Source organism: Adhaeribacter arboris (genome assembly GCF_003023845.1).
GTDB lineage: Bacteria > Bacteroidota > Bacteroidia > Cytophagales > Hymenobacteraceae > Adhaeribacter > Adhaeribacter arboris.
Genome location: NZ_PYFT01000001.1, coordinates 6,161,543 through 6,219,213 on the forward strand (window position 1 = coordinate 6,161,543; position 57,671 = coordinate 6,219,213).

The 57,671-nt window shown below is 41.7% G+C and carries 43 protein-coding genes (2 of these 43 running past the window's edge); 24 read left to right on the forward strand and 19 right to left on the reverse strand.

Annotation, left to right across the window (positions count from 1 at the left end):
- From AHMF7605_RS25015 to AHMF7605_RS25030, 4 genes are all read right to left on the reverse strand, one after another.
- Positions 1-604 carry the beginning of a M81 family metallopeptidase gene (locus AHMF7605_RS25015; protein WP_106932692.1) on the reverse strand. It extends 1,007 nt beyond the left edge of the window, so 604 of the gene's 1,611 nt are visible here — the first part of the coding sequence; it begins with the start codon at positions 602-604; its stop codon lies beyond the left edge, outside the window.
- A gap of 340 nt (positions 605-944) precedes the next feature.
- On the reverse strand, positions 945-5,411 hold the full coding sequence (locus AHMF7605_RS25020) for a DUF7619 domain-containing protein (protein ID WP_106932693.1): 4,467 nt from the start codon (positions 5,409-5,411) through the stop codon (positions 945-947).
- A 202-nt stretch (positions 5,412-5,613) separates the two neighbouring features.
- Entirely contained in the window at positions 5,614-5,886 is a 273-nt protein-coding gene (locus tag AHMF7605_RS25025; protein ID WP_106932694.1) for a GNAT family N-acetyltransferase, read from the reverse strand.
- Positions 5,887-5,990: 104 nt separating this feature from the next.
- Positions 5,991-6,857 carry a sugar phosphate isomerase/epimerase family protein gene (locus AHMF7605_RS25030; protein WP_106932695.1) on the reverse strand — a complete coding sequence of 289 codons (867 nt, stop codon included), beginning with the start codon at positions 6,855-6,857 and terminating at the stop codon, positions 5,991-5,993.
- Positions 6,858-7,225: 368 nt separating this feature from the next.
- On the opposite strand from AHMF7605_RS25030, the gene AHMF7605_RS25035 reads away from it, so the two are divergent.
- On the forward strand, positions 7,226-10,651 hold the full coding sequence (locus tag AHMF7605_RS25035; RefSeq protein WP_106932696.1) for a HEAT repeat domain-containing protein: 3,426 nt from the start codon (positions 7,226-7,228) through the stop codon (positions 10,649-10,651).
- A gap of 107 nt (positions 10,652-10,758) precedes the next feature.
- Here the strand turns inward: AHMF7605_RS25035 and AHMF7605_RS25040 are convergent, their stop codons facing one another.
- The 4 genes from AHMF7605_RS25040 to AHMF7605_RS25055 all read right to left on the reverse strand — a co-directional run bounded on the left by AHMF7605_RS25040 (position 10,759) and on the right by AHMF7605_RS25055 (position 15,375).
- Positions 10,759-11,196: a PRC-barrel domain-containing protein gene (locus AHMF7605_RS25040; protein ID WP_106932697.1), complete on the reverse strand. Its 438-nt coding sequence runs from the start codon at positions 11,194-11,196 to the stop codon at positions 10,759-10,761.
- Positions 11,197-12,268: 1,072 nt separating this feature from the next.
- Positions 12,269-12,724 carry a cold-shock protein gene (locus AHMF7605_RS25045; RefSeq protein ID WP_106932698.1) on the reverse strand — a complete coding sequence of 152 codons (456 nt, stop codon included), beginning with the start codon at positions 12,722-12,724 and terminating at the stop codon, positions 12,269-12,271.
- A 344-nt stretch (positions 12,725-13,068) separates the two neighbouring features.
- A complete protein-coding gene (locus AHMF7605_RS25050; RefSeq protein WP_106932699.1) occupies positions 13,069-13,668 on the reverse strand; it encodes a gluconate 2-dehydrogenase subunit 3 family protein in 600 nt (199 codons plus the stop codon).
- A gap of 27 nt (positions 13,669-13,695) precedes the next feature.
- On the reverse strand, positions 13,696-15,375 hold the full coding sequence (locus AHMF7605_RS25055) for a GMC oxidoreductase (protein ID WP_106933613.1): 1,680 nt from the start codon (positions 15,373-15,375) through the stop codon (positions 13,696-13,698).
- A 373-nt stretch (positions 15,376-15,748) separates the two neighbouring features.
- Here AHMF7605_RS25055 and AHMF7605_RS25060 point away from each other — a divergent pair, with 373 nt between their 5' ends.
- Positions 15,749-19,150: a DEAD/DEAH box helicase gene (locus AHMF7605_RS25060; protein WP_106932700.1), complete on the forward strand. Its 3,402-nt coding sequence runs from the start codon at positions 15,749-15,751 to the stop codon at positions 19,148-19,150.
- A 175-nt stretch (positions 19,151-19,325) separates the two neighbouring features.
- On the opposite strand, the gene AHMF7605_RS25065 is transcribed toward AHMF7605_RS25060, so the two are convergent.
- Both AHMF7605_RS25065 and AHMF7605_RS25070 read right to left on the reverse strand, forming a co-directional pair.
- Positions 19,326-20,744 (reverse strand): hypothetical protein, encoded by a 1,419-nt coding sequence (locus tag AHMF7605_RS25065; protein WP_106932701.1) that lies wholly within the window; start codon positions 20,742-20,744, stop codon positions 19,326-19,328.
- Between the two features lie 61 nt (positions 20,745-20,805).
- Complete coding sequence (locus AHMF7605_RS25070) at positions 20,806-23,604, reverse strand: TonB-dependent receptor (protein ID WP_106932702.1); 2,799 nt, start codon at positions 23,602-23,604, stop codon at positions 20,806-20,808.
- Between the two features lie 269 nt (positions 23,605-23,873).
- Between AHMF7605_RS25070 and AHMF7605_RS25075 the strand changes: the two genes are divergently transcribed.
- From AHMF7605_RS25075 to AHMF7605_RS25115, 9 genes are all read left to right on the forward strand, one after another.
- Positions 23,874-24,557: a heme exporter protein CcmB gene (locus tag AHMF7605_RS25075; RefSeq protein WP_262512368.1), complete on the forward strand. Its 684-nt coding sequence runs from the start codon at positions 23,874-23,876 to the stop codon at positions 24,555-24,557.
- A gap of 167 nt (positions 24,558-24,724) precedes the next feature.
- Positions 24,725-25,393, forward strand: coding sequence for a cytochrome c biogenesis protein CcsA (ccsA, locus tag AHMF7605_RS25080; protein WP_106932703.1), 669 nt, complete (start codon positions 24,725-24,727; stop codon positions 25,391-25,393).
- Entirely contained in the window at positions 25,377-25,649 is a 273-nt protein-coding gene (locus AHMF7605_RS25085) for a CcmD family protein (RefSeq protein WP_106932704.1), read from the forward strand. Before ccsA (AHMF7605_RS25080) ends, AHMF7605_RS25085 begins: the two co-directional genes overlap by 17 nt.
- 85 nt (positions 25,650-25,734) lie before the next feature.
- Complete coding sequence (locus tag AHMF7605_RS25090) at positions 25,735-26,157, forward strand: cytochrome c maturation protein CcmE domain-containing protein (protein ID WP_106932705.1); 423 nt, start codon at positions 25,735-25,737, stop codon at positions 26,155-26,157.
- A 176-nt stretch (positions 26,158-26,333) separates the two neighbouring features.
- Positions 26,334-28,925, forward strand: coding sequence for a cytochrome c biogenesis protein CcsA (gene ccsA / locus AHMF7605_RS25095; RefSeq protein ID WP_106932706.1), 2,592 nt, complete (start codon positions 26,334-26,336; stop codon positions 28,923-28,925).
- Positions 28,926-29,008: 83 nt separating this feature from the next.
- Entirely contained in the window at positions 29,009-29,830 is an 822-nt protein-coding gene (locus AHMF7605_RS25100; RefSeq protein ID WP_106932707.1) for a Rossmann-like and DUF2520 domain-containing protein, read from the forward strand.
- A 210-nt stretch (positions 29,831-30,040) separates the two neighbouring features.
- Positions 30,041-30,532 (forward strand): KdsC family phosphatase, encoded by a 492-nt coding sequence (locus tag AHMF7605_RS25105; RefSeq protein WP_199200306.1) that lies wholly within the window; start codon positions 30,041-30,043, stop codon positions 30,530-30,532.
- 109 nt (positions 30,533-30,641) lie between these two features.
- Positions 30,642-30,836: a cold-shock protein gene (locus tag AHMF7605_RS25110; RefSeq protein WP_106932708.1), complete on the forward strand. Its 195-nt coding sequence runs from the start codon at positions 30,642-30,644 to the stop codon at positions 30,834-30,836.
- A gap of 121 nt (positions 30,837-30,957) precedes the next feature.
- Positions 30,958-31,812, forward strand: coding sequence for a geranylgeranylglycerol-phosphate geranylgeranyltransferase (locus AHMF7605_RS25115; protein WP_106932709.1), 855 nt, complete (start codon positions 30,958-30,960; stop codon positions 31,810-31,812).
- Between the two features lie 204 nt (positions 31,813-32,016).
- On the opposite strand, the gene AHMF7605_RS25120 is transcribed toward AHMF7605_RS25115, so the two are convergent.
- Entirely contained in the window at positions 32,017-33,258 is a 1,242-nt protein-coding gene (locus tag AHMF7605_RS25120) for a DUF2264 domain-containing protein (RefSeq protein ID WP_106932710.1), read from the reverse strand.
- A gap of 304 nt (positions 33,259-33,562) precedes the next feature.
- On the opposite strand from AHMF7605_RS25120, the gene purN reads away from it, so the two are divergent.
- The 7 genes from purN to rodA all read left to right on the forward strand — a co-directional run bounded on the left by purN (position 33,563) and on the right by rodA (position 42,073).
- On the forward strand, positions 33,563-34,147 hold the full coding sequence (gene purN, locus AHMF7605_RS25125; RefSeq protein WP_106932711.1) for a phosphoribosylglycinamide formyltransferase: 585 nt from the start codon (positions 33,563-33,565) through the stop codon (positions 34,145-34,147).
- A 164-nt stretch (positions 34,148-34,311) separates the two neighbouring features.
- A complete protein-coding gene (purH, locus tag AHMF7605_RS25130; RefSeq protein WP_106933616.1) occupies positions 34,312-35,835 on the forward strand; it encodes a bifunctional phosphoribosylaminoimidazolecarboxamide formyltransferase/IMP cyclohydrolase in 1,524 nt (507 codons plus the stop codon).
- Positions 35,836-36,180: 345 nt separating this feature from the next.
- A complete protein-coding gene (locus AHMF7605_RS25135; RefSeq protein WP_106932712.1) occupies positions 36,181-37,206 on the forward strand; it encodes a rod shape-determining protein in 1,026 nt (341 codons plus the stop codon).
- An 8-nt stretch (positions 37,207-37,214) separates the two neighbouring features.
- On the forward strand, positions 37,215-38,114 hold the full coding sequence (gene mreC / locus AHMF7605_RS25140) for a rod shape-determining protein MreC (RefSeq protein ID WP_106932713.1): 900 nt from the start codon (positions 37,215-37,217) through the stop codon (positions 38,112-38,114).
- On the forward strand, positions 38,107-38,631 hold the full coding sequence (locus AHMF7605_RS25145) for a hypothetical protein (RefSeq protein WP_106932714.1): 525 nt from the start codon (positions 38,107-38,109) through the stop codon (positions 38,629-38,631). Before mreC ends, AHMF7605_RS25145 begins: the two co-directional genes overlap by 8 nt.
- 323 nt (positions 38,632-38,954) lie before the next feature.
- Entirely contained in the window at positions 38,955-40,796 is a 1,842-nt protein-coding gene (gene mrdA / locus AHMF7605_RS25150) for a penicillin-binding protein 2 (protein WP_106932715.1), read from the forward strand.
- Positions 40,796-42,073: a rod shape-determining protein RodA gene (gene rodA / locus AHMF7605_RS25155; protein ID WP_106932716.1), complete on the forward strand. Its 1,278-nt coding sequence runs from the start codon at positions 40,796-40,798 to the stop codon at positions 42,071-42,073. Before mrdA ends, rodA begins: the two co-directional genes overlap by 1 nt.
- 122 nt (positions 42,074-42,195) lie before the next feature.
- Here rodA and AHMF7605_RS25160 read toward each other — a convergent pair whose 3' ends face one another.
- A complete protein-coding gene (locus tag AHMF7605_RS25160) occupies positions 42,196-43,323 on the reverse strand; it encodes a hypothetical protein (RefSeq protein ID WP_106932717.1) in 1,128 nt (375 codons plus the stop codon).
- A gap of 39 nt (positions 43,324-43,362) precedes the next feature.
- Here AHMF7605_RS25160 and AHMF7605_RS25165 point away from each other — a divergent pair, with 39 nt between their 5' ends.
- The 5 genes from AHMF7605_RS25165 to recO all read left to right on the forward strand — a co-directional run bounded on the left by AHMF7605_RS25165 (position 43,363) and on the right by recO (position 48,138).
- A complete protein-coding gene (locus AHMF7605_RS25165; protein WP_106932718.1) occupies positions 43,363-43,686 on the forward strand; it encodes a 2Fe-2S iron-sulfur cluster-binding protein in 324 nt (107 codons plus the stop codon).
- Positions 43,687-43,750: 64 nt separating this feature from the next.
- Complete coding sequence (locus tag AHMF7605_RS25170) at positions 43,751-44,347, forward strand: thymidine kinase (RefSeq protein ID WP_106932719.1); 597 nt, start codon at positions 43,751-43,753, stop codon at positions 44,345-44,347.
- A 152-nt stretch (positions 44,348-44,499) separates the two neighbouring features.
- On the forward strand, positions 44,500-44,781 hold the full coding sequence (locus AHMF7605_RS25175) for a hypothetical protein (protein ID WP_106932720.1): 282 nt from the start codon (positions 44,500-44,502) through the stop codon (positions 44,779-44,781).
- A gap of 61 nt (positions 44,782-44,842) precedes the next feature.
- A complete protein-coding gene (gene porZ, locus AHMF7605_RS25180) occupies positions 44,843-47,167 on the forward strand; it encodes a type IX secretion system anionic LPS delivery protein PorZ (protein WP_106932721.1) in 2,325 nt (774 codons plus the stop codon).
- Positions 47,168-47,430: 263 nt separating this feature from the next.
- Positions 47,431-48,138, forward strand: a complete 708-nt coding sequence (gene recO, locus AHMF7605_RS25185) for a DNA repair protein RecO (RefSeq protein WP_106932722.1) — start codon at positions 47,431-47,433, stop codon at positions 48,136-48,138.
- A gap of 163 nt (positions 48,139-48,301) precedes the next feature.
- Here the strand turns inward: recO and AHMF7605_RS25190 are convergent, their stop codons facing one another.
- From AHMF7605_RS25190 to AHMF7605_RS25205, 4 genes are all read right to left on the reverse strand, one after another.
- Positions 48,302-48,805 carry an FKBP-type peptidyl-prolyl cis-trans isomerase gene (locus tag AHMF7605_RS25190; RefSeq protein ID WP_106932723.1) on the reverse strand — a complete coding sequence of 168 codons (504 nt, stop codon included), beginning with the start codon at positions 48,803-48,805 and terminating at the stop codon, positions 48,302-48,304.
- Between the two features lie 10 nt (positions 48,806-48,815).
- Positions 48,816-49,385 carry an FKBP-type peptidyl-prolyl cis-trans isomerase gene (locus tag AHMF7605_RS25195; RefSeq protein ID WP_106932724.1) on the reverse strand — a complete coding sequence of 190 codons (570 nt, stop codon included), beginning with the start codon at positions 49,383-49,385 and terminating at the stop codon, positions 48,816-48,818.
- Positions 49,386-49,569: 184 nt separating this feature from the next.
- Positions 49,570-50,511 (reverse strand): FKBP-type peptidyl-prolyl cis-trans isomerase, encoded by a 942-nt coding sequence (locus AHMF7605_RS25200; protein ID WP_106932725.1) that lies wholly within the window; start codon positions 50,509-50,511, stop codon positions 49,570-49,572.
- 19 nt (positions 50,512-50,530) lie between these two features.
- Positions 50,531-51,550, reverse strand: a complete 1,020-nt coding sequence (locus tag AHMF7605_RS25205; protein WP_106932726.1) for a DHH family phosphoesterase — start codon at positions 51,548-51,550, stop codon at positions 50,531-50,533.
- 373 nt (positions 51,551-51,923) lie between these two features.
- On the opposite strand from AHMF7605_RS25205, the gene AHMF7605_RS25210 reads away from it, so the two are divergent.
- On the forward strand, positions 51,924-52,343 hold the full coding sequence (locus tag AHMF7605_RS25210; protein ID WP_106932727.1) for a nucleoside-diphosphate kinase: 420 nt from the start codon (positions 51,924-51,926) through the stop codon (positions 52,341-52,343).
- Positions 52,344-52,565: 222 nt separating this feature from the next.
- Here the strand turns inward: AHMF7605_RS25210 and AHMF7605_RS25215 are convergent, their stop codons facing one another.
- The 3 genes from AHMF7605_RS25215 to infB all read right to left on the reverse strand — a co-directional run.
- The gene (locus AHMF7605_RS25215; protein ID WP_106932728.1) at positions 52,566-53,642 is read right to left on the reverse strand and encodes a lysylphosphatidylglycerol synthase transmembrane domain-containing protein; all 1,077 of its coding nucleotides are present in this window, start codon (positions 53,640-53,642) and stop codon (positions 52,566-52,568) included.
- Positions 53,629-54,399 (reverse strand): segregation and condensation protein A, encoded by a 771-nt coding sequence (locus tag AHMF7605_RS25220; protein ID WP_106932729.1) that lies wholly within the window; start codon positions 54,397-54,399, stop codon positions 53,629-53,631. The genes AHMF7605_RS25215 and AHMF7605_RS25220 overlap by 14 nt, the downstream gene beginning before the upstream one ends.
- A gap of 383 nt (positions 54,400-54,782) precedes the next feature.
- Positions 54,783-57,671 carry the 3' portion of a translation initiation factor IF-2 gene (gene infB / locus AHMF7605_RS25225; protein ID WP_106932730.1) on the reverse strand. Its footprint extends 261 nt past the window's final position, so only the last 2,889 of its 3,150 coding nucleotides appear in the window; its start codon lies beyond the right edge, outside the window; its stop codon occupies positions 54,783-54,785.

The window sequence follows — 57,671 nt, forward strand, 5'->3', positions numbered from 1 at the left end:
TGGCATCTTCGTGAGGTGCCATCCGGTAGCAGGTAATTAAATCGGTATTTTGGGCCAGCCGCCAGGAAACGTTGCCGTGTAAATCCATGGAAGTAGAAATAAGCGTTTTGGTGCCAATTACCTTCCGGATGCGGGTGATAAAATCTCCTTCCGGATCATCTAAACCAACCACACTCATAGCTCCGTGAATATCAAAGAAAAGTCCATCGTATGGTCCGTTCTTTTTAAGCGAATCCAACGTTTTCTTTACTAATGATTCGTATGTTTCGCGAGTAACCGCACCACCCGGTAAGGACTTGCCCACGATAGTAGGAACCCACGTAGCTTGCTTCCGGAGCAGCGAATCGGTAGATAAAAATGGATAAGACGTAAAAACCTCTGTGCTGTATTTGGCGTGAAATGCTTCCTCAGTAGTACGGGCCGGGGAAAAAGTGCTGGACTCAATACCTAAACCGGCAATGGCAATACGAGGCAGCGCTTTACTTGAAAAATTGGGTTCTCTTAATAGGGAGTTGGTAGCAGACTTGTTTTTTTCTAAATCAGAATAAAAGGATGAGGTAAAAAGTGCCCCAATAAAAATAATTTGAGTAAGTAGTAGTTTCATAGGAAAACTTCTAAATGAAAACCAGTTTTAAACCGTTCGTTTTAAAAGTAGCTAAAAATAGTAGAATATGAAAAACAGAGTTCAGTAGAGTTCTGGTTTAAGTTCCTAGACAGCAGTAGATGGATTAAAGTAAAGTTTTACTGCCGCGATTATCCTCTTTTTTGAAAGAACTTTTATTAACCCTACTCTTATTGGAGACTTTGTTCTCCCTTTTTGCCTAATTAAAAAGGCTTTTACCCAATTAGAATTTTGATAATTCTAATTGGGTAAAAGCCTTTTTTAGCTGTTTGTGATTTAGTTTTTTTATAAATTTTTATCGCTTCACGGCAAACATTTAAATTTAAAGGAGTACCACACGTTTTAATATTACTCCCTCGTTCGATTGTATCCGGAAAGTATAAAAGCCAGCAGGCAAGAAAGAAAGCGAAAGTTGCAGTTCATCGTTCGGGATAATCTTTAAATCTTTTTGCATTACCCGCTTGCCCACCGCATTATAAATAGCTAAGCTTTCAGCTTTAAAATTGGCCTTGTACCAGTTTAAAGTAACAGTACTAGGCGTGGGGTTAGGATAAATGCTGACGGCATCTTCCGGGTTTAAATCTAGAACTACAAATTCGTTACTAGTAGCTTTTCCTCCCGCCCCGGCAACGGTAATTCTGCCTGATTGAACTCCTTTGGGAACCTGCACTATTAATTCTGTTGCGCTGATTTTTAAAATTTTGGCGGGTTGATTATTAAACAGAACCGTATCGGTTTGTCCATCGGCATTAAAATGAGTACCGGTTAAGATAACTGTTGTGCCGGCGTTCCCACTGGCCGGAGAAAAAGAGTAAATTATGGGTGCCGGAATAAAGGTAAAACTGGTAAGAGTAGTGGCTATTCCGCCTGACGTTTGCACCAGAATCTTTCCGGATGGTGCGTTAACAGGCACTTTTACCCGTAGTTGGGTGGCGGATGCCTGGATTACTTCGGCCGAAGTACCATTAAATTGCACACTATTGCGGTTGGCATCTTCGGCAAAGTTATCACCCTTTAAAGTTACTATTATGCCGGCTTTGCCCTTGTCCGGATTAAATTCTTTAATTACGGGTGGGTACCAAATCTGAAAAAGCTGAGTACTTTCTACCTGTCTACCGTTCGTCTTAATCAGAATTTTTCCGGAAGTGGCCCCCTGCGGTACCTCCACTTGTAAACTGGTTTCCAAAGCCGCAGTTACCTTTGCCCGGACACCATTAAACAGAACGGTATCTTGTAGGGATTCCGCCGAAAAATAATTTCCGGTTAAAGTAATTCGCTCGCCGGGCTTTCCTTCGTTTGCCGAAACAGAAGTAATAACCGGCGGTTGGAAGATGATATAATCGGTAGCGCTTTGCGCCGCACCATCGGGAGTAATTACTTTAATTTTACCGGAAAAAGCGGTAGCAGGAACCAAAACCATTATTTGAGTAGAAGAGGAGCTAATTACTTTTGCTTTTACGCCGTTAAAAGTTACCGTATTTTCGGCGGCGTTGGCGGCAAAATGTTTGCCGGTTATAGTAACCAATTGCCCAGACCGGCTCTGGTTTGGGGTAAATTGCGTAATAGCCGGGGTGTTAATGATTTGGGAAGCATTTAGTTGCTTTTCCAGGTTAACCGTTTGCGGCATGTCAAAAATCCGGTTTATAGTGGTATTCGTCCGGACGGGCTCATTGTAGTCGAAGAAAATATCGGCGTAATTTTCAATTTTAATTTTTTGCGGCAGGTTGCTTTTTGGTTTTACGCTGAATTGAACATACCCATTGCTGCCTGCCTGGTTCTTAGAACTATCCGGGAGCAGAATATTATCAAATGTAAAAGTTAAAATTGGTTTGTTTTTGCCCGATATAGTTAAGGTGTACGCGTGCGAAACAGCTCCTACCTGCAAGGTACTCAAATCTAAATCCGTTGAAAGGGTATCGACTACCACTACCCGGTAAGCCACATCGGTACCGGTATTCTGGAAACGAATGGTATAGCGCAAAGGGGTATTAGTAGGAGTATAATGGTTTGAAGTTACGCCGGCAGGTATTACTTGTTTGTCGTTCGGGTCGAAAGAATCCACGATGGGCTGGCAATCTTCTGAAATTTCCGGTTCCGGATCATCGGGCGGGTAAGCCATCATGAGTGGAGCGGGCACGCGGGCCACGTTCTTGCTTTTAATTTCTACGTTGGCGCCCGCACTTGCTTTTAAAGGATGTCCTTCCGGCTGATCTACTTCTACCCGTACTACCCGGCCAGTGGGCATAAACCGCAATACTAAACTATCACCGGCGGCCAATTTGTATTTACTTTTTAAAACTAAATCAAAATCCTGAAACACCCGGAAGGCTAAACTGTCCGTCATGTCGCCTTGTCCTTGATTTTGAATAACAAAACGTGCCTGCCCGTCTTGGGTGATTTTACCGTTGACGCTGATTTCGGCCTTGTTCCAGTTGGCGGGTGCCGGGTAAGTATTTACCGGAGTAATCCAAGCTTTAGTACAAACCGTTAAGCCCCGGATAGAAGGATCGTTGCAGGAAACCGAATCAATAATCGTGATCGTGCCCCGCTGGTTGGGTTGCAGTTCGCCGACTGCAAAAATGTAATTGCCTTTACTATCTCGGCTGTAGGGTACACTGGCCGAAATAAAGGAAACGTATTCCGGTAATTGCACCATAACTTTCGCGTTTCGGGCCGCAGCAAAGCCGGTGTTAGCGTACGATACCGTGGTAGTACTCCGGAAGCAGCGTCGCCGCCGGTTAGAAGCTACTTCAACGTTCAGTACCGGAGAAGTACTAACCTGGTTGCCAAAGTCGGGACCGGTCGTTAGGGTTCCATAACCCGAAACATAAGTGGGCTCATTAAAAACAGCCGGGCAGGTGGGGGTTATGGTTCTGCCTACGTCTTTCGGTAAAATAGTTTTAATAATATAGCGGCCCGTATCCACCGGAATGGCATAGCTTCCCTGTTCATCCGAAACGCCGTAGTAAGGACCGGGCTCCGCAGTAACTACTATGCCGGGTAAAGGTTTTTCCGTGGCATCCAGCTGACAGTTCTTATTAGTATCCTGGTAAATTTTGCCGGTAATAAAACTTTGCTTAGTAGCATTTTGCGATAGGTATTCCCATACCAGAGCACCGTATGTTAGAAGCATTTTTGTGCCGCTAGAATTTATAGATATTGCTCCAGAAGCTCCTTTTATTTTAGTAATTTCCTTTCCGGAAGCATCGTATTGGCGGATAAAGTTATTGAAACTATTCCAGATGTATACGTTTCCGGAACGATCAACATCAATGGAGGTAGGTGAATCAGTAACAAAATCCGCTGAATTAGTGGAGGAGTTCATTCCCATTAATAACTCACCAGTCGGGTTAAACTTCTGGATTCGGTCTCCATCATAATCAGCAACATAAATGTTGCCTTTTACATCTACTGTTAGAGCCTTTGGTAAATATACTTTCCCTTTTTCTGCTCCACGAGAAGAAATTAATCGCAAAAATTTACCCGATGAACTTACCTTGCGTACATAGCCCCCATAAAAATCGGTGACGTACATATTACCTTGCGTATCCAAGGCAAGGTCAGAAAACCTTTTTAGACCTGCATCATTGCCAAAATCATCGAATTTGGTTAGAAATATTCCGTCTTTATTGAACTTTAAAATTCGGGATGAATAATCGTCACTTTCTAATAAGTAAACATTTCCAGTAATATCTGCTTTTATGGCAACTGGCATTGGTCTATATTCATCTTCCCCACCTACTGAACCAAATTGATTTATGAACTGACCTAAAGAATTAAGCTTTTTTATGTAAGACTTACTATAATTAGATAACAGGTAATAATTTCCTTGATTATCCTGAGTGATGTCAATGTAGTTATCTAAGGTACCTAGCTTCTTTTTAAATTTTCCGGTTGAGTTGAAAATTTGAATGGTACTAGTATTATCGTGAGTTCGGTCGGCGACATAAACGTCTCCATTTTGGCTAGTTGTAATACCTAACTTAGTACCAGTAAAATATCCACGATCAGTATAAACAGAACCAAAGCTTAGTAAATATTGACCAGATGAGGTTAATTTATGTATTCGACCTTCATTTACACTGGATACATATATGTTTTCTGATTCATCCAGAGCCAGGGTGTTTTCAGAGTCATCTGTGTCTTCATAGTCAGGAACAATAATCTTAAAACTTTCCAAGAACTTTCCATTACTGTTTAATTTAAACAAGCGGTAGTCTTCAGTTAGAAAATAAATTATACCGCTTTTACCTATCTTAAGGGCAATTGGATTATTATAATTATCAGAAGGTGTATTTGGTAACTTAAACTCAATAATGAATCCTCCCTGAGCATTAAACTTTTGGATGCGATCATTCTCTTTTTCCGCCACATAAATATTCCCGGATTTATCTACCGCTATTCCGTTCGGATATTTAAATTGTCCAGGTTCGGAACCGTAAGCACCAAATTGTAGTAATAATTCGCCTTGCGGATTGTATTTCTGAATAACTGAATAGGAAGTATTTAATACATACATGTTTCCTGTTTCATCTAAGGCTAAAGAAACAGATGTTCCTGGATGATCTGCTACATGTAAAGCAATGGTTTTTACAAGGGTTCCAGATGGGTCGATTTTATTAATTTGATCTCTTTCTAACACATACATGTAATTGGCTTTATCGACAGCAATGTCATAAGGGAAAAAAACCGGGGTACCAAAAGTTCGGTTTAATTTAAAATCCGGTACTTGCGCCCGCAAAGAAAAGGAAACAATAAGTAGGAATACAGAAAGTAAAAATTTTTGCATAAGCCTTTATTTAATATAAGGTTATGCAAATATAATTAAAAATATATATTTAATTAAAATCCTTTTATTGTAGACCCAATAGCAACAGGGTAGAATAACTTCTAAATGCTTCTACTGTATTTTTACTGTTCTTTTCCTGTAAATGCAGAAAGGGTACAGAATTACTTAAAAGGTACCTGCTAATATTTTCAGCCTTAAAGATTTAAATTACAATATCATGGTATTCGGGATGACGTTTAACGTAAGCTTCTACAACCGGGCAAGAAGGTATAACCTGAAAATTACTTTCCCGGGCAAAGTCCAAACCTGCTTTCACTAATTGATCGGCTAATCCCTTGTTTCGAGCCGCGGGTGGGATATAAGTATAATCTAAGTCCATTACTGTATCTTCGGGGTAGGTATAGGTAAGTTCGGCTTCTTCCCCAGCTACTTCTGCGTAAAACCGTAAATCATCCGGATCGTGGATAATGTCCATATTTCTTTAATTTTAGTAGTTGTACGAAGAACGCCCAGGAAGGAGCACCTTAAGCAATTACAAAAGGTTGTATAGTGGTTTTACTACCTTAAAAGAGTACTTTTTTACTTACTACCATTGTAAACTTCCTGCAATTGCTTAGTTAAATACGAGTACGCGGCCGGTATCTCCTGAGTAGGATTGTTAATTCTGGCTTCAATAACAATAGGACCTTTGTATTTAATTTGTTTTAGAGCCCGGAGGTAAGGCCGGAAATCTTCTCCTACTACGCCCGGTGGGGTTCTTTTTTCCTTTTCGGCTATTTCTACGTGAATGATTAATTTTCCGGCGTCGATGATGTGTTGCGGCGGCTCATTTTCTTTCAGCATGTGATAAATATCCGCGTTTAATCGAAAATTCGGGTGGGCGACTTTTCTAACTATTTCGGCGGCTTCCTGAACGGTGGTCAGGAAGTTGGTTTCGGTACTATTCAGGCTTTCAATGGCAATGGTAATAGCATGTTTTTTAGCCACTAAGGCCATTTTCTTACATAAGGCAACAAAATCAGTTTTAGCCTTCTCTGTATCATATCCTTCGGGCAAGCGGCGCGAACCACCACTACCCAGCACAATAATAGGTACACCGGCTGTATGGGCGCGGGCAAAAACCTGGTCCAGGTAATCCAATACTTTTTTTTCGTCTACTTCGGGGCCGGCAATTTTTATATTTCCCGGAAAAAGAACGTTACATAAATAAAGTTTGGTTTTGGCCTTTTTAATGGTTTGCAGATTCGCCTGAAATTGTTCTTCGGTTAAAGTAGGAGCCAGCATTTTACCCACGGTTTCCCCGATCAGGCGAAATCCGGATGCATATACCAAACTATCCCGGTCCATCGATTCCACAATGCCCAACTGCGGTATTTTCTGCGCTTCGGCAGTGAAAGTAAAACCTAAACTTACTAGGAAAAAAAAGAAACAAATAAGTACACGCATGCCGATAAGGAGAGTTAAACTAAAAAAATGATTTTAAAGGTATTCAGTTTAAAATAGAATTAAAGAAGTTTCTGAAAAAATCATTTGGAAAAATAGCATTTTTCAATTTCAAACTAATTATTCCCACAATCTCTACGCAATAAATTTTATAATTTAAAATTAGGATAGATTTTGAGTAAACTTCTATTCCCTTATTGCTTGGTTTATTTAATCAGGCTGAGTACTTTCAGGTTGCTAAAATGTACCAGTAATAAGTTTTACTTTTAGAAGTAGTTTTTAATTAGATATACCTGCCTGTTTGACTATTCATTTTAAATCAATTCAATCTTATCTTCACCCGTAAAATCATATTTTATTTTTAAGAGTGCATGAAAAATATTTTAACCGCTTTTACTAAAAATAATAAACTCTTTTGGATTTCGGCTTTGGCCCCGGCCCTATTTTTAGCTGGGTTTACGAAAGACGACCCTACCGGTAAAAAAATAACCCGCCTGGTTCCGGCCGAAGCTGCTGCCCGGGCGAAAGCCATTGAAGCCGGCGAAAACCCGATTTTAGATGCCGGGTTGAGCATGCATGTATGGGGTATTGATTCGTTAATTGCCGACCCAATTGCGATTGACATCGACGACAAAGGTCGTTTGTTTTATACTCGCACCAACCGTCAGAAAAGCTCCGAATTTGATATTCGCGGCCACCAAAACTGGGAAATTCCTTCTATTAGTATGCAGACGGTGGAAGACCGGCGGAATTTTTTACGTAAAACCTTAGCTCCCAACTTAAGTGCCCAAAATACCTGGCTCCCGGATATAAACAACGACGGCTCCCACGACTGGCGCGATTTAACGGTGCAGAAAGAAAACGTGTTCCGGGTAGAAGATACGGATGGCGACGGCGTAGCTGATTTCCGGCAGTTGGTAGTAGAAGATTTTAACGACGAGGTAACCGATGTGGCCCACGGCGTATTGGCGCACAACGACGAACTGTACGTAACCGCCGCCCCCGATATGTGGAAGCTGAAAGACAAAGACGGCGACGGTTTAATGGATGAAAAAAAATCGATTATGACCGGTTTTGGCGTGCACATTGGCTTCAGCGGACACGGTTTATCGGGTTTAGAAGTAGGGCCCGACGGGAAAATATACTGGCAGATCGGCGATATCGGGTTTAACGGCAAAGGTCCGGACGGTAAGAAATGGGAATACCCGAACAGTGGAGTAGTGGTTCGCTGCAACCCCGACGGTTCCGATTTTGAGGTATTTGCTTCCGGCAACCGTAATACTCACGAATTTGTGTTCGACGAATACGGCAACCTGATTAGTGAAGATAACGACGGCGATCATCCCGGCGAAAAAGAACGGCTGGTATATATTGTAAACGGGGCCGATATTGGCTGGCGCAGCAACTGGCAGTACGGCAAATACCGCGACCCGGATAATAATACTTACAAAGTCTGGATGGACGAAAACATGTATAAGCCGCGCTTCGAAGGCCAGGCTGCCTATATTACGCCTACTATTGCCAATTTCGTGAGCGGCCCGGCCGGTATGTTGTATAATCCCGGTACTGCCCTTAGTCCTAAATATAAGAACCATTTTTTTATCGGGGAGTTTACGGGCAGCGCTGCCCGTTCTGGTATTCATGCGTTTACCTTAAAACCGAAAGGCGCTAGTTTTGAGCTTGGCGAAACCAAGAAAATTGTGGGCAATGTACTGGGTACGGGTATCGATTTTGGCCCGGATGGGGCCATGTACGTCGCCGACTGGATAAATGGCTGGGGTACCAAAAACAACGGCCGCATCTGGAAACTCGACGACAAAAGCCAGGCTAACTCCGCGGAGCGCCAGCTAACCAAAACTTTATTGGCCGCTAATTTTACTTCTAAATCGGACAATGAGTTGGGCGATTTACTTAAAAATGCGGATATGCGCGTGCGTCAGAAAGCTCAGTTTGCCTTAGCTACCCGCGGTGAAAAAGGAGCCGCCGTATTCCAAAAAAATATAAAACAAACGACTCATCAACTAGCCCGGGTACATGGTATTTGGGGTATGAGCCAATTAGCCCGCCAGGATAAAAAATACGCGAAACCACTCGTAAGTTTATTAAAAGACAAAGATCCGGAAATCCGAGCACAGGCCGCTAAATGGTTGGGGGATGTAAAATATGCCGAAGCCGGCAAAGCTTTAATTCCGGTGTTAAAAGATAACAATAGCCGCACCCGTTTCTTTGCCGCCGAAGCCTTGGGCCGCATTGCTTATGAACCGGCGGTTAACCCGCTGATTGATTTGCTAATCGCGAATAACGATGAGGATGCTTACATCCGGCACGCGGGTAGTTTAGCCCTGGCGCGCATTGGCAAAGCGGAACCGGTAGTTGCCTTAGCTAAGCATTCTTCGCGGGCTGTGCGCATTGCGGCCGTGGTAGCCCTTCGCCGGATGAGTCATCCCGGAATCAGCAGCTTTCTGGCCGATCAGGATGAATTTATAGTTACCGAAGCGGCGCGGGCTATTAACGATGATCTTTCTATTAAAGAAGCTTTACCAGCCTTGGGTAATTTGCTAGCTACCACGCGTTTTACCAACGAAGCCCTGATTCGTCGGGCTATTAACGCGAACCTACGGGTAGGAACACCCGAGGCGATGCAAAATCTAGTTAATTACGCGCAGAAAGAAGGTAACCCCATAGCGATGCGGGCCGAAGCCATGGATGCGTTAAGTACCTGGGCGAAACCTTCGGTACTGGATCGGGTAGATGGCCGATTACGGGGCGAGATACAAAGAGACCCCGTGGCCGTTAAAACTGAAACCGGCGACATGTACATTAAACTGTTGAGTAACCCGGATAAAAATATCCGGATGAGCGCGGTAAAAGCCATTAGCAAGCTTAAAATAGAACAAGGAGCGACGCCGTTATTTGCCCGTCTGAAAGAAGATAAAGAAGCCGGCATCCGGGTAGAAGCGTTACGCGCTCTGGCTGCCTTGCAGGACAAACAAATTAGTAAGGCCATTGAACAAGCGCTTTCCGATCAGGAAAAAACGGTGCGGGTAGCGGCTCTCGATTTGTTAGGAAAAACCAATATGCAAACAGATCTAATGGTATCCATGCTTTCGGATGTAATTAATACTCGCACTACCGAAGAAAAACAAGCCGCTCTGTTAACCCTGGGTAAACTGCCGGTTAAAAATACGCAGAAAGTTTTCGATCAGCTGCTCACTAAAATGGCGGCCGGAAATTTAGCTCCCGAAGTACAATTAGAACTAGCAGAAGCTATTGATAGTACCCGTTCGCGTCAATTAATTGCGCAACATAAAACTATTACAGCTAAACTGTCGCCGGATGCCTTAATGGCTTCTTTCAAAGGCAGTTTATTGGGCGGCGAACCGGAAATAGGCCGTAATATTTTCTTCCGTCACCAAACGGCCCAATGTATCCGTTGCCACTCTTACGATGATTTAGGCGGTAATGCCGGTCCGCGGCTGAACGGAGTAGCTAACCGGCTTACCCGCGAACAGCTACTGGAGGCAGTTATTAACCCGAGTGCGCGTTTAGCTCCTGGCTTTGGAACAGTTACTTTGGCGCTTAAAAATGGTAAAACAGTAAATGGTATATTACAAGGCGAAACAGATTCCGAGATCCTAGTTAAAGTCGGCGATCAGCCCAATACATCCATCCGGAAAGATCAAGTTGCCAAACGGACTAATTCTCCGTCCAGCATGCCCGAAATGCGATATCTCCTGACGAAAAGAGAAATCCGGGACGTGGTAAGCTTTCTGGCAACTTTAAAAGAGTCTGAATAAATCAGAATATAGAACAATAATCCAACAAAAAAGCCTCTCCGTACTAAAAGAGAGGCTTTTTTGTTGGATAATCTTAAATGAATTTTTATGGCCGGATTGATAAGTAATTATGTTAAAGCAGTACCACCGGTACTTGGTCCCATAAAATTGCCCCAATACGTACCTGCTCCTTCGTAATATTCGTGGCTATTAGTGCCCGGCCAATGGTCTTTGTCAAAACCGGGGGCTTGCTCTAACTGCTCTTTATTCGCATTCAGAATAAACCGTTGGTTTTCTGCATCCAATTTTAATGCTCCGAATGGTAGGGCGAATAATTTTTCGTTGATTCCTAAAATGCCGCTCATCTCCATAATAATGTAGGTAATAGTGCCTTGGTTAATATCCAGCATTAAATCTTTGATTTTCCCTAGATGTTCTCCCTGATCATTATGTACGTGATCTCCAATAATGGAAGAGGCCGTCAGAATTTTAACCGGCCAGTTGGCATTGCTTCCTTCCTGGTTCTGGCCAGTAAGGTTATCTTTTATTAAATCGTTTTCGTTCATGGTTGTATACATTAGATAGTTAAAAACCTAAATGGTATATCTTTCCTATACGGCAACGATTAAATTTTATTCATCTTCCAGCAGGTATTTTGTTATCGGTATTACTAAAAAATTAAAAAATTACGGACAGGCTCTCAGCCAAATGCAATAATGTAAGAAAACGTAGGAATAGATTAAATTAAATATCTAACGGCTAATAATCAGTTTTCAACTTTATGATTCGCTCTTACTTTTGAATTTTTCTGGTGCGCTCGTGCTTATTTTCTTTTTAATTGCAGAGCTAGATTGGTAACAAAAGTAGGAGTTTTTAACCTTAAACTTCTTCCCGGAGGTTGAATTGTTTTTGCTTTTTCTAATGATGTTCCCGTGCTAGGATTGGTCAATTCAAAAAGGCTACTATTTTAAATAAGTAACCAAAAATTGCATTTTGGAAGTTTCAGCAATTAAGCTCGGCTGCAAGTAAATGGAGGGAATCTGTAACCTTGGTCAGCAGGAAATAATCAAACTTATTAAAACTTCTCCGAAAGCTATCTCAGGTGGCCTTTATGCCGGCTGACAGAAACAATTGGTACTTAAGCTTCGATAGATCTTGCTGGTAACCAAAGGGATAAGCTACTAACCGGAAAAAGCTAGGACTGAAAGATTAATCGAAAAGAAAGATGTAGTTTATTATATTAGTGTAATTAGCATGAAATATTTCTAACTAGTGCTTTAAACTACACTGGACCAAATTAGATTTATAAAAAGAATAATTAAAGCAAACGGGTAATCGACGAAGAGTACAATAATTATAAATAAAAAAGCTGCTTCTAAAATTGTAAGGGAAAAGTTAAATTGAGAATACGACTAACATTATAAGCGTTGCTTACGTAAATTTCTATTTAAAATCTAATTTTCAAACAGACTCTTAACGATATGGATCCAATAAAAATAATGTCGGCGCTGGCTATACCGGCCGCGGTAGTAGTACTTAGTATTCGAATGTTTCGTTTAATAAAGAACCGAGCCTAAATACCGGTGCCTTTTCCTGGTGTAAAAGGTTTAAGCTACCTTTTACAACCAGCATAGGGTTTTACTTAACGGCTTTCTTAACTTTTACGGCCGTTAACCCCTTCGGAGTAGATTCTACTTCAAAGGACACCAGATTATTTTCTTTGATAGCATCAATTAAACCGTTCTGGTGCACAAAAATGCTTTCCTGCGTTTGCTGATCTTTAATAAATCCGTAGCCTTTGGATTCATTAAAGAAAGAAACAATACCGTGACGGATAGTTTCTACGGGTATATCTTCTTGTTTAGGTACACCAATCCGAATGTCTTCGAGGGCAATGTCTTTTTTTGATTTCGGATCAGGGGGAGTAGAGGAGAAGTTACCAAATTCATCTACGTAAGCAATCATCGAATCTAAACTTTGCCCTTTACTGGCATTTGCTTTACGCTCTTCTCTTTTTTCTTCTTTATCCTGCCGTTTCTTTTGTTTTTTCTTCTCGTTTTCTTTTTTGTTAAAGGTTTCTTGCGATCTGCCCATACTTTGTTATTTATTGTTTTTTCGCTAAGGCCGTGTGTGAGTCAAACGGTCGGCTGTGGTTACTTAATAAAGATACGAAATAAACTTTTCTTTTTCAGAGTCTTTCCAATTTATCTACTGCATCCGCTCAAGAATTTAAAATAAATTTTCTCTATTAAGTTCCAATTGTGATGCTTTGGGCTGAATTATAAACGAAAAGGTATAATTTATTCTTTATTTAGGTAAAAGAGAATGGGTCAAGAACAATCTATTTTGGATAGTTAATTTTTTATAGCTGAATTTCTAAAGTGCTTGTAACTGATTTAACAGGCATAATTAAAATTTATTGAAAAACGACGAACTTATCAAATGGCCCACGCACCTTCTCCTTTTTTGTAGGGCACATTTCCATCATAACGTCCGGGTGCTTCTACGTATCGTAAAGCTTTTGTAGCCCCAATCTTCGAAGTGCAAAATCCTAATATGGTTAACTGACGCATCATGGTAAAAAAATGAACGGGCGTACCATCTAGGGTAAGATACTCTCTCCGGCCCGGTTTTACGTCTATTGCGGCAGCTCGCTGCTCGGTATCTAATTTCTTTAGATAGTCTAGCTGAGATTTGGCATCACCTGCCAGAAAATCTTTGTTGTACGTTGCTTTAAAATCGGTTTTAATCCGGTTGAGCCCGGCAGTAAACACTTTTTGCTGATCGGTACTATAACAATCCGAAACCATCATGGCCATAAACGCCCCGATGTTGGCATCTTTTGCGCCCGGTTTGCCATTGATGGAAGGCAAAATAATACCCCCAATTTCGTGTAAAACTTTTTGATCCTCCGGGGTAAATAAAGAACTGGAGTTAGTATCCGGGTTTAGATTTAAACCGGCAGCGAAAGCTTCGCCGCCTATTACGGTTCCGCCTAATAGTAAAGCTACTTTAGAAATGGCTTCTCTTCTATTCATCGTGCTACTTATTTATCTTTAATATTTTTAGATATTTTGTTTTTTCAGTTCCCTAACCGCAAAATCGGCGGCCCGGGCGGTAATGGCCATGAACGTAAGCGAAGGATTCTGGCAAGCGGACGAAGTAAAACAAGAGCCGTCAGTTACAAATACATTCTTGGCATCCCAAACCTGGTTATATTTATTCAACACCGATGTTTTAGGGTCATGGCCCATGCGGGCGGTACCTACCTCGTGAATAGCGCCGCCAGGTTTGTAGCCCGGGTCGCCGCCGGTTACATTTTTCAAGCCGGCGGCTTCCAGTATTTCTTTACCGGCCTCCAGCATGTCGAGCCGCATTTTTCGCTCGTTTTCTTTTAATTCACAATCAATGGTTAAAGTAGGTAATCCCCATTTATCTAAATCTTTTTTATTTAGGGTAACTTTATTTTCGCGGTAAGGCAGCATTTCGCCGAAAGCTCCCATGCCAAAAGACCAGTTGCCTGGTTCGGTAATGGCTTCCATTAAATCGGCGCCAATGCTGTATTCGGCTACATTGCGGGTCCAATTGCCCCGGCTGGCGGAGCCTTGGTAACCATAGCCCCGCAGAAAATCACTTTTTTCGCCGTTGATATTCCGGAACCGCGGCACGTAAATACCGGATGGATTGCGGCCATAAACGTATTTATCATCGAATCCTTCGGCTACTCCGTTAACATGAACACCTAAATGGTGATCCATTAAATTATAGCCCAATTGGTCGCTGCTGCTACCTAAGCCATCGGGCCAAACCTCTGTAGCCGAATTCATTAACACCCAGGTAGAGTTTAAGGTAGAGGCGCAAACAAAAACGACTTTTGATTTAAACTGGTAGGTTTGGTTCGTTTCGGCATCTATAATTTCTACTCCGGTCGCTTTCTTTTTATCCCGGTCATATAAAAGGCGGGTTACAATAGACAAAGGCCGTAAAGTTAAGCGGCCGGTTTTCATGGCAGCCGGCAGGGTAGAGGATTGGGTACTAAAGTAACCGCCATAGGGGCAGCCCAAAGCACATTTACTGCGGCTTAAGCAATTGCGGTCGCCTAAGGGCTGGGTTAAATTAGCGGTTCGGCCGCTAATCATGGTTCGTTTACCTTTAAAATAGGCGGTCATTTTAGTGGATATATCCTGCTCCACGCAGTTTAGTTTTATGGGCGGCATAAATTCACCGTCGGGTAATTGCGGTAAACCATCTTTATTACCGCTTATGCCCGCAAACTTTTCGACGTAGCTGTACCAGGGCGCCAGGTCTTTATAGCGAATGGGCCAATCAATAGCAATACCTTCTTTAGCGTTCCCTTCAAAATCCATTTCGCTGAACCGGTAACTTTGCCGGCCCCACATCAGCGATTTGCCACCGACATTATAACTCCGGTACCAGTTAAATGGCTTGGTTTGCGTATAAGGTGCACCCTCTACCTCGGTGGAAACACTAAACTTGCCCGGGGAATAAACCGATTTATCCTTGGCAGCAATGGCGGTCTCCATAATAGCTTGCTGCGGCTTATAGCCCCGGTACTTGTTATCCCAGGGAGTTCTGGTTGCGTTTACGTAATCTTTTACGTGCACTACATTGTGACCCCGTTCCAGCATTAAGACCTTTAAACCTTTTTCGGTCAGCTCCTTTGCTGCCCAGCCGCCGCTCACCCCGGAGCCTATTACAATTGCATCATACGTTAGTGTAGCCATGCGTATATTTTTAAACTGATTAAATATAACTGGTAAAAAATCGATTTTAGAAGAATGCTGGAGCAAGGGAAAAGTTAACCTGAAGTCAGGTTTAAGCAATTGGGTATCTTCCGCTTAGAAATATATTTATTTGCCTAAATATATTCTAACGATTCAGGCAAAAACTTTTTATGAACGACAGGAATTTTGCAAAATTTGAAAAAAGGCTACCTTAAGAGAAGGTAAGGAGGATTAAACTTTTGGCTTGTTCTATGGCAATCCGGAATGATTCTATTTATGCTCTTGTACCTGAATAGGATTAATTGAGCAGTAAGTCCGCCTTTAAAAATCAAAAACTTTATGCTTAACTTTCGGAGAAGGTTGTTACGAAATAATGTTGGCGAACGAACAAGAAACAGGAAATCAAGAGGAGAAAACGAGGCAAGCTACTGATTATGTGCTGGAAGGTACCCGTGTAGCCACCATCACTTATAAGGATATTGTAAATTACAGTACCCCCGAAGTACTTGCCACCATCGGTTCTTCGTACGAAGTTTATCCTACTTTTCTTTCTTTAAACCAAGGATCTTTTACTTTTTCGGGAAGAGGTATTACTATACCAGAAGTAAAAGTTGTTCAATTTCCGGATACTATATGGTTAACTTGTTCCTGTAGCGCTCCTAAAATTAATTTATGTGCCCACCAGGCCCAAGTGTTGCAAGCCTTAACCATTCGGCCCGAGCTAAGGGTTTTCTTTGATGAGCAACTGCGGCGCGAAAAAATAATTTCCACAGCCCGGGAGTATGGTCTGGCTGAAGCCGAAAACCTGGACGAGTATTTTAACCTGGAATACACGAATAAAAGCGTAACCGTAATACCGCGGATAAAAGAATTACTTCCTGTAAACGCCGAAACGCAGGCCTTTTTATCGACTGCCCTACTGCCGCCCACTAAAGTGCCAATACCCACCCAAGTAGCAGTTAAGGAAACATCGCGCCTAATTGTAGTTTTAACGGAGCATAGATATTATAAGCATTTATACCTCGAATTATACCAGGCGGCCCTTACCCAGGAAGGAAAAATTAAAAATCCCTTACAAGTAATTTCCCCCGCGGATTTAATTTGGCTCACGGAAAACCCCGAAGAAGTAAAATTTTATTCGGCCATAACCAAGTTTCAGCGTAATTACCACACCGACCCGGTTGAATCGGATCGGGAGGCCTTGAAAGCTCTGGTAAAAAACCCATTGCACCTTAGCTTTTACCTGCATCAGCCGAAGAAAAATGCGGTAGGAGTGGAGGGTACCTCCTTAGTACCCGTGCAGCTTCAAAATTTACCTTTAAACTTAGAGTTGGACGTAGAAGTAAAAGACAGTTTTTACCAGATTACCGGCGACCTTCGTTTGGCAGAACAAAAAATTAATTTATTAAAGCTCCTGGTTAAACACGAGTATTTTATTCAGATAAAAAATAATCTTTATTTAATTCAAAACCCGGATTTGCACCGGGTTATTCAATTTTTTAAAAAGCGCAATCACAAAATACTCATTCACGCATCTAAGTTTGCCGAGTTCCGGGAAACCATTCTGGCCAGCCTGGAAAGTAAAATCCAAATAAATTATTCGTATGTAAAACCCGCCACCGAAAAGCAAATAGTAGATTACGGTTTCTACGAAACCCAGGAGCCGCTCATTTACTTATCTGAATCGGAAGACTTTATTTTGATTACCCCAGTCATGCGCTACGGTCCCCTGGAAATACCTATTCATTCCAGAAAGCAGATTTATGCTACCGATGCCCGAGGCAATGCTTTTACCCTGGCGCGCAACGAAGAGGCCGAAAACAATTTAATGGCGGCTGTGCTGCAGGAGCACCCGTATTTTTACGAGCAATTGCACCTGGATTGCTTTTACCTGCACCGCACCCGCTTTCTGGAAGAAGGTTGGTTCTTGGATGCTTTTGATAACTGGCAGCAACAAGGCATTTCCATTTTGGGCTTTAAAGAATTAAAAAATAATAACCTAAACCCCTATAAAGCTAAAATATCTATTCTGGTTACGAGTGGCATAAACTGGTTCGATACTGCTCTGGACGTTCGGTTTGGGAAACAAAAAGTGCCTTTAAAGTACCTGCATCAATCTATCCGGAACAAAAACAAGTTCGTAAAACTCGATGATGGCAGCCAAGGTATTATTCCCGAAGAATGGCTTACTAGATTTACCGCGTATTTTGAGGCCGGCGAAGTGGTGAACGAACAAATACGAACGTCTAAAATTAATTTTTCCAGCATTACGGAGCTTTACGAAACCGAAGTATTAAGCCAGGAAGTACGAACGGAGCTTGCTTTTTACCGGGAACAACTAAGTTCTTTTGAAGCTATTCCGGACGTTGCCGTACCGGAAGGGTTACAGGCTACTTTGCGTGATTACCAGAAAGAAGGCTTAAACTGGCTCCATTTTCTGGATCAATTTAATTTCGGGGGTTGCCTTGCGGATGATATGGGCTTAGGAAAAACCATTCAGGTTTTGGCTTTTATTTTAACCCAGCGGGGAAAAACAGAACGCAATACCAACCTGGTGGTGGTACCCACTTCTTTGTTGTTTAACTGGCAGGAAGAAGTAGCTAAATTTGCACCTTCGTTAAAAACTTGCACCCTACACGGAGCGAACCGGATAAAAAACTTGGACGGCCTGGATGAATATGAAATAATACTTACTTCTTATGGTACCTTGCTGTCGGATATTCAGGTATTAAAAGAATACATTTTTAATTACATTATCCTCGACGAATCGCAGAATATTAAAAATCCGGAATCGCAGCGGTACCGGGCGGTGCGACTGTTGCAATCGCGCAATAAATTGGTGCTCACGGGTACGCCCATTGAAAACAATACTTTTGATTTATACGGTCAGCTTTCCTTTGCCTGCCCCGGTTTGTTGGGGAACAAGCGTTATTTCCGCGATCATTATTCTACTCCCATTGATAAATTTAAAAATAGCCGCCGGGCAGCCGAACTACAGCGTAAAGTAAGCCCTTTTATTTTAAGACGCACCAAGGAACAAGTAGCCCAGGAGCTACCCGATAAAACCGAAATAATAATTTACTGCCAGATGGGTTTGGAACAACGCCGGGTATACGAGGCAGCAGAGCGGGAAATCCGGGATTATATTTCGGCGCAGGACGAAGGGGAGATTAAGAAAAACAGCATGCACGTTTTACGCGGTCTCACCAAATTACGGCAGATTTGCAATTCCCCGGCTTTGCTCCCCGACGGCGATTATAATGTAACTGCGTCAGCCAAAACTGAAATTTTAATGGAGCAAATCGAGAGCAAAGCGCCTTATCATAAAATTCTCGTGTTTTCGCAGTTTGTGTCTATGCTGGAGTTAATTCAAAAAGAATTAGAAACCCGCCATATTCCGTATTCTTTGCTTACCGGCCAAACCAAAGATCGGGCAGGAGCAGTAAATTCTTTCCAGGACGAAGATTGTATTCGGGTATTTTTAATCAGTTTAAAAGCGGGCGGTACCGGCCTTAATTTAACCCGCGCCGATTACGTGTACCTCGTTGATCCTTGGTGGAATCCGGCGGTAGAAAACCAAGCCATTGACCGCACTTATCGCATCGGGCAAAAGAAAAATGTAGTAGCCGTTCGCCTAATTTGTCCGGACACGGTGGAAGAAAAAATTAAAAATTTACAGGAAACAAAGAAAGAGTTGGCGCAGGAAGTAATTAAAACAGAGAATTCGATTTTAAAATCTTTATCGAAGCAAGATTTGCTAGGTTTGTTTAGTTGAGGAGAACAGAGCTCATCAATACTTTTTTCTAAAGACAACAATTTACAGTAAAAACAAAAAAGCCTGCCGAACCGGCAGGCTTTAGGCCGCTAAAGCAGGAGACTAAGCTGCTTTAACGAGAGATGGCAACATCTTATTCTCACCCATTCCGATGCACCATCATATTTTTGATTTGTTAGTATTCTACTTCGTTAGCATTCCAGTTGGTCCAGCCGGCAGTCCAGTCGGTAGCACCAAAAGCACCCACATAATTAGCATTTTCGAAGAATGGATCTAAACTTGTAGTGGTACCACCTGTTAGCAGAACGGAACCGGCAGCAGGTAAAAAGTTAGGAGTTGCTTGGTTAAAAGCATTCGGTAAACTTAAAGTAGCATAATCGGCAATAATGCTGTTGTTGTTACCGGTAGCATTAAAGAAGGCAGCTAAATCAAAGGTACTAGCAGGTTTGTTAGGTGTAACGGTAGCATCTCCGGCAAATACAGCTAAAGATTTAGAACCGGAGCCCGCAATAATTACATTTTTAATTTTTAAGGAACCAGAAGTAGCATTAGCTTCCGTGGTAGAGCTATTTCCACTTTGGTCATCCAATAGGAGACCAGTAGGCCATCCAGCAACTAAAGTATTATAAACTGAAATGCTGCTGTTCCGCCGAATGTGCATGCCCCGTTTAAAATTAGAGTTATAGTCAGTAGCAGCAGCTTCCGGATTAGCTTTGGGACCAAACAAGGAAACATTGGAGAACATAGCCGAAGTTTTAGGAGTAGCGGCAGAACCTTGCGCATCGTTATCGGACTCAAAACCATTTGAACCCGATACGTCTGCTACGGCTGGATCGCTCATTCCTACCAGGAACTGCAATTTGCCCGAAAAGCCATTGTCGGTATCAAACATATCATCTACGGTTTTGTAAGCCACTAAATGCTTGGCATTAACGGTACCACCAAACCACTCGAAAGAGTCATCGCCACTGTGTGAAATTTGAATATAGTCTAGAGTTGTGCCGGAGCCAACACCACCCATAGTTAAGCCATTAATTTCATTATCCGGCTGAAAAGCAATACCGCCAAATTCAATTCGTACGTATTTGAGGCTACCAGAATTATCAGCAGCATTAGTGCCACCGTATTCCCGATCTACACCACCTTCAATTTTACCAGTACCATTTGGTAAGTTTATGGGGGCATTTCCTAATAAAATAATACCTCCCCAATCGCCGGACTTACGGCTACCTTTGGCTTGTGCAGACGTAAAAACAATAGGTTTAGAAGCTGTACCTTCGGCCATGATTTTGCCGCCGCGTTCAATAATTAAAGTTGCTTTAGAAGTTTTATCGCCTTTAATAATGGTACCAGGTTCAATGGTTAAAGTAGCACCGCTCTGTACATACACGAAGCCTTTTAAAAGATATTTTTTAGTGGCAGAGAAAGTATAATTTTGATCAGTTGCTCCTTCTATCTCCGTCATGCCATTTGCCTCGGTAACCTTAAATTCTGTTTTAGGTGTTACTACAGGGTCTGTATTATCGTTGTCGTCGCAAGCAAAAGAAGCCACGGCTAGCAGGATAAGAAAAGCCCAGTTTTGTAATTTTTTCATAATGTTTTTAAATTAAATTTTAGTTAGGTGAGAGTTGGTGGTTTTTCTAAGAATTCGAATTTTAAAGCTTATACGAGATGCCAAACGTTGTATATTGGCCACGACGGTATTCGTAAATAGACTCGTCGATTTTATTAATTTTAGCATTACTATCTGAATCTTGAGTTAGTCGGAATTTCTGATTAAATAAATCCTGAATACCAGCTTTTATTTCAAAGCGCTCGCCAATACCTTTTGTCAAAGTCAGGTCCAGAACATTGCGGGGCATTTCGTATACCGTAGGATTTTGGGAATTACCTACGATAAAGATGCGCTTACCTACTACGTTGTACAATAAGTTTACCTGCCATTTACGATCATCGTCTTGGTAATATATTCCTGAGTTAATGATATAAGGTGACTGGCCCATCATAGCTCGTTTCTTATCCTGAATAGTGGCTAAATTGCCTAGGTTTACCTGGCTCTTAATTAAGGTAGCATTTAAAACCAGAGAGATATTTTGTAAGAATTTAGACTCTGATAGGTCGAGCAACGATTTACGAATTTCGGTTTCTATACCGTAACTGGTGGAAAAATCGGCGTTGCCAAAAGTGTAAGAATTAGCGGCATTCGTATTCTCGAAAGTATTTTCGATTGGTTTCTGAAAATACTTATAAAAAGCACCAAACGATATGATTTCTGTTGGATTGGTATATAATTCGTATCGGATATCAGTATTATAAATAGTAGGAGTTTTTAAGTTCGGATTACCTGTAATCTCGAAGTTGGTGTTAAAATCGTAATAGGTAAATGGTGCCAGTTCCCGGAATTCAGGACGGTTTACGCTTAGGCTAGAACTCCAGCGAAGGAGCGATTTCGAAGTAAGATTATAAGTCAGGTTAAAAGAGGGAAGTACCCGGGTAATAGGATTGTTTACTTCTACCGGAGCTCCCCCTAAACGACGACTGTGTAATTTCTGTCGGTTGTATTCGGCCCGCACCCCACCGGATACATTAAATTTAATGCCAAGTGGGATATTAATACCCGTATAACCAGCTAACAATAAGTTAGATGCGGTATAATGATCGCTAGGGCCCGTGCCTTCATTTAAAATTAGGTTCCCATTATCAATGTTCTGCTGCGCGAATATCTGATCTAATGGTTCGTAAACTAAACCAATATTGTAGTTTGAACCGGGAGCGTACGACATGTAGCGGGCACTAAAATCGCGTTTTTTGTTTTCAGTGTAGAAACCTATCCGTAGTTTTGGAGCCCTTTCGATTTCACCGGAAGTAGAATCAGGCTGACCGAATAAGTGTTCAAACTGGCCGCTGGCCATAACAATGTTCTCGTTAAGCTTAGAGTAAAAGCGGCTGGCATCGCGTAAGCTAGGTACAGTGGGAATTAACACCGCAAAAGCTTCATTAGATCCGGCCTCGCGCTGCGTGCGTACTCTACGGTAATCGGGCTCATTCCGGTTAGTGTAAGAATAACCAGTTGTCCAGGTAAAGGTATTTTTTAAATTTGGCAGGGTATGTGTGCCTTGTAATTGGCCAGAATAAATGGTGCGGCTTTCGTAGCGCAAGGCGTAGTTCCGTTGCTCCTGTACCCCGTTGGTTTGGTCGGTTCCTTGACGTTCGGTTACCTGGCTACTGCCTAACTGATTAAATAAATTGCGGAATTCCAGTTTATGACGATTGTTGAACCGAACTCCCCAGTTATGAATAACACCTAACCGCACATTAGCATTCGATTGCTGATCATGAAAATTATAGGCTATCGAACTATTCTTAGTATCCGGATTATATTCCAGGAAATCGGTGCGTAGTGCATTATAAGATTGACGCGTGTTAGAGTAAGACAGGGAAGTAAGATTACTAATTTTTACATCGCCAATATCCATCCGGCGGGTTAGCCCCAGCGACATTCTCAAATCAGGGGCCGCCGTTTTATTTGTCGGCAACCAGGTGTTAGGTAAAGCGCGGGCAGCTGTGGCTACAGTGGTATTATTGGCTTCGTTAAGATTTTTCGGAAAAGAACCAGGTAGTGTCCGGGAGCCGTCATCGAAACCTAAAAAGTCGGTTTTGCCGCCACTGTAGGTAGCAAAATTATTAAAAGTAGTATTGTTACGGTAAGACCCGGAAATGTTTAAAGTAGTACTGTTTTGGTCCGCAAAGTTCTTGGTGTAGACTTTTATAACGCCACCGCCAAATTCTCCGGGCAGTTCCGGTGAACCACCTTTGTAAATCATTATCCGGTCGATAACACTGGTCGGCAGAATATCAAATGAAAACGCTTTCGTATCCGATTCGGTGCTTGGAGTCAAGGCATCGTTGAGCATAACCGTGTTGTAGCGCTCACTTAAACCCCGTACGTAAATGTAGCGATCGTTCATGACCGTTACTCCCGGAATCCGTTTTACCGTCTCGGCCGCATCGCGATCCAGCGATTTGGTTATTTGTTCGCCGGAAACCCCGCTTACTACTACTTCACTTTGTTTTAATTCTTTAATTAACGTTATATCGGTGTTGGTTTGCTTCGTACCCGTAATAGTAACCCCACCTAATTGCGTAGTAGCTTCTTCAATGGCTATGTCTAAAGTGGTAGTTTTACCAGCCGTAATTTGAACACTCTCAAAATTTTGCGGCTTGTACGAAACGTAAGAAGCGGTGATTTTATACACCCCCGGATCAATCTGAATAGAATAGTTACCCTCCAGGTCGGTAGTGGAGCCTTTGTTAGAACCGGTAATAAAAACTACAGCTCCGATAATAGGTTCGCCGGTTTTTTTGTCTTTTACTTTGCCGGCTAAAGTACCCTGTTGAGCAAATGCAAAGATGCTGGTACTCAGCAAAGTGAGTAATAATAGAATTTTCTTCATAAACTTGAATGGGATAGATGGTGCGTATTAGTCTCGGCCGCAAAAGTACCTCACCTAGTTTATTCTAAAATTACCGGGATGTTATGTTATTGTTATGTTCAGGGTTGATTTGTTATGCAATTGTTAAAAGAATATATACTGGTTTATTAATAAATATATGCTAATTGAATAATTAAAAAACATAGTTCTATGCTCTTTTTGCTCGATAAGGTGCATGATTAGGTAATATTCCTCATTTTATTATCATTCCAGATTTTTCTATTGTAAATTTGCCCGAAACGTATAACGTGTTTAAAGAAGTAACTTACCTGGTACAAAAAGATTTTTTGCTGGAATGGCGGCAGAAATATGCCTTTAATGGGATGTTATTGTACGTGGGCAGTACCGTTTTTGTGTGCTATCTAAGCTTCCGGTTGCGTTTTGCTAATTTAGAAGTGCCCGTTTGGAATGCTCTGTTCTGGATAATTTTATTGTTTACCTCGGTAAACGCGATTGCAAAAAGCTTTATTCAGGAGAGTCGGGGCCGGTTGCTGTATTACTATGCGTTGGTAAGCCCCCAAGGTATTATTCTGGCCAAAATTGTATACAATACGATATTAATGCTGGTGCTGGCCTTAATTTGTTATTTGTTTTACGCCGGGGTATTAGGTAACCCGGTGCAGGATAATTTGCTGTTTATAGGTACTATAGTAATAGGAGCATTAGGTTTTTCTACGTCCCTGACCATGATTTCCAGCATTGCGGCTAAAGCGGCTAATAGTAGTACCTTAATGGCGGTACTAAGCTTCCCGGTAATTATCCCAATGCTGCTGATGCTCATGAAATTATCGAAAAATGCCATTGATGGTTTGGATCGTTCCGTTAGTTCGGATGAATTACTAACCCTACTGGCTATAAACCTGATTGTAGTGAGTGTCTCTTACATTCTGTTTCCGTATTTATGGCGCAGTTAAGTTTTAATAATGAATTTTTAATGCGTAATGCTAATTTTAGTAGGGAGAGAGGTAGCTAAAAGAAGAAAAATTTTGTGGGCAGATTTATAAAAATATTCACCTAAAATTAAATAAAATGGTGGAAGTGTTTGTTACATTATAAAGCGCAGAAGCTATAATTTACTACTATGAAACTAACCTGGTGGAAAATTTTAACGGTACTATTACTGTTTTACACAGTAGTTGCCGGCTTATTATATAAGGTGCCGCACCTGGCTATCCTTAACGAGACTATCCGTAACATCTATTTCCATGTGCCCATGTGGTTCGGGATGATCATTATTCTAACTATCTCGGTCGTGTATTCTATTAAGTACCTCCGAATGCCTTCGGTGCGGAACGATACCATTGCCGAATCAGCGGCCAAAGTGGGCGTTTTATTTGGGGTGTTGGGCATTATTACCGGTATGGAATGGGCCCGTTTTACCTGGGGAGAGTATTGGAGCAACGATCCCAAACAAAATGCCTCCGCTATTGGTCTACTTATTTACTTTGCTTACCTAGTCTTGCGTAGTTCGTTTGCCGAGCAGCAGCAACGGGCCCGCATCAGCGCCGTGTATAATATTTTTGCTTTTGCCGCTCTTATTCCTTTGCTGTTTATTTTGCCCCGTTTAACCGATTCGCTGCATCCGGGCAACGGGGGAAATCCTGGTTTTAGCTCCTACGATTTAGATAATAACATGCGAATGGTCTTCTATCCGGCGGTTATTGCCTGGACCATGCTGGGCGTTTGGATGGTAAACGTAAAAACCCGACTCGAACTTCTTCAACATAAATTCCATGAACAACATGCTTAAGTATTTATTTATAGTATTTCTGTGGTTAGCTGCTGCACCCGTTGTTACGCTGGCGCAAACCGCCGAAAATGCCACTACCGTACAGGCTACCACCGAAACGGGTAACTCGGACGTGGAAATGGCAGATACGTTGCGCCGGGATGGCAAAATTTACGTGGTGGTAGCGGTAATTGCTACAGTTTTAGCGGGTCTTATTATTTACTTAATCCGCTTAGATCGTAAGGTGGCCCGACTGGAACAACAGTACAGAAGCTGATATAAATCAGGTTTTTACTGGAATTATTATACTGATTTCGTGTTTACATTAAGAGAGTAGCTTTCTCCAATTCTAAAACAAACAAATGAAAAGATCGCATATTATTGGTATTGGTATTATTGCCTTGGCTATCGGAATTATTATTTCTTCGGCCGGCGATGCCAGTATGTACGTTTCGTTTAAAGAGGCTCGCGAATTAGCTTCTGAAGGCAAAACCAGCAAAGTGCATGTGGTAGGTCGCTTGAAGAAAGATGCCCAAGGGCATATTGTGGGGATGGAGTACAACCCGGTTTTGGATCCAAATTATTTCTCGTTTGTGTTAGTGGATACGCTGCGCAATGAACAACGAGTCGTGTATTTTCAACCGAAACCCCAGGATTTCGAGCGCTCGGAGCAGGTAGTAATTATGGGGAATATGCAGAAAGATTCTTTTGTAGCCGACAAAATACTGCTCAAATGCCCGTCGAAATACGTCGAAAAAGAAATTAAACAAACGGCAAGCCTTTAGGTTAGTTAAGAGTTAAAAGTTATAAGTTAAGAGTTGTTTATCTTGTAATTTTAATACTCTTTAACCTCTTTCAACAATTAAAATATTGTCGATCATAATTTAAATAAATGCAAAGAAAGGTTATGGTTTAATCAACTCATAACTCTCAACTCATAACTCTTAACTTTTAAAAAGCAGTGATAAATACGTTCATTGGTGATCTGGGGCACGCGAGTGTGATTGTGGCTTTTGTAGCGGCTATAGTGGCGGCGCTGGCTTATTTTATGGCGGCAAAAGGCAAACCGCTCGGCGACACCGATCTAAATTGGCGCAACTTGGGGCGGGGCGCTTTTTACGTGCATACTATTGCGGTATTGAGCATTATTTTCAGTTTGTTTAATATTATTTATAACCACCGCTACGAATATTATTACGCCTGGAGTCACTCTTCTAATTACTTACCTACCCACTTTATGATTTCCTGCTTTTGGGAAGGACAAGAGGGGAGCTTTTTGCTGTGGATTTTCTGGCATACCCTGCTGGGTTTAACCATTATCTGGTTTAATAAAAAGTGGGAAGCGCCTACTATGGCCGTTTTTGCTTTTGTGCAGTTATTCCTCACTTCCATGATTCTGGGGGTAGTAATTGGTGATTTAAAAATAGGTTCCTCACCGTTTATTCTGCTGCGCGATTTTATGACCGATGCGCCGGTATTTAAACTGAACCCGAACTTTATTCCGAAAGATGGTACCGGCCTGAACCCATTATTGCAGAATTATTGGATGGTCATTCACCCGCCCACCTTGTTCCTGGGCTTTGCTATTACTTTGGTACCTTTTGCCTTTGCTATTGCCGGCCTTTGGAAGCGCGAATACATTGCTTGGATAAAACCAGCTCTGCCCTGGAATTTATTTGGTGGTTTAGTTTTAGGCGTGGGTATTATGATGGGCGCTTACTGGGCCTACGAAACTTTGAACTTTGGCGGTTACTGGAACTGGGACCCGGTAGAAAATGCCGTGTATATTCCGTGGTTAGTATTAATTGCGGGTCTGCATACTATGGTTATTTACAAGCGCAGTAAGCACGCTTTACGTACCACGTTTGTTTTAATAGTTACTACCTTCTTACTTGTTTTATACGCTACTTTCTTAACCCGTAGCGGTATTTTAGGTAATGCTTCTGTTCATTCCTTTACCGATTTAGGTTTATCCGGACAGTTATTTGCTTATCTGGCGGCTTTTGTAGTATTAGCCATTGTTTTGTTAGTTCGTCACTGGTCGGCTATTCCGGCTACCGAAAAAGAATTAACTACTTACAACAGCGAATTTTGGGTATTTATTGGCGTTGCCGTTTTGTGTTTGGGAGCTTTCCAGGTACTAGTAACTACTTCTATACCAGTTTACAACTCTTTCCTAGGTTTTATCGGCATTAAATCCAATATGGCTTTACCGGCCGACCAAATTGCCCACTACACTAAGTTTCAGTTATGGATGGGGGTGAGTATTGCGGTATTATCCGGATTGGCGCAGTTGCTTTGGTGGCAAAAGAACGATAAATCTAAAGTAATGAATGCTTTAGCCGTACCACTTATCTTAACCTTTCTCTTTGTGAGTCTGGTGTATATGCTGGGTAAAATAGAGCTCATTCCTAAAATAAATTCTGTTTCTTATTTTGTGCTGCTATTTGTATCGGTTTTTGCCATTTTCGCGAATCTAAGCATGGTGCTTACTCTGGTGCGGCGGAAAGTAAATTTATCGGGCGGAGGCATTGCCCACATTGGTATCGCGCTAATGTTATTTGGTATTTTATTCTCGTCGGGGTACTCCAACATTATATCGAAGAATACCTCGGGTTTATTATATTCCCGCGATTTTCCGGAAGATATAAACCGCGATAACGTGTTATTATTCCGGAACGAAAAAGTTCAGATGGGCCCTTACGATGTAGCTTACCGCGGAAGATATTTTGAAGTGAAGGACTTTCCGGAATACGTAAACAAGCAATTATTATTTCAATTACCGGATGAACACCAGGCTTTAGTGCGAGCAGATATTAAGTACCAAGACAAAGTGTACTTTAAAACCGGCGATACCGTTAATATTTACCCGGAAAATACCTATTATCAGGTTGAGTTTAAGAACCGGGAAACCGGCAAGGCTTTTACGCTTTATCCTCGGGCCCAAGTAAACCCCGAAATGGGTTTTATTGCTTCTCCGGCTATAAAAATGTTTTCGAATAAAGATATATACACTCACGTTCGCGTAGCCGCCGACGATAAAGAAAAGCAATGGAGTGAGTTAAAGGAACAGGATTTGGCAATTGGCGATACTTTGTTTTTAAACGATTACTTCGCGGTACTAAAAGCAATTGAGCCCACCCGCGACGTAAAAGGCATTGAACTGGGAGCGAACGACGTAGCCGTACAAGCTGATTTTATTATTTCCGGCGAAGACAAAGATTATCACGCGCATCCGGTTTTTGTCATTAAAGATAATCTGGTAGGCCGAATTCCGGACGAAATAGAAGACTTAGGCTTGCGGTTAACCTTCCTGAACATCGATACTAAGAATAATAAATTTAAAGTAGGCGTAAACACCACGCAAAAGGATTACGTTATTCTGGCAGCTATTGAAAAACCATTTATCAATATTCTCTGGATAGGTACTATTATTATGTCTATTGGAATGGGAATGGCTATTTTTAAACGCTACAAGGAAACCAAAACGGTAACTAACCCCGACGCGGGTAGTTCTAAGAAACGAGCCGTGCGAAATAAACAAATGGCTTAGTAGTATTAAACACATTTTGAATTTTTCAAAAAAGCGGAGACTTCTCCGCTTTTTTGTTTTATGTAGTTTAAATTTGTTCTATTATGACTTCTTCCCTTTCTATTGCATTAGTTGGCTCCGGTAACGTGGCCTGGCATCTTGGGCATGCTTTTGAGCAAGCTGGTCACCGGATTGTTTCTGTTTATAGCCGTTCCCTGATAAAGGCTGAATTTTTAGCGGAGTCTCTGCTGCAGGCGCATCCTACCCATCAATTAGATTTTAGCCTGGTAAAGGCTGATGTTTTTATTCTGGCTTTAAAAGATGATGCAGTAGAAGAAGTGTTGCAGCGGGCGGTTTTTCCGGTTAATAGTTTAGTAGTACACACGTCGGGTAGTTTGCCTATTACTATATTCACCAATCAATCTAAAATAAGGGGTGGAGTTTTTTATCCTGTTCAAACTTTTAGTAAAGAAGTAGCTATTAACCTAAAGCAAACCCCGATTGGGGTGGAGGCCAGCAATTCCGCTGATTTAAGTTTATTGAAAAACCTAGCCGAAAGTATTAGCGAGCAGGTAATAGAACTGCCTACGGAAGCCCGCCAAATAATTCATTTAGCAGCTGTTTTTGCCTGTAATTTTACCAATCATTTGCTGGGAATTAGCCAGGAAATTTTAGAGAAGTATCAAATTGATTTTTCAGTATTGCAGCCGTTAATAACGGAAACTCTTCAGAAAGCTTTTACGCATTCCCCTTTCCAGGTACAGACCGGACCCGCCGTACGGTTCGATCAAAATATTTTAATTCAGCATCAGCAATTATTACAGCATTATCCTAATTACTTGGCTATTTATAATACACTAACGGAAAGTATTCAACAGAAAGCACAGGAACTTGCGGCATTAAACCAGCTCTATACTCAAGAATAAATCCTGATTGTTAAAATTCCAGATAATATAAATGCATAATTGCTTCTTTTCTGGGATAAGATTTCCGAACCAAAAGTTAAGCGTTGGAGTAGTTTACTGGTTTATCTTCTACAAATACAACCTGTGCTATTTCCCGGCTATCATTAATAATTTAACAAATTTATAATAAAAAAGGATCTATGGTCTGTGGACTATGGACTAGCAATCTCTATGAACAAACCAGATTTCTCTCAGATAAGGGCCTTTATTTTTGATGTAGATGGGGTATTAACCGATGGCTCGCTGTTTTGCCTGGCGAGTGGGGAACAGGTACGCGCTTTTAACATTAAAGATGGATATGCTATCCGGCACGCTATTAAAAAAGGCTATGCAGTGGCTATTATTTCCGGCCGGAAGGAGGAGGGTGTCTACAAGCGTTTGCGCTCCCTGGATGTGGAGCACATTTACTTAGGGGTAGAAGATAAAGTAGAAATATTTAAGGCTTTTTTGCAGGAAAAAAATCTGCAAGCTGAACATATTGTTTACATGGGCGATGATGTTCCGGATCTGGGAGTAATGCAACTATGCGGAGTAGCCGCTTGCCCCGCCGACGCCGCTATAGACATAAGAACTAGGTGCCACTATGTGTCTGATGTACCGGGTGGTAAGGGCGCTGTGCGTGATTTAATAGAAACTGTCTTAAAGACACATAGTAAATGGTGAATTATTAAAAATATTAGAATAATTATTTATTTAACAGGTTGAAAACTTGTGATTGTGTAAAATACTTTTATCTTTACGGAATCATTTAATTCAAATTCTTTAAATTTTTATGAAAACAGGAACAGTAAAATTCTTTAATGAATCCAAAGGTTACGGGTTTATTACTGATGATCTAAGCAAAGAAGACTTCTTTGTCCATGTCACCGGATTAAGCGGTGGTCAGATTCAACAGAATGACAAAGTTGAGTTTGACACGCAGGAGGGCAAAAAAGGCGTAAATGCTGTAAACGTGAAAAAGGTATAACAAGATATTTAGGTATCCTGGAAGTTTTTAAAAGCCTCTTTTGCTAAGAGGCTTTTTTTATGTGCTCCTGTTTTGCGTACTTTGCATATAGCTTTATTATTTGGGAAACCGGTTGTAGCGCGTGAAAACTATTCTTAGACTTATCCGGTTTACTAATTTATTACTTATGGCTTTTTGCCAACTCCTGGTGCGAGCCTGTTTGCTTTTACCCCATCAACCCTGGTCGAGGGTATTATTTGATTCTCGTTTTTTGCTCCTCGTATTTTCTACCTTTTGTGTGGCCGCTGCGGGCTACATTATCAACGATTACTACGATATTAAAATTGATGCGATCAATAAGCCGAAACGGGTAGTGGTTGGCAAATTTGTAAACCGACGCCAGGCCATGCTTGCGCATTTGGTTCTGTCAGGAATAGGGATTTTGGTCGGTTTTAGCTTAAGTTGGCTGGTTGGTTTTATTCATGTTGGGGCTGCCTTGTTATTATGGGGTTATTCGGCCCGGTTAAAACAAACTTTTTTAATTGGCAATATTACTATCGCGTTGCTGTCGGCTACGATGGTACTAGTGGTAGCAGTTTTTGATAAGGTAGATAACAAAGCCATTTGGGCTTATGCGGCCTTCGTATTTCTCATATCTATCGTCCGGGAAATCATTAAAGATATGGAAGACGTAAAAGGCGATGCCAGTTTTGATTGCCGTACGTTGCCTATAGTGGCAGGTATCGCCGGGGCGAAATGGTTTCTCTACTTTTTTGTTACAGCCTTTGCTCTTACTTTACTGGCCGGTGTTATTTACCGGATAGACGAAGTTTTTTTCACGGCTTATATCTTGTTGCTGGTAATACTACCCATGGGCTTTTTAACTTATAAAATTTACCGGGCCGACCGGAAAAAGGATTTTACCCGCCTGAGCCGCCAGGTAAAATGGATTATGTTGGCCGGTATGCTTTCTATGTTGTTATTTCGGTATGCGTAATAGTCCATAGTTTTATTGTTAAATTGTTGGATAGGTGAATTGCTTTTAGTCCATGGTCCATAGTCGACAGTTCACAGATTTAATAATTTAATGAATGATTATTTAAGATGTAATACCGTACAACGATCAGGCATAACTTAGAACCCAATGACTTAGAACCTGCAACTAAAAATAACCTTTCAACTTTCTAACTTTTCAACTTGGTTAACCTTTAATAGCATGGTCAGTAGGTAAATCAAGGCCAGACCAAGCTTTTTTAGCCGTCCAATCCTCCGCGGGAGCCGACCAGAATTCGTTTGTCGCGGGTAGTCCTAAAGGTAACATACCCGTGGTGCACAAATACAAACTACCCGTAGAAATATACGTTTCGCCAATACTAGGCTGGTGGCCAGAGAAGCCAATTTGCAGCCAGCCATTTTTATCGAAAGTATTTGGTGCCGAAATCGTTTTTTTAATAACTGCGGTAAGCCCACTGCGTACCTGACTTGGTTTTATTTCCTCGCTTAGTTTTTCCATTAAAGCTATCTGGGCTAAAGCTTGAAAAGCGCCGAACCGGTAAGCCAGCGAGCGGCCAACGGGCGGAAAAGTACCTTCCGGGGAAATTAATCTTTCCTGGATGGCAGCATAACGCTGAGCTCGGTGCACAATTGTCTGGTAAAGTTCTTCGTATTGTTTATCCTGTTCAGAAAGCGTTTTAGTAATATCCACTAACATGGGGTGAATAACGTAGCTGTTGTAGTAGTCGAAATGAAACTCAGGTCCATCTCCGTACACACCATCCCCCTTATACCAGTTCTGGTGTTCTTTAAGCGCATAATCTACCCGCATCGCATCCCATTGCTCGCCCAAACGAAGAAGGGCAATTTCAATCATAGCGCTAAACAATAGCCAATTGCTATAATAAGGCTTTATAATCCGGCTCGATTGCAAGGCTTTAATCAGGTTTGCTCGGGTTTCAGGGACTATTTTATCCAGTATTTGTTTAGGTGCCCGAATGAGAGCATGGCTCAAAAAGGCAGCATCTACTACGGGCTGGGCGCCTTGGTTAAAGTTCAGGAAATCCGGTGATTGAGGGTTCACCCCCATTGCCAGCGACTGATGTATTAAGTCAAGGTATTTCTGTCGCAATCTTCCTTCCGGGGAATCATCAGGTCCTAGTTCCAGCCAGGGAGCCATACCGGCCATTAGGCGGCCAAAGGCTTCCAGGTACGTGAATTTAGGGCGATCTTTTTCCTGTCCTTTGGCTGCCTCAACCGGCATAGCCGCTTTTAACTTTCCCTGACTAAGATTAGTAAGCACGGGATCGGCAATTTTAGTAAGGGTTTGCACCCAATATTCTCGGTCGCTGAGGCGCGGTTTGGTAATTAAAGGAGCAGCGGTGCCAGGTAAAACCGAAGTGCCAACACTTACTAATAAAGAGTTCTTTAAAAAATCGCGCCGAAACATATTCTCGCCTTACATTTAAAAAACATCAAATATAAAAATTACTCTTGGTACAGAGTCGTTCCAGGGAAAAACTTACTCTAAATATTTCTTCTGAAATTAATGCATTTATAACTGAAAACTATTAGGGGTCAGCAAACGGATTTCCCTAGGTTTATAGCAATCGTGTTTAACTTGTTTTAGATTTAACGGGTATTGAAGATACACTGGTAGCTTATAGTTACAACGACCAAGTTATTAAATTTGTCACTGTATTCTTAACTCGCTAAATAATCACCTATATTTGCGGCGTTAAAACTACTTCGGTTTGGCTGATACTAAAAAGCATATTGTTCTTTTCGCCTCCGGATCTGGCAGTAATGCGCAACAGATAATGGCGTATTTTCAAGAGCACCCGCAAATAAAAGTGGTCGCTCTTTTCTCGAATAAACCCGACGCCTATGCATTAAAAAGAGCCGAAGCATTTCAGGTGCCTGCTTTTTCTTTTACCCGGGAAGAATATAAAAATGGCATCCTGCTCCAACAGGTAGAATCGTTTAATCCCGATTTACTCGTATTGGCCGGCTTTCTGTGGTTGGTACCTCTTGATTTCCTGCAGGCTTTTCCTAACAAAATAATTAACATTCATCCGGCTTTGCTACCCAAATTTGGGGGCAAAGGAATGCATGGTTTGCACGTGCATCAGGCAGTTCTGGAAGCCGGCGAAAAAGAGTCGGGTATTACCATTCATTACGTTAATGAGCATTACGACCAAGGCACGAGTATTTACCAGCATACTTGCCCGGTAAACCCTACCGATACTCCCGAACAATTGGCCGCCCGGGTACTCGAGCTCGAACACGCCCATTTACCCCGAATAATTGAAGAGGTGTTGCTTAATCGTAGTCGATAGTCCACGGACCATAGGCGATGGACTATAGATTATTGTTAGATTTTTGGATGGATATAAGAAAACGTACCACTTACACGTAAAATCAAAATGACTTACAACTCGTAACTTTTAAACTTTACAACCTTCTAACCTAAACCAACTTGCAACCTGCAACTTGCAACCTTATAAAAATGAAAAAAATAAAATCAGCTTTAATTTCGGTTTATTATAAAGATAAGCTGGAGCCAATCGTAGAATTGCTTAATAAATATAATGTGCAGATCTATTCTACGGGTGGTACCCAAACTTTTCTGGAAGAACAGGGCGCCCAAGTAACGGCAGTAGAAGATTTAACCCAATACCCGGCAATTTTTGGCGGACGCGTAAAGACCTTACACCCAAAGGTTTTTGGGGGAATTCTGCACCGCCGTGACCACGATACCGATTTAGTTGAAACCAAACGTTACGAAATTCCGGCTATTGATTTAGTAATTGTGGATTTATATCCTTTTGAAGAAACCGTAGCTTCCGGAGCATCGGAAGAAGATACTATAGAAAAGATTGACATTGGTGGTATTTCCTTAATTCGGGCAGCGGCAAAAAACTTTAAAGATGTGCTGGTAGTTTCGTCGCGGGAACAGTATACGGAAATAGCGGACTTATTAACGGCCAAAGAAGGTGCTACCGATCTGGAAGATCGCAAGCGGTTTGCTGCCAAAGCTTTTGATATTTCTTCGCATTACGATACCCATATTTTTAATTATTTAAATGCCGGAGAAACTCCAGTATTCAAGGCGAGTCTGCGCCAGCGTACTCCTCTCCGTTACGGCGAAAACCCCCATCAGCAAGGAGCTTTTTACGGCGACTTAACGGCGCTTTTTGATCAATTACACGGCAAGCAACTATCTTATAATAACCTGGTAGATGTGGATGCCGCCGTAAATTTAATAGACGAATTTACCGACGAACCAACGGTAGCCATTATGAAGCATACCAATGCCTGCGGAGTAGCGGTAGCCTCCACGCTAGAGTTGGCTTACCTCAATGCCTTAGCCTGCGATCCGGTTTCGGCATTTGGGGGCGTTATTGTGGCTAACCGTCCGGTAGATAAAGCAACCGCCGAAGAACTGCACAAATTATTTTTCGAAGTGCTGATTGCGCCGGAATTTGAGGCAGAAGCTTTGCAAGTTTTACAAGCCAAAAAGAACCGGATTTTATTGCGTCGTAAAAATATAGCTCTGCCCGAAAAGCAATTTAAAACTTTATTGAATGGAGTAATTGAGCAAGACAAAGATTTAAAAACCGAAACCGAAGCCGATTTCAGAGTAGTAACCAAGCGAGTTACCACCTCCGAAGAAAACCAGGCCTTGGTATTTGCTGCTAAAGTGTGTAAACATACTAAATCCAATACCATTGTGCTGACCCGGGCTAATCAATTATTGGCCAGTGGGGTAGGGCAAACTTCCCGGGTAGATGCCCTCCAACAAGCCATTGAAAAAGCGGAGAGTTTTGGTTTTAGTTTGAAAGGTGCGGTAATGGCGTCTGACGCATTCTTCCCATTTCCGGATTGCGTAGAGATTGCTTCCAAGGTCGGCATTGAAGCCGTGGTGCAGCCTGGCGGTTCGGTAAAAGACCAGGATTCCATTGATTTTTGCGACTCACATAACATGGCGATGGTATTTACCGGTATTCGCCATTTTCTGCATTAATTAAACTAAAAAGAAAGATTTACATTATTCACGGCAACTGGCTCCTGAAGCTGGTTGCCGTTTTTTGTGGCGAATAGTTGAATAATCCGGAGGAATGCTTCTAGGTAAATTACTATTATATATTTTTTGTAATATATGGCTTTATCTGTATTCGTTTTAAGTCACAAGTAGCTAATTAATCTTGAATTTTGGGCTCAAGCAGGTTAAATTTGAATTAAATTAGTGGTAAATAAAACTGTTTACCAGTATTGATTAAAAATTGTTTAATTTCGCAGCCAATAGCGCTGGATAAAGCCAACGCATTAAATTTTTTAACTGCTGCTACTACATGTAGCGGATGAAAGCATGGGATTATTCAATTTTTTAACTAGTGATATAGCCATTGATCTGGGTACAGCCAATACCCTCATCATCCATAACGATAAGATTGTAATTGATGAGCCTTCTATTATTGCCATCGATAGAACTACCAATAAAGTATTAGCGGTAGGGCGCAGTGCCATGCAAATGCACGAAAAAACCCACGACAACATTAAAACAATTCGTCCTTTAAAAGACGGGGTAATTGCCGATTTTCATGCTGCCGAAGAAATGATTCGGGGTTTAATAAAAATGATTGATACCGGTAACCGTTTGTTTCAGCCCTCGCACCGCATGGTAATCTGTATTCCGTCGGGTATTACCGAAGTGGAAAAACGAGCGGTGCGCGACTCGGCCGAACATGCCGGAGCAAAAGAAGTGTGGATGATTCAGGAACCCATGGCAGCTGCCATCGGAATTGGCATTGACGTAGAACAGCCAATTGGCACCATGATCGTGGATATTGGCGGTGGTACTACCGAAATTGCCGTAATTGCATTATCTGGTATAGTGTGCGACCAGTCTATCCGGGTAGCCGGCGATGTATTTAATAAAGATATTCTCGATCACATGCGCCGCCAGCATAACTTGCTGATTGGGGAACGCTCCGCCGAGAAAATTAAAATAGAAGTAGGTGCTGCACTTACTGATTTAGAAACGCCCCCCGCTGACTACGAAATCCGGGGCCGCGATTTAATGACGGGCATTCCAAAAGTAATAAAAGTTACGTACACCGAAATTGCCATTGCGCTGGATAAATCCGTTTCTAAAATTGAAGAGGCCGTTTTAAAAGCTTTGGAAATAGCGCCGCCGGAACTATCCGCCGATATTTATGACAATGGTATTCATTTAACCGGGGGAGGAGCGATGCTGCGGGGACTGGATAAACGGTTAGCAGCTAAAACCAAATTACCCATTCATATTGCCGAAGATCCTTTACGCGCGGTGGTGCGGGGTACCGGAGCGGCTATTAAAAATATAAATGGATTTAAGAACGTTCTGCTCACCTAAATCCCGGGATGCGGAATTTATTTGCGTTTATATATCGCTACCGGGCATTTCTGGTTTTTATTTTACTGGAAATTGGGTGCGTGTACCTTATAATCCGGAACAATAAATACCAGAATGCTGCTTTTTTTAATTCCGCTAATTTCTATGCCGGGCAAGTACTAGCTTTTCGTAGCCAGGTATTCGATTATTTTCGCTTGGTACAAGTAAATCAAGCGTTGGTGCAGGAAAATACGCAACTTAAACAACAGCTTTATCGCCTACAAGTTATTCGTTCGCAGGATAGTTTACCAGCTTTTTCCGATTCGGTTTTTATTCAAACAGATAGTATTCCCATCTTCGATTCGTTAAAAGTACGCTTGGCGCACGAATATATTCCGGCCAAAGTTATTAATAACTCTATCCGGCAGTTAAACAATTTTTTAACCCTTAATATTGGCGCTGCCGATGGAATAAGCCCCGGCATGGGCGTAATTTCGGGCGAAGGACTAATCGGTCGGGTAAAATCTGTGTCGCCGCATTTTGCTACGGTTACGTCGTTGCTGCACAGTAAAATGTTTGTTGCCGCTAAAATTAAGAGCCGGCTACCCGGCACGAACAATACCATTGGTACGGTAAAATGGGACGGCGAAGATGCCCGCCTAGCACTGCTAGACTACGTGCCCTTAGATAAGAAAATTATAAAAGGAGACACTATTATTTCGTCGGGCTACAATGCTGTATATCCCGAAGGAGTACTAATTGGCACTATTTTATCGGCAAGCCGGGATCCGGATAAAAGCTTTTATACCATAAAATTAAAATTAGCCGTCGATTTTTCCCGGTTGTCGTTTGTGTACGTGGTAAAAAATAAATTTCAGGCTGAACAGGATTCTTTAGAAATTAAAAGCGGAATGATCCGAAATGAATAGTTTGCGCTTCATCGGTCATAGTTTACGGCTCGTTGTGTTGCTGGCGATGCAGGTGTTCGTTATGCACAGCCTGGTATTATTTGATACAGGTTTTTGCTTTATTTACCTGGCTTTTTTATTGTTCTTACCTATACAAATGCCGCCCGTGTTTTTGTTGGTATTAGGTTTTATCACGGGTTTTACGTTAGATATTTTTTATGATACGGGAGGCATACACGCGGCGGCTACTGTATTCCTGGCTTATCTGCGACCCTATATCTTATTGCTATTAACACCCCGCGATGGCTACGACCAGAATGACTCCGTAAACCTCCACGTAATGGGATGGCGTTGGTTTTTAATTTACAGTTTCATCTTAATTTTTTTGCATCACCTTACTTTTTTCTTCTTAGAACTGGCTGGCTTTAAACTCATTGGATTTACGCTATCAAAAGTTATTGTTAGTACCTTATTTACGGGTATGGTAATGATTATTATTCAACTCTTATTTTTCTCACGCCGCCGTTCCAGCCGGTAATTGTTGGTCAGAAAGTTGAAAAGTTGGAAGGTTAAAAAGTTAGAAGGTTGAAATGTTGAAGGTTGCAAGTTGGGTTAAAAGTTAGGACAGGTAGCTTTTAATCTATAGTCGATGGCCCAGCGTTTTATTCCTATATGGTTGAGTAGTTTGTTTTATGACTACTAACCTGCAACCTGTAACTTGCAACCTTCTAACTTTTCAACCTTCCAACTTTTCAACTAAACTAACTGTTGAGTATCTTTGTATTAAAGTAACAAAGGTGAAAGTTGGTTTTGCTGAAAAGCAGTGCTACACCACCACTAATAAAATAAGGGTAAGTAAAATTGAGGTATTTAGAAAGTCGCAAATATGTAGTTCAAGGCATATTTTTCACGGTGGGGATTGTATTTGCGCTGAAGCTATTTTATATCCAGGTACTAAATCCGAAGTATAAGCTGGCCGCCGAAAATAACGCTATCCAAAAAATTGTGCAATATCCGTTTCGGGGTTTAATTTACGACCGCAAGGGTAAGTTGCTGGTACAAAATATTCCGGTTTACGATTTAATGGTAGTGCCTAAAGAAATAAAGGGGATTGATACGGTCCGCTTCTGCCAGTTATTCCGGATTTCGATTGAAGATTTCCGGCAGAAAATCAAAGAAGCTAAATTGTACTCGTACGTAAAGCCTTCTCCCTTTTTACCCAAGCTTACCACTCAAGAGTTTGCCGCTATTCAGGATAATTTGATTGAGTTCCCGGGTTTTTACATTAATGCCCGCACGGTACGGGGCTACTCGCACCAAAGTTTGTCGCACGCTTTGGGCTATATTGGTGAGGTAAGTCCTACTCAATTGGCTAAACCTGAATATGCCCATTATACGCCCGGCGATTATATCGGGAAGAGTGGCATTGAGCTTAAGTACGAAAAATATTTAATGGGTAAAAAGGGTGTTAAGTACAAAATGGTGAACGTGCGGGGGATTGATAAAGGTCCTTTTAGGAACGGCGAATACGATACTATGGCTGTAGCCGGTCAGGATATAGTAAGTACCATTGATTTAGAATTGCAGCAGTACGGCGAAAAGTTAATGGCGGGCAAACGTGGTACCGTAGTAGCCATTGAGCCATCTACCGGCGAAATTCTATCTTTTATTTCGGCTCCATTCTACGACCCTAACTTATTAACCGGGAAAGAGTTAGGTAAAAACTACCTGAGTTTATTACGTAATCCGGATAAACCATTGTTAAACCGGCCGCAAAGTTCCAAATATCCACCCGGTTCCATTTTTAAGCTGGTGCAGGCATTAATAGCTCTGGAGCAAGGCGTCATTACTCCCGAAACGGGTTTTCCTTGCAACCAATCTTTAGTTAAATGCGCTCACGGTCATCCTTATCCTAGTAATTTAGCCATTGGAATTGAAAATTCATGTAATCCCTACTTTTACATGGTATTTAAAAACGTAGTAAACCGCGGTAAGTCCCGTAATGTTTTTGCCGATACCCGGTTAGGATTAGATGATTGGCGAAAACAAGTGTTAACCTTTGGTTTTGCCAATAAACTAGGCGTGGACCTGCCGTACGAAGTCCGGGGAAATATTCCTACTTCTTCGTTCTACGACCGGGTGCATGGCCGAAACCATTGGAAATATGCCACTATCTATTCCTTGAGTATCGGGCAAGGCGAAACAGAGACAACACCGCTGCAGATGGCTAATTTAATGGCCACAATTGCCAACAAGGGATATTACATTACGCCGCACATTATTAAAGGTATTGGCAAAAACAAGCAGCCATTGCCCGAGTTCCAGGAAAAATGTTACACTTCCATTCATCCGAAGCATTTTGAGCCGGTAATTGAAGGCATGGCGCAGGTGGTATCTTCGCGGTGGGGAACGGGTTGGTGGGCCAACTTGAGTGGTTTGGGTATTGAAATCTGTGGTAAAACCGGTACCGTACAAAATGCTAGAGGGCGTGACCACGCGGTTTTTGTGGCTTTTGCCCCCAGACAAAATCCTAAAATTGCTATCGCCGTTTATATCGAAAATGCCGGTTTTGGGGCAGTTTCATCTGCACCTTTAGCCAGTTTAATGATTCAAAAGTACTTAACCGGTAAGATAACCGGTCCGCAATGGAACCGGTGGGAAAATTGGCTCATTAACCAGGATTATTTAAACTCGAAACATTAATGGTGCGGCAAGGAGAGAAAATTTCCCGGAACATAGATTGGATTACGGTAAGCTTGTACGCGGCCTTGGTTATTTTAGGCTGGATAAATGTTTACGCCGCGGTTTTTAATCCGGACACCCACCTGAGTATCTTTGATTTTTCCATAAATTCAGGTAAACAATTAATCTGGATTGGCGCCACGGTAGTTTTAATTATTGTATTGCTGGTAGTGGATTACAAAGCGTATGATTCTTTTGCCTACCTGATTTATGGCTTTACCATTTTTATGCTGTTGGTTACGCTGGTTTTGGCCACTCCCATAAAAGGTTCGCGCTCGTGGCTGGTTATTGGAGAACTGCGTATACAACCCGCCGAGTTTGCTAAATTTGCTACCGCTCTGGCAGTTTCTAAGTTTATGAGCACCGTAGATTTACAACAGCAAAACTGGCGTGACCACGCCAAATTATCCGCCATTACTCTGCTGCCCCCCTTGTTAATTATTCTTTCGAATGAAACGGGTTCAGCGCTGGTTTTTGGGGCTTTTTTGCTTGCTTTTTTCCGCGAAGGCATGTCGCCGTTAATATTGATTATAGCCACGGTAGGAATTGCCATATTTATTCTAACCCTGATTTTACCGAAATTTTATTTGATTGGGGGCATTACTATATTGTTGGGTACTTACCTTTGGCTGAATCAACGATTACTGCGCAAGATTAAACTCATTGGATTAATTTATGCTGCCGTGGTGGGTATTATTTTAAGCGTCGATTTTCTGGTACATAACGTTTTGCAACCGCACCAGCAAAGCCGTATTAATGCTTTTATTAACCCGGAGGCTGATCCCTTGGGCGATGGCTGGAATGTTATTCAATCGAAGATTGCGATTGGTTCGGGCGGTATTTTAGGCAAAGGCTTTTTGCAGGGTACTCAAACCAAGTTCGATTTTGTACCGGAACAAAGCACCGACTTTATTTTTTGTACCATTGGTGAGGAACATGGTTGGCTAGGTAGCATGTTGCTGATTGTTTTATTTATGGCCCTGCTTACCCGGATTATTTTTATTGCCGAGCGGCAAAAATCCGTGTTTGGTCGTTCTTACGGATACTGTGTGGCATCTATTATTTTCTTTCACTTCCTGGTAAACGTAGGCATGACCATTGGTTTAGCCCCGGTAGTGGGTATTCCTTTGCCATTTTTTAGCTATGGAGGTTCCTCTTTATGGTCATTCACCATTTTGCTTTTTATCTTATTAGCGCTGGATACGCACCGGAAACAAGATTTAAGCCGCGCTATTTAAGAGAAATATTTTTCTGATTTTTTAGAAATTTTAGAAGCATAATTTTAAATATTTACCAAACAAAAAGCCGGAGTGTTAATCTATAATCTCCGGCTTTTTGTTTGTACCAAATTACTTATTTATTACGCATCTGAAAATTTGCGATCAATGAGGCGGAGTAATTTGTTAAGGTGCTCTTCTTTACGCGTCCAGTTATAACGGCTAGCTAAATCTTGCGTCACAAAGTTTTTGGCGCTGGCAGCATCTTCAAATTTGTCAAGCACTTGAATGGCCTGATAATACTCAATGTTCTCTCCGTTAAAGAGTTCATTTATAAAGCTAAACCGCTGGTTTATAGAAATAGAATCTTTCAGCGATTCAATTTTTTTACTCATCTGGTTATTGGCAATACTAGGCGCCTCGGGCTTTACCAACTTTTCGTTTAAAGTAGGAGCCGATCGATCCGCTTTATACCGTTCGTTTAAATTATTTTCTTTCACCCCGTTAAGTGGAGCAGTAGTTGTTGGCGTTACCGGCGCAGATGTCGGACTTGCCGGTACTGCCGGCGGCGGTTGAGGCGTAAATCTCTCCGGTGAAATAGTTAATTCGTCGACGGTACGGGTAGTAGAGGGAACTGGCGGTGCTGGAACAGGATGCAGGATGTCTTCGTGTTTTATCGGAAGTAAAGCATTGAATTCAGTAATTACCGGTTCTATCTTAGTTCTTTCCGTAGCTCGGCTTTCTACGTATTCCCGAAATTTAGTTCCTATAGATTCCTTACTAAGCGCACCTACCGGTAAGGTAGAGATAAATTCCCGAACTAACTCTTTATCTATACTTAAATACTTTACCTGGGCCTGGAGTGAGGCAGCTGATAAATCATCCGAACCTTGCAGAAACTTTTGCTCAAAGGTGCTAACCGGGTCTAGTACCCAAAGAAAAGTATCGGCAATGGCTTTCGTCAGTAAAGGTTCAAAGTGAGGTCGCCGGATGAGTATTTTGCGCGATAGTATATTCATAAACTGCACCAAGGCTTCTTTCACTTCTTCGCTTTCAAAATCGAAATAAGGGCTCTTCAGGTTAGCCATTTCGTTGTTCCATTGATGCAGAAGTTCTTTTATCAGAAACAAATTAATTTGTTTCACGGGAGCAAAATGAATGAGTTGCTGACCGTTAATGGTATCCGAGCTACTAAAGTAATGATCGGATAATACTTTTGCTAACTGACGACTGTACCGCTCTATGCTTATTTGATTATATTTGTCTTTCATGACGACAACTAGACTTATTGGCTGGTAAAGATAAAAAGAATGCCGATACTAAGGATACAAAACTTGTTTAACCGGGTTATAAACGTTGCAGCCGGACAGACAATTTTACAAGCAATTCTGGCAGCCGGTATTGATTGGATGCACGCTTGTGGCGCGAAAGGCCGTTGTACTACCTGCCGGATAATAATTACCGAAGGACAAGCTTATTTTACTGCTTTAAGTACCGCTGAACAAAAGTTTCGTGACCAAGGACGACTGAAAGAGAACGAACGATTATTATGCCAATGTATGCTGCCCAACGGCGAAGTAAGTGGTTATATACCCGAGCAAACTAAATTTCCGCACGTAATCTATTCAAAATAAAGCAGTAGTCTGTTTACAATTTAAATTTATTTACCGGAGTTTTTCATAATTTATATTTTAAAAAGTGTTTATAGAGCCACGAGTTGGAGTAAAACATAACCAAAAGCGCGGGTGGATTGAAGTAATTTGCGGGGCCATGTTTTCGGGAAAGACCGAAGAATTAATTCGCCGGCTAAACCGGGCCAAAATTGCCCGCCAACAAATTGAAATTTTTAAACCAGCTTTGGATACCCGTTATCACCTGGAAGATATAGTATCGCATAATACTACAGCTATCCGTTCTACTCCGGTAAACTTTGCTCACGATATGTTGCTGCTTGGCAGTAGCTGCGACGTAGTAGGTATTGACGAAGCGCAGTTTTTTGATGAAGGTTTAATTGAAGTATGCGATATCTTAGCTAATCGCGGCATCCGGGTAATTGCGGCTGGTCTGGATATGGATTATTTAGGAAAACCCTTCGGACCAATGCCGGCCTTAATGGCTGTTGCGGAATACGTAACCAAAGTACACGCCGTATGTGTGTGCTGCGGCGATATTGCGTCGTATTCCTTCCGGGTAGCTGTTTCGGACGAAAGAATTTTGCTCGGCGAAACTGACTTATACCAGGCCCGTTGCCGTAATTGCTTCCTGGAAGGAATGAAGCAAGAGGCCGAGAAGTAGTTTGTATTTAATTATCTTACTATTTTTAGAGCTTAAGTTTACATTGTTTGCTGGAAAACTTATTAGCCAAGTAGGTAATAATTCCTTGCAGAATAACTATTTCTTTTAAACCTACTTCTTATAACCTCCAACCTAAAACTTAAAACCTTGAAATGTGGGTAAAATACAATCCGAATTGGCTAGTGAATTTATTGCAGGAACAATTACCAGATAAAACTGACATAATAGAAGCTGTGCAGCAATGTACCCGGGGCGTTTGGGAGAAAAAAAACTACATTTATTTTGTAAGTCCTAAAAATGCAGATTTACCGGGTGCCGAGTGGCAGTTTAAAGAAAATTTAATTTTGGATGATCCAGACCGCGGAATGATAGTGGTAGATATCTTAAAAGATGGCCGGGTGGGTGGTATTCAGTTCGAAAGTTTAGTTGATTAAGCATGCGTAATTTATTCCGTGAATAATAGTATATTCAGCAGAAGAACAAAGAATAAATTTTGTGAGTAGCAGGTTCCTGGTAAACCGGGTATTTATAGTAAGTATTTTAGGGTTGGTGCTCGGTTGGTTTGAAACCGGGCACGTTTGGGCGCAGCAAGGCACTTTGGGTATTGGTCAGTGGCAGGTGCATGTACCCTATAATCGTGCTAAAGCTATTGCCGAAGTGGAGGGTATCATTTACTGCGCTACGGAAGATGGTTTTTTCTTATTCGATCCGGCGTTTAATCAAATAAAAACGCTTTCTAAATCCGACGGTTTTCATAATATTAACGTAAGTACATTAGCCTACGATGCCGCTTCAAAAACGCTGGTTATTGCCTACGAAGATACTCACCTGGATTTGCTCCGAAATGGTGAGCTAATCGCCCTCACTGATATAGCCCGTAAGAACATTTCCGGCGCAAAAACAATCCATCAGATTTATTTCCGCGACAAATATGCGTATTTGGCTACTACTTTTGGGGTGGTAGTAGTAGACCTCGACAAGCTGGAAATCAAAGAAACTTATAGTAATCTGGGACCAAGTGGGCAAGTTTTAGATGTTTATGCCAGCACTACTCTGAACGATAGCATTTACTTAGCTACCTCCAACGGTTTAATGGCGGCCTCTTTAACTGGCCCTAACTTACTCGATTACAAAAGCTGGCGTACTTTCGGTCCAGAATCTGGTTTGCCCGCGGCAGTTATTGGTAAAACTATTGCCACTTTTTCTCAAAGTATATACGCCGGCTCAAATCAAAACCGGGTTTATAAATTTACTGGAAAAAACTGGGTACCCACGGCAGTGGACTTGACCAACACGGAAGCTTTCCAGTTAAGCTCAACCGCCAACCATTTACTTATCTCCAGTCAGAATAATGTAGTTCTGCTAGATGCAGCCGATAAGGTACAAATTTACGATGATCCCTTATTAGAACAACCGCGGGCGGCCCTGCAAAGTAATGATCAAAGCTTTTGGGTAGCGGATTACAGTCGGGGGTTGATTCATCTGGAAAATAATACTTATTCTGCTATCGTGCCCGCCGGTCCATTCTCCAGTCAAGCTTTTAGTGTTTATTCCGATAACGCTGCTACGATTGTACTGGAAGGTGGTTATAATCAGTCGTACGAACAACGGGGTGCCAAAGCAGGGTTTTATGAATATGCCAGCGGAAAATGGACAAATTACACCAGTTGGCTACAAACTGATCCTGCTCAATTTCCGGCCATCACTGATTTAACTCGAGCGGTACGCAATCCGGTCAACCAAAAATTATATATCGGTTCTTACGGCGGTGGTCTTCTGGAATGGACTGGTTTGGGACAATTTAAAGTTTATGATCCTACCAATAGTCCCTTAATAACCTCCTTGCCTAATAATAACAATTTTACCCGCGTACCCGATGTTGCTGCCGATGCCAATGGAAATATTTGGGTTCTTAATCGTAATCAGTTACCTAACTTGCCGGGTTTACACGTGTTAAAACCAGATAATACTTGGCAGTCGTTTTCATTCCCCGGCTTTCCGGATGGCAGTAACCTGGAGCGTATTGTACTAGATGATGTGAATTTTAAATGGATGGCGCTTAGTAAAAACGGCACGAGTGCCAAAGGCTTAGTTGTTTTTGATGAAGTAGCTAATACGTTTAAACATTTAACTCCGGCTAATGCCAATTTGCCGGGCTTAGAAGTTTATAGTCTGGCCAAAGATAGAGATGGCGCCGTTTGGGTAGGCACTAACAACGGGTTGGCCGTATTTGATGATCCTTCCCAGGCTTTTAGTGCTGATTTTATAGCTACTCAACCTATTATTAATGGGCGACCTGTTTTAGAGGGGCAAGTAGTGCGGGCTATCGCAATAGACGGAGGCAACCGAAAATGGATAGGTACGGATGCCGGATTATGGCTTTTTAACGAAGAGGGCGATAAGTTATTAGTGAACTTTACTAATGAAAATAGTCCTTTGCTATCCAATAAAATTACGGATATTAGTATAAACCAGAAGTCCGGCGAAGTATTTATCGCTACCGAGGCTGGTTTGGTTAGTTTCCGGGGAACGGCTACCGTTACCGAAGACAAACCTAGCTGCGCCACTGTTTTCCCTAATCCGGTACGCCCCGAGTACGACGGTTTAGTTGCTATTTCGGATTTACCTAACAATGCGCACGTAAAAATAACCGATGTTGCGGGTCACCTGGTTTATGAAACCCAAGCTGCTGGTGGTACGGTAGCCTGGAATACGCGCGATGGGCAAGGTCGCCGCGTTAAAACCGGCGTATATTTGGTTTTTAGTTCCACGCCCGATGGGAGCCAAAGCTGCGTAAGTAAAGTAGCGGTGGTGGAATAGTTGCAAATTTCAGGTTACAAGTTGCAAGTTGTTTTCATGGTTTTAAAGTTAGAAGGTTGTAAGGTTAGAAAGTTTACTTTTCATTTTGATTAAGGTACTATTTTCACTGGTACTGTTTACTTTAGCAGATTTGTAGATGTATTAACTTTCATTTTTACTTCTGAGAAGGAAGAACGACATGACCATTATTTAAATAAATCTTCTTGCCTATTGTATACGTTTAACTCATAACTTTAAACGTATAACTCTTAACTCCCCAAGCATTGCTGGTAAAAACGCGCGGTATTGTTTTAAATTTTATAAAGTTTCGGGAAACCTCCATTATCACCCGGATTTATACTGAACAATTAGGTTTGCAAAATTATATTGTAAATAGCGTACGCAAGAAAGGTCCCGGCGCTCGAATTGCTTTGTTTCAGCCGTTAACTTTATTGGATATGGTGGTGTATACTTCTCCCCGGGGAGGGCTTACCCGAATATCAGAGTATAAATGTAGTTATCCCTTTACCAGTATTCCGTTCAATACTCGAAAGAGCAGTATTGTTTTGTTTTTGTCGGAAATATTAACTTATACTATCCAGGAAGAAGAAGAGAACTTACCCTTATTTGGTTTTTTGTACGATTCTATTGTTTATTTCGATTGCCAAGAGCAGGGTTTTAGTAATTTTCATTTGTTCTTTCTGTTACAATTAGCGCATTATTTAGGTTTTGGCCCTACTTCCGGCGCCGATATTACTTCGCAAGTTGCTTTTTCGGTTGGTACCGCAACACAAAGCCGTGGTTCGGTGTTACACTTCCAGATGTTCGAAGCGTATTTTGATGCTTTATTGCAGAGTTCGGAAGAGGTTTTTATGAACAGTAAAGTCCGGAAAGAACTACTTCTGATATTAATCCGGTATTATCAATTGCACGTAGAAAAGCTCGGCGAAATTAAATCCTTACAAGTACTCTCCGAAGTTTTGTCGGATTAAATTTACCTGCAAGCAAAATAAGCAGGTTTTAATTTTACTTAAATAACTACCTCTGGGGCATTACTTTACTTAAGTGAATTATTTAATTATTATCTAAACAAAAAGCGCCACCTGTTATCAGGTGGCGCTTTTTGTTTAGATAATTGTTTGATTAAGTCTTAACCTACTTTACTTCTAAAATAGTCATATCGAACACTAAAACAGTTCCACCCGGAATGGTTGAAGTGCCATATTGTCCGTAGGCTAAATGCGAAGGAACTATTAAGGTAGCCTTTTCCTGGTTACTCATCAGGAGGGCGCCCTCATCCCAACCCTTAATTACCTGGCCAGCTCCTACGGTAAAAGTAAGTGGAATGCCCGTATCATACGATGATTCGAACTTTTGACCATTTAGGAACTTACCTATGTAATGCATCTTCACCAAATCGCCTTTTTGTACTTTAACTCCCGTGCCGGCTTGTTGCGGCAAATAATATAAACCAGTAGTTGTTTTGGTAAAGTTTGTGATTTTATTAGCGGTCAAATATTCCTGAATATACAAGTCATCCGCTTCACGTTGCTGCCGGTTGTATTTTTCGTATGGATCTTCGCTCTTACAGCCCAAAAAGGAAAGCAGCACCAAGAAATAGATAATGGTAAATCCAGGAATTTTAAAAGTTCGGAACATAAAGGCTTATTTATTTTACTTCCCGTAATTCAATGTCAAATATCAATACGCTGTTGGCTGGTATTTTCTCTTGAGCCTGATCTCCGTAAGCTAATCCCGAAGGTAAATAGAACAAAGTGCGTTCTCCTACCCGCATCAGCGAAACACCTTCCTGGTAGCCAGAAAGAATATTAGCTCGGCCCAACTGAAAGGTTAAGGGTTCAGCCACCGTTTTACCAGGTCGTGGTTCACGGGAAGTGTCCAGAGTATCGCCTTGTAAATTGGTTAGTATATAATCCGTTACTACCGTTTTGCCTACAGTTGGACTATCGCCGGTACCCGGTGTTTGAGTAACGTAAAACAAACCGGATTTATAAGGCGAGCGTTTGAAAATGGTTATACCCTTAGTAGTAAAATATTCTTTTATTTTAACCGTATCAAGAGCTAATTGCTTGTTATACGCTTCCTCTCTACGACGAGCTTCATCTTCCAGTTCATCATTGTCATTACAACCGTAGAACGTGGTTAAACTTAGAAAAAAGAAGATGGCGGTTAATAATCGGTTACCTGTAACCGTAGTTAAAATAGTTTTTAGGTTCATAAGTGTACTTAAATTGTTGTTAAAAATAGGACTTAAATCTCCGAGCTTTTATTCAGATAAAGGTTACATTCGAAACGATGAGGCAACATGTTTATTGCAAATTACCTTTTTACTTCGATTGCTATCTTTTGACTTTCAACTGTTTCGGAATCAGTATCTTACACTATCCTACTTAATCGAACAATTATTTAACGTCTACTAGTTCAACATCAAAGCGAAGTACTGCATTTGCCGGAATTGCGCCCTGTGCCTGCGGTCCGTAGCCCATAGTAGAAGGTACAATTAAGGTACATTTTGCCCCTTTGTTTAATAAAGCAATACCTTCGTCCCAGCCCCGAATGACTTGTTGCTGGCCTAATGTAAATTGAAAAGGCTTACCCCCCAACTGCGGATTATCCGAAGAGTCGAATACTTTACCATCCAGCAAGGTGCCTTTGTACTTAACCGAAACTGTTTGGCCCGCTTTTGCCGGTGCACCGGAACCCGGTTGGTTTACTACGTAATATAAACCGGAAGCCGTTTTCTGCGCTTTTAAACCTTCTTTCTGAACGTATTCCTGGATAATTTGCTCATCTTTTTTATTTTGCTTCTCCATGAATTCCATCATCATTTTTTGCTGATCCATCATGGCTTCCTGCTGCGATTGTACTTTTTGGGCCAATACGTGGAAAGTTAATTTGGATCCTTTTTTAATAAAAGGAGGCATGGGCTGCTGAAAAGTTTTGGCAAATAAAGAATCGGCACTAATCCGGAAAACCGCACTATCACCTGCCCGTACCAACGAGAAAGCATCTTCTAACCCACCTTTAAAGGTAGGTTTCATGATAGGAATCTGAACCGGAAAACCGTTTTTATGGGTATCGAATAATAAAGTATCCTTGCCGGCTTTGGTTTGCGTGAAATACTTCATTTGCATGGTAAGTACTTGTCCTTCTTTGGGTTTACCCACGGTATCGTTTTTAGAAGGCGCATTTTTTGCTTCGAATTTACCACTTTTATCCTTAGCAAATAATTTGTAATCTACTCCGTTATCGGCTTTTTTAAAATCTACTGAATTATTGTTACAAGCCTGTAACAAACAAAACCCCGCGAACACGGGTACGAAAAATCTACTCTTTTTTAACATTTTAAATGAAGGTTACGAATTAATTATCTTTTGTTAGTTGATCTTTATACTCAGGTAATGTTTTTAAAAATTTAGCTACTGTTTCAGGGAGAGAATCGTAGGATATACCCCCGGCAGCATTGCGATGGCCGCCTCCTTGAAAATGTTTACGCGCAAAATCGTTCACGGAAAAATCGCCCACCGACCGAAATGACATTTTAACAGCGTTGTTGCGATCAATGATTAAAGCCGCAAAAACTACTCCTTCAATCGATAAAGCAAAATTTACCAGGCCCTCCGTATCACCCGTTTTAGAATCATATTTTTTCAATTCGTCGGCGGTAATGGCAATGTAAGCCGTCCGAAATTCCCGGAGTACGGTTAGCTTATCTTTGAGCACGTAGCCCAAAAAGCGCAAACGCGTCTCGGTATGACTATCGTAAATAAGCCGGTGAATATTGGAAGTATTTACCCCTACGTGCAACAATTCGGCAATAATTAGGTGCACATTACGCGAGGTGCTCGGATGCCGGAAAGATCCCGTATCCGTCATAATACCGGCGTATAAACATTCCCCAATATGAACATCAATCAAAGACTGGTCCCCTAAATCGCGGATTAACTCAAATACCAGCTCGGCAGTAGCCGCGGCATTAGTATCAGAGAAGCAAATCTGAGCAAAATTTTCGGGTTCCAGGTGGTGGTCAACGAGTACTTTGGTGCCTGGGGCTTCCCTTACATAGGGTCCCATTTCGTTAATGCGGCTCAATGAAGAAAAATCAAGACAAAAAATAACATTCGCCTGGTTTATCAATTTTTGAACAAGTTCGTCGTTTACGGCCGGATCGTACGTAATTACCTCGTTATTACCGTTCATCCAGTTAAGAAAATCCGGGTAATCAGAGGGCGTAACTACGGTAACGACGTGGCCTTTCTTTTTAAGGTAACCTGCTAAACCCAGCGAAGAACCTAGTGCATCCGCATCAGGTTTATGGTGAGTGGTGATCAGAATCTCTTTTGGTTCCTGAAGCAGTTCCTTTAGAGCAGTAATTTGTTGCATTCTTAGCTTAAAAGCTCCTTTTTAAAAATTAGGTGCAAGACACAAAATTCGGTATAAAATAATTTAAAACAAAACATTAATTATCAAGCCCCAAACACTGGGTAAATAACGTTTAAACCAGGTAATTATTAGTATAATATTGCCGAAGTCTGTTAATTTTGCGCCGGCTTGTTGGGTTGCCGGTTGCAAAGCGGTTGAAAAGTTGGAAGGTTGAAAAGTTTTAAGGTTGTAAATAATTAGGTTTTAAAACAATCCAGCAATTCAGCAATAAACTAAACTGTGGTCCGTGGACTATGGTCTATCGGCTATTAACTTTTTAAAATATATTATCTATGGTCTATCGACCATGGACTGTGGACTAAAATAAATATACATGGCTACTAACCAAACATTTACAATGATTAAGCCGGATGCGGTGCAAGACAACCACATTGGCGCTATTACTCAAATGATCGAAGCGGATGGTTTCCGGATTGTGTCTTTGAAAAAAACCAGATTAACTTTAGAGCGAGCGGGTCAATTTTACGCCGTGCACAAAGACCGTCCGTTCTATAAAGACTTAGTGGCTTATATGAGTTCGGGCCCGATTGTCGCTATGATTTTAGAGAAAGAAAACGCCGTAGCTGATTTTCGTAAGTTAATTGGAGCTACTAATCCGGCTCAGGCCGAGGAGGGAACCATCCGGAAAAAGTTTGCCAAATCCGTGGAAGCCAACGCGGTACACGGTTCTGACTCGGATGAAAATGCCCAAATTGAGGGAGATTTCTTTTTTGCGGTCGATGAACGTTTCTAAATCACAGATTAATTGGATTTCGCAGATTATGCGGATTATACTTTGCATCACAGATTAGTTATCCGAAAGAATGAAGCAAAGAGTGTAGAAGATTTCTTGTTCTTATAAAAAGGTTAACTTAATCAGTTAGCCTTTTTTTGGTTAATAGATATACCCTCTGCCATCATAACTACTATTCCAAATTATAATCTGCTAATCCGTTTAATCCGCGATTTAGAAACTTTATTTAGTAGATAATTCAGGCTCTAACTCCGGCTTAACATGGGTGCCAAACACCCTGGCTACCCAACGCGGCAAAAAAACAGATCCTAAAATTAAATAAAGGTAATACGTAACCATACGATAGAGTAACACAATTACAGTCGTAAAACTACCCAGCCATTTGCCGAAAAAAGTGGGAAAGGCAATTTCAGCAAAACCCGCCCCGCCCGGTGTAACAGCTACTAGTAGCACCACTTTGTAAATCAGGTTACGCGAAAATATAAGCATGTGATCCTGAAAACCAATATCTGTGAATGCCGCAATAAGACAATTAATAACATAATAGCGGGCTGTCCAGACGAAGATAGTAGATAAACAGGCCCGGACCCAATAACTAAGCGAATGGCCTTTCAGCTGACGGGAAGCCCATACTAATTCGGTGCCGTGCATATATGCCGCGGGACGCCACTTTTTCAAAAATCCAACGCCCGTTACCCGCAAAAATAAGCGTTTTACAGCTTTAGGATTACGAAATAGGGCATACCACATTAGCAAAGCGTAAAAAGCTATAAGTAGGTAACTAATAATAAAAGCTATTTCTAATCCGGCTTTAAAGGAATCTGGCAGAGCCTCTACATCCGGAAAAATATCGCTTTGCGTGGCAAACAAAACAATGGGTACCGCTAACAGAAAGAACAGATTGTCGAGCATGGCGGTAACCATTACATAGGCCAGGGATTTACCTAACGGGATTCCTTCCTTATTAATAATAAAAGCTGCTACAGTAGAACCACCCGCAACGGATGGCAGCACGCAAGAAGCAAACTCCCAAAGCATGATCACATCCAGGCTCTTTCGCCAGGAAAGTACTTTTTCGGTGATGTGCCGGATACGGTAAATGTAACCCGCATCACGCACTACCAGCACTAATATGGTCATAACCAGCCAAAAAGGTTTGGCATTTTTTAAATTTTGCAAATCGGTGAGGTCATTGTTCCGGTAAAACATGTAGCCAATCACCACTAATCCAATAAATACCGGAATCAGGATTCGCTTCGTCGAAAAGTTTTCCAGTAATTTTTTTCTATTCAGATCCATTAGTAGAAGCTACCTGTAAAGATTCCTCAAAAGCTTTAATCCGGAAATTATTAAAGCCTTCGTCAATAATTACACTTATTACTTGTAATTGCAGCATATCCAGAATAGCCAGGAAATTAAAAATAATTCCAATTTTATCCGGATAAGCCGTTATAAGTTCCGTAAAAGTAATAGAACCGGCTGCCTGTAATTTGGTTTGAATAAAATCACGTTGCTGCTCAATGGTATACGGATACGTATAAACCGTGTGTTTGGGCCTATCTTGTTCTTCCTCGTAGCGGTTAATGGCTTTCTCAAAAACCCGCATGAGTTTATACAAACTTAAATCCTGAAGTTCATAATCGAGTTTACTTTTTTTAGCAACCAGTTGTAATTCATCCTCAATATTTCCTCGGCCTTCCTGCAACAAGCGCCTTTCTTCCATTACGGCCAAATCCCCGATTACAGCTTTATATTTCTTATACTCGAGTAAATGCTGTACCAATTCTTTACGCGGATCTATGTCGTTACCCTGTTCATCTTTTTCCAGGCGGGGTAGTAACATTTTAGCTTTAATACGCATCAGTGTTGCGGCGGTTAAAATAAATTCGCTGGCTACATCCATATTTAACTTTTCGAGCCGGGCAATGTAGGCCATGAAATCATTCGTGATTTTATAAATGGGAATATCATGAATATCCAGTTCATCGCGCTCAATAAAAAAAAGCAGTAAATCAAAAGGACCCTCAAATAATGATAATTTTATCTCGAAACTCACGCCTTAAATAAGAATTAGCTGTTTTTAAATTAGTTGCAAAATTAAGTAAAATACGAAGTATGCCATTATTCTGCCATTAATGATTTGTAAAGGTTTTAATACCGCTAATGGATTAAACCTTTGTACATGTATTATTTTAAAATAATATTATACTAGCACTTATCATCTTTAAAACAACCGGAAACAGGTAAAATAAAGATGTCAGTTTAAATAGATAGATCTGTTTAATCAGAGCATTTCACTGCTATAAAAACTTGCTAGATGTTGTCTAACATAACGTAAATAAAAAAACCGGAGGTATACTTCCGGTTTTTTTATTAAGAAGGAAAGTTTCACTAAAAATTAACCAACCCGAAAATTTCTGTTATGCGCAAAGTTTAATTTTATAAAGTACGTTTTACTTCTCGTTCTTCGTACGCTTCAATGATATCTCCCTGCTGAATATCGTTAAAGTTTTTGATGCTGATACCACATTCGAAACCTTGCCGAACCTCAGATACATCGTCTTTAAAGCGTTTTAAAGCCTGAATTTCACCGGAGTAAACTACTATCCCTTCGCGTACCAACCGTACCCGGCTGTTGCGGGTAATAGTGCCGTCGGTAACCATACAACCGGCAATTGTACCTACTTTTGTAATCCGGAATACTTCGCGTACTTCTACGTTTGCTATTACTACTTCCTGCATCGTAGGCGCTAACATACCTTCCATGGCATCTTTTAACTCGTTAATAGCATTGTAGATGATAGAGTACAGGCGAATATCAATTTGTTCCTGCTCCGCTAATCTACGCGCGTTTGCCGATGGACGTACCTGGAAACCAATAATAATAGCATCCGAAGCCGAAGCCAGCAACACATCTGATTCTGAAATCTGACCTACTCCTTTCGCCAGGATATTAACCTGAACTTCGTTGGTTGAAAGTTTCAGTAAGGAGTCGGAAAGAGCTTCTACCGAACCATCCACATCGCCTTTCACGATTACGTTCAATTCTTTAAACGAGCCAATAGCTAAACGGCGGCCAATTTCATCCAGAGTAATATGTTTCTTGGTCCGCAGGCTTTGTTCCCGTTGCAACTGCTGGCGGCTCGAAGCAATTTCACGTGCCTCCCGTTCCGTATCGTACACAACAAATTTATCACCGGCTTGTGGTGCACCATCTAAGCCCAGTACCTGTACGGGAGTAGACGGACCAGCAACTTTCATTTTCTTGCCCCGGTGATCGGTCATGGCTCGAACACGGCCATAATGGGAACCGGCAAGCATAACATCTCCTACGTGCAGCGTTCCGGTTTGCACCACAACAGTGGTAACATAACCGCGTCCTTTATCCAGAGAAGCTTCAATAACAGTACCCACTGCGTTCCGGTCCGGATTTGCTTTTAATTCTAGTAATTCCGCTTCGAGCAATACTTTTTCCAACAAATCTGGAATACCCACCCCAGATTTAGCTGAAATTTCCTGACATTGGTATTTACCACCCCAATCTTCTACCAAAACATTAATGGCCGCCAATTGCTCCCGAATGCGGTCCGGGTTAGCAGAGGGCTTATCAATTTTATTAATGGCAATTACAATAGGAGCACCTGCTGCTTGCGCGTGATTTAATGCTTCTTTCGTTTGGGGCATTACATCATCGTCGGCCGCTACTACAATAATAACTACATCGGTTACTTTAGCTCCCCGGGCCCGCATAGCGGTAAATGCCTCGTGACCAGGAGTATCTAAGAAAGTAATGCGTTTACCCGTATCGGTTAATACATCGTAGGCCCCAATGTGCTGGGTAATACCTCCTGCCTCGCCAGCCGTAACTTTAGAATTACGGATATAATCTAGTAAGGAAGTTTTACCGTGGTCAACGTGACCCATAATGGTTACAATAGGAGCCCGGTCTACTAAATCTTCTGCCTCATCCTCTTCTTCTACAACTACCTCTTCTTCCTCAGCCGATAAAAACTCTACATCGTACCCAAACTCATCCGAAATGATAGTAATTGCTTCGGCATCTAAGCGCTGGTTAATGGAAACAAACATCCCCAACGACATACAAACTTTAATAACATCGTTGACGGATACGTTCATAAGAGAAGCCAAATCGTTAGCCGAAATAAATTCGGTTAGTTTTAATGTTTTAGCTTCTGATTGCTCCTGTTGTCTTCTTTCTTCGGTAGCATCCGCAATAGCAGAACGTTTCTCCCGGCGATATTTTGCCCGGTTTGCATTGGTGTTTTTATTGCCACTTAAGCGAGCCAGGGTAGCTTTAATCTGATCTTGAATTTGTTTATCCGATACTTCTGGCTTTGGTCCGGCAATTATGGGTGGCCGGTTTTGGGCACCTGAGCCAGTTGGTCGATTATTATTAGGCCGGTTATTACCTGGTTGATTCGAACGGGGCTGGCTAAAATCTTTGCGCTCTCCCCGGGTTACAACCGGACGGTCAGAAGTATCCGGTGCGGCTGCATTATTTTGCACAATAATGCGTTTCCGTTTCTTCTTATTATTGTTGCCGCCGCCTACATTAGCAGAGCTAGCGCTGTGTTGATTCTGGTTATTGCTTACTGGGGCAACCGCTGGTTTGTTCCTGATTTCAGGACTGGGTTTGCCTCCTTTTTTACGCGGAAAATCTTTGGGTAATTCAATTTTACCTAAAACAGTAAGGCCTTTTAAAGTATCCGCCCGGGCCGGTATAATCTTTTCTATTTCTTCGTCTTGGTTATTAAAATCTTCGTCGTCGGTACTATCGGTTTCATCTGTATCTGCTTCTTCCTCTTCCGACTCTTCTGCTACATTGGCAGCTACCGGAGCAATTGGAGCAGGCACTTCAACTATCGGTTGCAGCTCTGGTTGCCGGCTAACCGTTACAATCGGCGCTTCCACGACCTCTTCTAAAACAGGTTGTTTTTCTGTTAAAGTGGGTTGCATTTCGGCAACGGGCTGGGTTATTGGCGCTTCTACTTCAGGAGTTGGAATTGCTTCTGGCTGAGACACTTCGGCTACTACCGGTACCGGCGGCTCAGAAACCACCTGAATAGGTTTTTCTTCTACAACTACAGGTGCAGGTTCCGCAACTGCAACCGCCGGTTCTACTGGCTTTGGTGTTGTTACAGTTGGTCGAGGGTTATTTAAATTTATATTACCTAATACTTTAAGACCTGGTAACTTTACGCCGGTTTCAATTGGCGCGTCTTTAGGCGCTTCCGGTTTTTTAATTTCCGGTAAAGTGGGAGTAGGTTTAGGTGCCGGATTGGGTTTGGCAAATATATTTGGATCCGG

What these genes read in the sequence shown, in the direction of transcription:
- AHMF7605_RS25175 (WP_106932720.1), top strand. Translation starts at nt 44,500, where the DNA reads ATGTGGGTAAAATACAATCCGAATTGGCTAGTGAATTTATTGCAGGAA.
- AHMF7605_RS25120 (WP_106932710.1), bottom strand. Translation starts at nt 33,258, where the DNA reads ATGTTTCGGCGCGATTTTTTAAAGAACTCTTTATTAGTAAGTGTTGGC.
- AHMF7605_RS25215 (WP_106932728.1), bottom strand. Translation starts at nt 53,642, where the DNA reads ATGGATCTGAATAGAAAAAAATTACTGGAAAACTTTTCGACGAAGCGA.
- AHMF7605_RS25065 (WP_106932701.1), bottom strand. Translation starts at nt 20,744, where the DNA reads ATGAAAAAATTACAAAACTGGGCTTTTCTTATCCTGCTAGCCGTGGCT.
- AHMF7605_RS25085 (WP_106932704.1), top strand. Translation starts at nt 25,377, where the DNA reads ATGAACAACATGCTTAAGTATTTATTTATAGTATTTCTGTGGTTAGCT.
- AHMF7605_RS25020 (WP_106932693.1), bottom strand. Translation starts at nt 5,411, where the DNA reads ATGCAAAAATTTTTACTTTCTGTATTCCTACTTATTGTTTCCTTTTCT.
- AHMF7605_RS25160 (WP_106932717.1), bottom strand. Translation starts at nt 43,323, where the DNA reads ATGAAAGACAAATATAATCAAATAAGCATAGAGCGGTACAGTCGTCAG.
- AHMF7605_RS25050 (WP_106932699.1), bottom strand. Translation starts at nt 13,668, where the DNA reads ATGAATAGAAGAGAAGCCATTTCTAAAGTAGCTTTACTATTAGGCGGA.
- AHMF7605_RS25190 (WP_106932723.1), bottom strand. Translation starts at nt 48,805, where the DNA reads ATGTTCCGAACTTTTAAAATTCCTGGATTTACCATTATCTATTTCTTG.
- AHMF7605_RS25165 (WP_106932718.1), top strand. Translation starts at nt 43,363, where the DNA reads ATGCCGATACTAAGGATACAAAACTTGTTTAACCGGGTTATAAACGTT.
- rodA (WP_106932716.1), top strand. Translation starts at nt 40,796, where the DNA reads ATGGTGCGGCAAGGAGAGAAAATTTCCCGGAACATAGATTGGATTACG.
- AHMF7605_RS25100 (WP_106932707.1), top strand. Translation starts at nt 29,009, where the DNA reads ATGACTTCTTCCCTTTCTATTGCATTAGTTGGCTCCGGTAACGTGGCC.
- mreC (WP_106932713.1), top strand. Translation starts at nt 37,215, where the DNA reads ATGCGGAATTTATTTGCGTTTATATATCGCTACCGGGCATTTCTGGTT.
- AHMF7605_RS25090 (WP_106932705.1), top strand. Translation starts at nt 25,735, where the DNA reads ATGAAAAGATCGCATATTATTGGTATTGGTATTATTGCCTTGGCTATC.
- AHMF7605_RS25110 (WP_106932708.1), top strand. Translation starts at nt 30,642, where the DNA reads ATGAAAACAGGAACAGTAAAATTCTTTAATGAATCCAAAGGTTACGGG.
- AHMF7605_RS25060 (WP_106932700.1), top strand. Translation starts at nt 15,749, where the DNA reads ATGTTGGCGAACGAACAAGAAACAGGAAATCAAGAGGAGAAAACGAGG.
- AHMF7605_RS25025 (WP_106932694.1), bottom strand. Translation starts at nt 5,886, where the DNA reads ATGGACATTATCCACGATCCGGATGATTTACGGTTTTACGCAGAAGTA.
- AHMF7605_RS25145 (WP_106932714.1), top strand. Translation starts at nt 38,107, where the DNA reads ATGAATAGTTTGCGCTTCATCGGTCATAGTTTACGGCTCGTTGTGTTG.
- AHMF7605_RS25200 (WP_106932725.1), bottom strand. Translation starts at nt 50,511, where the DNA reads ATGTTAAAAAAGAGTAGATTTTTCGTACCCGTGTTCGCGGGGTTTTGT.
- AHMF7605_RS25135 (WP_106932712.1), top strand. Translation starts at nt 36,181, where the DNA reads ATGGGATTATTCAATTTTTTAACTAGTGATATAGCCATTGATCTGGGT.
- AHMF7605_RS25045 (WP_106932698.1), bottom strand. Translation starts at nt 12,724, where the DNA reads ATGGGCAGATCGCAAGAAACCTTTAACAAAAAAGAAAACGAGAAGAAA.
- AHMF7605_RS25105 (WP_199200306.1), top strand. Translation starts at nt 30,041, where the DNA reads ATGAACAAACCAGATTTCTCTCAGATAAGGGCCTTTATTTTTGATGTA.
- AHMF7605_RS25205 (WP_106932726.1), bottom strand. Translation starts at nt 51,550, where the DNA reads ATGCAACAAATTACTGCTCTAAAGGAACTGCTTCAGGAACCAAAAGAG.
- AHMF7605_RS25040 (WP_106932697.1), bottom strand. Translation starts at nt 11,196, where the DNA reads ATGAACGAAAACGATTTAATAAAAGATAACCTTACTGGCCAGAACCAG.
- AHMF7605_RS25035 (WP_106932696.1), top strand. Translation starts at nt 7,226, where the DNA reads ATGAAAAATATTTTAACCGCTTTTACTAAAAATAATAAACTCTTTTGG.
- AHMF7605_RS25070 (WP_106932702.1), bottom strand. Translation starts at nt 23,604, where the DNA reads ATGAAGAAAATTCTATTATTACTCACTTTGCTGAGTACCAGCATCTTT.
- AHMF7605_RS25030 (WP_106932695.1), bottom strand. Translation starts at nt 6,857, where the DNA reads ATGCGTGTACTTATTTGTTTCTTTTTTTTCCTAGTAAGTTTAGGTTTT.
- AHMF7605_RS25195 (WP_106932724.1), bottom strand. Translation starts at nt 49,385, where the DNA reads ATGAACCTAAAAACTATTTTAACTACGGTTACAGGTAACCGATTATTA.
- AHMF7605_RS25210 (WP_106932727.1), top strand. Translation starts at nt 51,924, where the DNA reads ATGGCTACTAACCAAACATTTACAATGATTAAGCCGGATGCGGTGCAA.
- ccsA (WP_106932703.1), top strand. Translation starts at nt 24,725, where the DNA reads ATGAAACTAACCTGGTGGAAAATTTTAACGGTACTATTACTGTTTTAC.
- AHMF7605_RS25055 (WP_106933613.1), bottom strand. Translation starts at nt 15,375, where the DNA reads ATGGCTACACTAACGTATGATGCAATTGTAATAGGCTCCGGGGTGAGC.